Here is a 57028-nt window from a genome sequence, read left to right as displayed (position 1 = left end):
CCAGGGCGAAGGTCTCCCACGACCCGGCGGTCGTCCGGTTGGCGATGAGCGGGTTCGCGCCGGCGTTCTCGGCGCAGACGATCTGGTTGTTCACCCGGGCCCGCAGGGCGATGGTGCCGCCGCCGAGGTCGATCTGGTCGAACTGCTCCGAGCTGCCGACGCTGGCGGCGGACGCCACGAGGTTGCCAGCGCCGGCACTCGTGGCGCTGACGTACCGGCCGTTCGCCTGCGCTCGCAGCGCGACCGCGCCGGTCGTCGGTGTGCTGCCGGTGAGGATCCGCAACGCGTCGACCATGCCCACCGAGGTGGTCTTGTTGACGATGCGGATCGTGTGGGAGCCGTTGGCCAGGCCGGTCTTGCGGAACACCACCTGCTGCGCCTGGCGGGCGCCGGCGACGTTCAGGTTGACGTTGGCCTGGAACACGTTGTCCAGGTAGACGTCGACGTTGCCCATGTCGCTGAACCGCTCGGACAGGTACTCCACCCCGGTGCCGGTGAAGGTGTAGCTGGCCGCCGAGCCGACGGTGGTGCTGTGGTGGGTGTCGTCGTTGTAGTCGCCGTACCCCCGGGTGGTGGTGTGGTGCCAGTTGGCGTCGTAGGTCAACATCGTGTCGTTGACCAGCCCGCCACCGCCGGCGGCCCCAAGGCCCAGGGTCGAGGCGGTGCCGGACAGGCCCTTCTCGGCCTGGTTGGCGGTGCCGGTCAGCGTGGTGGTCGCGTACGCCGACAGCGGTTTGGCGGTGCGCTCCACCACGTACACAGTGTTCGCCGCGGTGGCGAAGCTGATCTCGGCGGCCGAGGTGGTGGTCAGCACGGCGTTGTCCGAGGTACGACGGACCCGGACCTCCTGGCCGCCCCACGGGTTCACCACCCGGGCCGTCTTGCCGTACTGGCTGCGCAGCCCCACGTACTTGGTCTCGCCGGCCTCGCGCTCCGAGCTGACCAGGAACCCGTCCTTGGCGAGCAGGGTGAACTTCCCGACGAAGCTGGCGTCGGTCGGCGCGGCCGGGAACACCCGGATCTTGTCGTTGTACGACTGGAGCAACGACTCGTTCGTGGCCGTCAGGTGGACGCCGAGGTACTCGAAGACGCCGTTGGTGTTGTTGGTCATCCCGTTCGGATAGTTCTGGTACTTCTGCAGCATCGTCCGCATGCCCTGGAAGGCCTGGTCGCCGAGGCCGAGCCGGGCGGCGTGCACGTGGTCGTTGGACCAGACGTTGCCGTACGGGTGGGGCCGCACGTTCCAGGTGGTGATCGCGGTCTGCTGGTCGGGGTAGCCGATGCCGGTCTGGTCGTAGGGCCAGGCCAACTCCAGCGCCACGTTCTCGTTGTTGCGGGTCTGCGCGATCGGTGGGTCGTGCGGCAGGTACGCCCCGTTCTGCACCTGGTAGGGGGCCAGGTTGTTGACGATGCTCTGCCAGCCGGCTCGCAGCCCGGCGTCGAGGCCGAGTTGCTGGCTCACCTGGATGGTGAGGGGGAAGAGCAGCCGCACCGCCGCCAGGTCGGTGATGGCGTTGCGGACGTCCCAGTACGTCTCGTGGGCGTTCGAGCTGGCCATGTACCACCGGCCGGTGGCGCTGTCGTAGTCGAGCATGTCCTCGTAGAACTTCACCGCCTCCCGCATGTACGGGTATGCGGTGTTGCGCAGGTACGTCTCGTCGTTGCTGTACCGGTACTGCAGGTACATGTTGTAGGCGGCCTCGGTGCCGGTCGAGTAGGTGTCGTTGACGTAGTCGCTGTTGATCGTGCCCCGGGCGTTGCCGTCCCAGCCCATCGTCTCGGGGACCCAGAGCCCGTCGCTGCCGTACCGGGTGGTGGTGTACGACTTCAACGCGGAGAGGTTGCGACTGTAGAGCCGGTTGAAACCGGCCATGAGGTCGACGTGGTTGCTGGCCAGGAACGAGTTGTAGACGTCCCGCTGATTCCAGTACCAGTACCCGTTGCTCCATTTCGAGGTGTCCTGGGTGGCCCGGAAGACCCCGTTGATGAAGTGCAGCGGGTAGTTCCCGTAGCCGCCCGCCGCGATCATGTAGGTCGCCAGGTAGTAGACGTTCTCCAGGTAGTCGGCGTCGCCGCCCGCGTTGGAGTACTGGACGAACGACTTGGCCCAGAAGTCGTGCCACCAGTTGCGGTAGTTGTTCAACGTGGTGGCGTAGCCGGCGGCCTTAACCGCCGCCAACTGGGTCTTCGCCTGGGTCACCGAGTTCAGCCCCGGTGAGTTGATCCTGCTGGCCGCGGTGAACCACACCGTGTAGCTCGACGTGGGGGTGATCGTCAGCCGGACCCGGGTGCCGTTGACAACCTGGGACGAGTACGACGCCCCCTCGACGGTGGCCGCCAGGGTGTACCCGAAGTTGTTCGCGTCGGTCTGCCCACGGCTCAACCCGACGCCGCTGGCATCGGCGAAGGTCGAGACGGTACGCCAGGTGTTGAGGTCGGGGACGTCCGCGATGTTCTGGACGGTGTTCATGTCCCACAGGCTTAGGTCGAGCCCGACGCTGCTCACCCCGGGGCGGGTGTCCTCGACGTGAATGCCCATCACCTCGGAGTTGGGCGCGCCCAGGACCGTGATGGTGCGGTTGTTGTCGTACTTCGTGATCAGCGTTCCGTCGTACAGCGAGAGGCGCTGCTGGAAGGTGGTGTAGCCGGTGTCGAGCTGCGGGTTGCTGTTCAGGTTGACCAGCCCGGCGGCATAGGTGGACTGCTGCGCCAGGTCGACACCGGAGACCTGGGCGGTCAGACCGTTGTCGTTCCACACCATGGCGCCGGTGCGGCCGTTGCCGACGGTGATGCCGTGCAGGGGGTTGGTGTTCGGGCGGTTGTAGACGATGTCGTGCTTCGACAGGTAGGCCGCCCGGTTGACGTTCAACGTCCCCGTGCTGGTCCCGAACGCGGCGTCAGCTGGTGCCGCAGTCGCCGGCCCAGCCGGCCCGACAGCGACGACACCACCGGCGAGCAGGATAGCGAGCACGATTCGTAGCGGCGGCGTCAACTTCATCGACACGATCTCCTCTGGATCGTCGTGCGGATGCAGGTCTCGCACCCCGGGAAGTGCCCCGGTGTGCCCGCGTCCGCCGAAACGAGGGCGATGTCGAGACAACGCGGAGCGGCGTCACCGTGCCGGGTTGACGGCATCCGGATGAACATCGGTCCACATCGTTGATGTGCAGTTAACAACGGGTGCCAGTGAGGGTCAATCCCTTGGGATGGCCCGGGTCTCCTCAGGAGTGGTGAGCCGCCACGTTGATGACGTTGCCGTCCGGAGCGCGGACGAAGAACCTGCGTACGCCCCACGCCTCGGTGGTCAGCGGGTGCACGATCTCGTAGCCGAGCCGCTGTGCCTCCGCATAGGCACCGTCCACGTCATCCACCTGCACGCTGATGACCGAGTCCTCGGGTGCGGTCGCGTCGCCGGAGACGAGCTGCACGGCGGCGGCCCCGACGCCATTGTCGGCGTCGGGCGAGGTGTAGCGGGCCACCCAGCCGAGGTTGAACTCCTCGGTGCCGAGACCGAGGAAGTCGGTGTAGAAACCCTTCGCGGCGCCGATGTCAGCCACCGGAAGGTTGGGGAGAATGCGGATCACGCGCACGCGGACCTCCAGCTCAGACGTCTCGGCCGGCTCGATTATCCGCCTGACATGACCCTGACCGCGCGCCTCGGGCTCGGGCGGCGACGGGTGGTCCTGGACTTCTAGTCTGATGACCATGAAGACGCGCAGGCCGGTGCTGGTGGTCGCCCTCGTCACGGTTGCCACGATGGTGCTGGTGGCCGGTGGGTGCGTCGCGGCCGGAATCCTGGCCGTCCGAGATGATCCTGCCGACATTCGTTCGTGCCAGAAGTCGTTGCAGGTCGCCGAGGCGAAAGTTCGGACCGACCGCTGGGATCCGCCAGAGGAGATGCCGGACCTCGGCGATTACCTCGAGATCCACTGGCAGGTTCGTGCTGGCGGCAATCCGTGTTCCCGAGCGCCCGGCCCGACGGACTGGGAGTACCAGGGTGTGATCAAGCTGCGGCCGGAAGACACCAGAGCGTTGGCAGAGCGGTACGAGTTTCGGCCCTGGTCCTCCGTCAACCTGGATGAACTGTCCCACTCCAGCAAGCCCACGGACGCGTGGTCGCCCCTCGTGCCCTTCCTGCCGACCGCACCAAAATGGCTGCACAGCACGGTGTACAACGAGGGGAATCCGTCGGCACGATGGCGCGTCGTATTCCTCGACGTCGAGCATCAGACGCTCTTCTTCCTGCTGAACGACCACTAAGGCCTGTTTCATAAGAACTGGCCGGCCTGCGGCGGGCCCGGACGACGACCGGTGGCGTTGCGGTTGCGTCCGGATACAACACCGGTATCCGGACGCAACCGCGCCTTGCCGGATCGCCGCCCGGACTCCGCCTCGGCTCGACCGCCCTTATGAAACAGGCCTTACGTCAGCTCAGCGCGGCTGCCTTGCGCAGCAGCACCGAGCGTTCGCGCTGATTGGCGCAGAGCCGGGCGGCCAGCTCCAGCTCGGTGCGCGCCTCCGGAAGCCGGCCGAGGCGGGTCAGCAGTTCGCCGCGCACGGTCGGGACGAGGTGTGACCCGGAGAGCCGGTTGGCGGCGATCAGCGCGTCCACGATGGCCAGGGCTGGCGTCGGGCCCGAGGCCATGGCGACGGCGACGGCCCGGTTGAGTTCGACCACCGGCGAGGGCGCGACGCTGCCGAGGGTCTCGTAGAGGTGGACGATCCGGGCCCAGTCGGTCTCCTCGACCGAAGGCGCCGCCGCGTGCGTGGCCGCGATCGCGGCCTGTAGACCGTAGGGGCCGAGGCCGCGCTGCGCTGCCCTGGCCAGCGCGGCCAGCCCACGGCGGATCGCCGGGAAGTCCCACCGGCGACGGTCCTGGTCCGCGAGAAGGATCGGGGTGCCGTCCGGGTCGGTCCGGGCCGGGAAACGCGCGGCCGTCAGCTCGCACAGGGCGAGCAGGCCGTGTACCTCCGGCTCGTCCGGCTGGAGCGCGGCAAGTGTGCGGGCCAGCCGGATCGCCTCGTACGCCACGTCGGGGCGAAGCAGGTGGTCGCCCGACGTGGCAGTCGACCCCTCCGTGAAGATCACGTAGAGGACGTTGAGCACACCGCCCAGCCGCTCGCGGCGCTCACCGGCGGGCGGCAGCTCGAACGGCACCCCGGCCGCGGTGATCGCCTTCTTGCCGCGGGTGATGCGAGCCTGCACGGTCGGCACCGGCACCAGGAACGCGCGGGCGACCTCCTCGGTGGACAGGCCGCCGACCACCCGCAGGGTCAGCGCCACCCGCGACTCACGGGAGAGCACCGGGTGGCAGCTCACGAACATCAGCGCCAGCACGTCGTCGTCGATCCGGTCGGGGTCGATGTCCTGATCGAGCGCGGGCTCGGCCGCCAACAGGGCGTACCGCTCGCGGAGGGCGACCCGGCGGCGGATCGCGTCGATCGCCCGCCGCCGGGCCGTGGCCATCAGCCACCCGGCCGGATTGGCCGGAGAAGCGCGCGGCCAGGAGACCAGAGCCTCGGCCACCGCCTCCTGGGCCGCGTCCTCTGCCAGCCCGAAGTCACCGGTGAACCGGGTCAGCGCGGCCACGATGCGTGCCGACTCGATCCGCCAGACGGCCTCGACGTCGGCCGTACCCATCAGACCTGGCCGTTGCTCTCGCCGCCCTGCGGGACCTCGTCGGCCTCGGCCACCCGCCGGACCTCGATCTTGGAACCGCGGACCGCCGGGACCCGCGTGGCCCACGCGACCGCCTCCTGTTTCGTGGCGACATCGAGCAGGAAGTAGCCCCCGAACAACTCCCTTGTCTCGCCGTACGGACCGTCGGTGACCACCGGTGCCTCGCCACCGAAGTCGACAACGACGCCCTGGCGCGGATCGTCCAGCCCTTCGGCCGCGACGAGAACCTCGGCCTTCATCATGTCCTCGATGAACTGGCGGGTGGCGGCCATCATCTCGTCGAGGTTGGCCATCATGGCCGCGTTCGTCTCATCGGTGCCCCGCATGATCAACAGGTACTTCGACATCGTGTTCTCCTCATCCGGCGGGCCGCCTCTCGACCCCAGCATCCCCACGTCGAACGGGCGGCCCGCGGATCGACACGAGCCCGGACCATTCTTCTCTGTCCCTTGCTCGGCGATCTTGCACTTGCTGTCCCGACATATGGGGTATTCCGCTGGTGTCGACAACTGAAACTGCATGATCGCCGCGGTTGGGCAGTGTCGTCGATGCTTGATTCAATCGGCATTCGTCAATAGATTGAGGGTGGGCGCCGCCGGGGTCCGGGGGACCGGGCCGTCGGCGGCTGACAGGTCCACCCCGAGCCGGGCATGTCGGTCGTACGCGCGACCGGTCGCTGTGGCGCACCGCCGCGCCGTATCCAGGGCACGTTGCCACGCCGCGTCCGTCCAGGACGCGCCGCCGTGCCGCCCCCGCTCAGCTCGATGGCAGAAGGACCCTTCATGACGATTTTCCGTGCCCGCCCCGCCGCGACCCTGGTGGTCGCCGCCGCGCTGGCCGCCGCCGCGGCCACCACCGGAGCGGCCCTGCTCACCGGCCCGGCCGCCGCCGCCCAGGGCTGCCGGGTCGACTACACACCCAACCAGTGGCCCGGCGGATTCACCGCCACCGTCAAGGTCTCCCCGGGGGACACTGCCGTCTCCGGTTGGACCGTCACCTGGACGTACGCCGGGGACGAGCGGGTCACCAGTGGCTGGAACGCCACGGTCAGCCAGTCCGGATCGACGGTGACCGCCCGCAACGCGTCGTACAACGGCAGCATCCCGGCCGGCGGCTCCACCGAGTTCGGGTTGCAGGGCACCTACGGCACCAGCGGTGGCGCCCCGACCGGGTTCAGCCTGAACGGCTTGCCGTGCAACGGCGCCACGCCGCCGACCACCCCGCCGCCGACGACGCCTCCACCCACCACCCCGCCGCCCACCACGCCGCCGCCGACCACGCCTCCACCCACCACCGACCCGCCGACCGGGTGTGCCGGCGCGGTGCTCTGCGACGGCTTCGAGGGCCAGGCCGGTTCGACACCGTCCGGTGACTGGACCGTGGTGAGCCCGGACTGTTTCGGCGCGGGTACCGCCACCATCGACACGGCGACCGCACACAGCGGCAGCCGGTCGGTCCGGATCAACGGCGCCGCCGGGTACTGCAACCACGTCTTCGTCAGATCCACGAAGAACCTCGGCAGCGTGGGCAGCGTCCGGTACGGCCGGATCTGGGTGCGGCACACCACCGCCCAACCCACCGAACACACCACGATGATGGCGATGGCCGACGCGGCTGACGGCAACAGGGATCTGCGGTTGGGTGGCCAGAACGGCGCCCTGCAGTGGAACCGTGCCTCCGACGACGCCACCCTGCCCGAGCAGAGCCCGGCCGGGGTGGCGCAGAGCCTGCCACTGCCCACCAACCGGTGGACCTGTGTGGAGTTCATGGTGGATGGCGCGGCCGGTCAGCTGCGTACCTGGGTGGACGGGACCGCCATTCCCGGGCTGACGGCGGACGGCGCACCGACGCACGACATCGACGGCCAGTGGTACAACCGCACCTGGCGGCCGCAGCTCACCGACCTGAAGCTGGGCTGGGAGAGCTACGGCGGCGAAGCCGACACCCTCTGGTACGACGACGTCGCGCTGGGGTCGAGCCGGATCGGCTGCTGACCCTTCGGGGCTGCGGGCGGGGCCGTAGGCGGCGCCCGTCCAGATCATGGAATGTGTCGAGGGTGTGATCCGGAGGCCGGGTCACACCCTTGATCGTCATTGATCTCCATCACATCACGGCGGGCCCCACAGCTGCTCACCCCGCGCGGCAGGATGTCTGAAGACTGTTTGGTCGGGCGGTGACGAGGGACGTGAAGCGCAGTGCGCGTCCACTATCGGCAGCCGCGCCGTCGGGGACCGAGGAGAGGGCGACAATGGGCAGCACCTTGACCGACATCCTGGACGCGGCGGCGCACGGGCGCTTTCCGTCACCGGACGGTGGAACCACAGTGGTGCCACAGCCAAGCTGCCGTGACGCCGGAGTCATCGCCTTCACCGGACACTCGGTGGTGTTCACCGACGAGGACCCCCAGTGGGTACGCCGTACGTTGGCGTCTGTCGACTGCGACCCACTGGCGGCCACGATGAATCCGCGTTTCCTGGGCGCGCTGCTCGACCACACCCGGCGCTCCATGGACACGATCGACCTGCTGACCGTGGCGAGCAGCCTTGACGGGCCACCTCCACTGCCGCTGACCGAACTGGCGGACGCGGGCCATCCTCGTGAGCTCAGGGCACGTCGGCGTCGTGACGACATCCGTGTCTGGGCCGCCGAGGGTGGGGTGGTCGTGCTCGGCCGCGGGGTGGCCGGCCGGTGGGAGGCGGCGACAGAGGTCGACGACGGGTGTCGCCACCGGGGTCTGGGACGGGCGCTGGCGACGGCCGCCCGACACCTCGTGCCCGACGGTGATCCGGTCTGGGCCCAGCAGGCCGCCGGCAACGCGCGCAGCGTGCGCGCGTTCCAGGCGGCGGGTTTCCGACCGGTGGGTGCCGAGGCGCTGCTGCTCGCGACGTAGACACCGCAGCGGACGTACCACTGTGGGCCAAAACGTGTTCAGCAGGAGGTTTTCCGAGATCACGCCCGGGGGTATCCCGGCGGTTGAGGGCAGCCGCCCGCTACCCCTGATTGAGGAGAGCACCATGTCGGTCCAGGCATTTCTCTACGTTGTCGCCGTCATCCTGATCGTGCTCGCTGCTCTGCCGCTGCCCACGAGGGGTGTCTCGCTCGCGCTTCTGGGTGCCGCCTGCGCCCTGCTGGCCTACGCCTGGCCGGTGATCACCGACTGACCTTCGCGTGAGTCGTCGTTGATGCGGTCGGTGGCCAGCAGCCAGAGCGTGATCTCGCTGCCGGCCACCGACCGCGATTCTGTTGCCCTCACTGGGCCGCCGTTCGCCGTCGCTGGCGGTACGCGGCGGCCTTGGCGCGGTCCCCACAGCCGCGCATGCCGCACCAGCGCCGCCGTGCGCCTCGCGACCGGTCGACGAACGGCCGGGTGCAGTGCTCGTCGGCGCACCAGCGGAGGGCCAGCCGGTCGTCGCTGGCGTGCAACTCCAGGCAGTCGCGGGCGAGGACTGTCAGGACGGCGTGCAGGCCGCCGTTGCGGTGCACCCCGTCGACGTCGAGGCGCAGCGTGGGCAGTGGTTTCGCCGCGGCCTCATTGACCAGATCGCGATCCGCGGTGGCCGCGTCCGTGCCGTCGATCAGGGCTTGGACCAGGCGGAACATCGCCTCTCGGACCGCCTTGACGTGCCGCAGGCCGGCGTCGTCCACATCAGGTGCTTGCTCGACGATGCCGGCCTGGACGGCCCAGTCCGCGAAATCTGTCGGCCTGCTCAGCTGCTCGACGTCAGCGTGGCTGCTCCTCAGCGTGACCGCCGGTGGCGCGTTCGTGGGATCACTGCTCTGGGCGTGGCGTCCGATGCCGGCGTCCCGCGCGCCTCTCGCGACGGTCTGGGCCATGGTCGCGGTCGGCGTACCCCTCGCGATGACCGCCACCGTGCAGTCCCTGTCGCTGGCCGCCGCACTGATCGCGCTGTCCGGGCTCTTCATGGGACCGTTCGCCGCAGCGCTGTTCCTGTCCCGGAGCCAACTGCTGGTGGTGGCCGCCTTCCCGATTCTCGCGGGCGTCGCCGGCGGCGTACTGCTGCGGCGTCCACGAGCGGTTGAGGGTGGACACATCGATGCTTGCTGAGCTTCTTTCGCAAGCGTAGGAAGGACACCACCCGTCGATCCGCCGTCCAGCGTCGAAGGAGATGCGTGTGACCACCTCCAGAGGGCTCCATCTCGCCGTGTCCGTGCTGGTCACGGCGGGTGCCGTCCTGCTCGGCACGGCGGCCCCCGCCGCACCGACGAATACCGCACCGGCCGGGCACCCGTCCTGCGACCCGATCGACCCGGCGGCCTGCCTGCTGCCGTTCCCGAACGACTACTTCACCGTGGCGGACCGGAGCAGCCCCACCGGCAAGCGGGTGCGGATCGCCGCCGCCGCGATGCCCGCCAATGTGCAGGGAACCCCGATCGACCCGACGGAGTGGAACCGGCAGGACGGGTTCAGCGCGGGCTCACCGATCCTGGTGCGCGTACCCGGCCTCGACGCCGGAGCCAGCGGGATCGCACCGGTCACCGACATCGGCCGCTCGCTGGCACCGAACGCGCCGATCGTTCTGCTCAACACCCGGACCGGTGAGCGCACGCCGTACTGGGCCGAGCTGGACGCGCACGCCACCGGCCAGCCCGACCGGCAACTGCTGATCATCCGGCCGGCGGTGGCGCTGACCGAGGGCACCCGCTACGTCGTCGGGTTGCGCGGCCTGCGGGACGGCAACGGGGCGTCGATCCCGGCGCCGAAGACGTTCACGGCGTACCTGACCGGTGCCGGCCTCAACCAGCGCGACGCGCGGGGGCCGCACCTGAGGCGGATCGTCGGCGAGCTGAGCCGGGCCGGCGTCAAGCGGCACAGCCTCTACCTGGCCTGGGACTTCACCGTGGCCAGTCGGCACGGGCTGACCGGGCGGATGGTGGCGGTCCGGGACGGCGCGTTCGCCGACCTCGGCCGGGCCGCGCCGCCGGTCACCGTCACCCAGGTGACCGACTATTCACCGGAGCAGGATCCGCTGATCGCCCGGCAGGTGACCGGCACCGTCGGCGTACCGTCCTATCTGACCGGCGACGGCGGGCCCGGCTCGCGCCTGCACTACGGGCCCGCCGGCGGCGCCGGGACGCCGTCCACGCCGAACGCCCTGCCCACACCATCCGGCGCGACGCTGGCCGCCGACTTCGTCTGCAACATCCCGCGCAGCGCCTCGGCAGCCCGGCCGGCCCACCTCTCGCTCTACGGGCACGGACTGCTCGGCCGACCGACCGAGATCAACGCCGGCAACGTCAGGACGATGTCCAACACCCACAACTTCACCTTCTGCGCGACCAGTTGGATCGGCATGGCCGCCGCCGACGTTCCCTTCGTGGCCAACGCCTTCACCGACCTCAGCGTCTTCCCCGCGGTGGCGGACCGGTTGCAGCAGAGCTTCCTGAACTTCCTCTTCCTGGGACGCGCGATGATCCACCCGGCTGGTTTCGCCGCCCACCCGGCGTTTCGGGACGCCACCGCCCGGCCGCTGATCGATCGCGTCGGCGGGCTGCACTACGACGGCAACAGCCAGGGCGGCATCAACGGAGGTGCCCTCACCGCCATCGCCCAGGACTGGACCCGGTCGGTGCTCGGCGTACCGGCGATGAACTACTCCACGCTGCTGCAACGCAGCGTGGACTTCGCACCGTTCCAGAGCGTGCTGGACGGCTACTACCCGGACAAGGTCGACCAACAGCTGGTCCTCGCGCTGCTGCAGATGTTGTGGGACCGGTCCGAGGCCAACGGGTACGCCCAGCACATGACCGACCTGCCGCTGCCGCGTACGCCGGCGCACCAGGTGCTGATGCACGTGGCCTTCGGCGACCAGCAGGTCTCGCCCGCCGCGGCGGAGGTGCAGGCGCGCACCATCGGCGCGCGCCTGCACACCCCCGCGCTCGCCGACGGCTGGTCACTGGACGTGCGGCCGTACTGGGGCATCACGCCGATCCGCCACTACCCGTACACCGGCTCGGCGATCGTGATCTGGAACAGCGGCGCGGCGTACGCGCCGCCACCGACCAACCTCTCCCCGGCGGGGCCGGAGTACGGCGACGATCCGCACGAGTTCCCCCGCGCCCAGGCCGGAGCCCAGAAACAGAAGGCGGTCTTCCTGCTCACCGGCACGGTCGTCGACGTCTGCGCGCGGACACCCTGCCCGTGAGGCCGGACCCGCCGGGACCACCGTCCCGGCGAGCCGGCGCGCGCTACCGAGATGCAGGCTGGTGCGCCGCCGCCGCGTCGGTGTGGAACCGCACCGGCAAGACCGTGCGGGTCTGGTTCAACAGCAACTTCGCCGGTGCGAGCCAGGACTTCACGTCCGGCGCGAAGGGAAACCTCAACGCCACGCTGAAGAACAACAACGCCTCGCACGAGTTGCTGAGCGGGCCGACGGGCTGTAGCACCGACGGCACCAACAGCAAGCTGCCGAGCACCATCCTCGTCTACCGGGTCAGTCTCGGCCGGGTCGACCGGGTCGACTTCAAGACGTACGTCAAGAACGTCTTCCCGAACGAGTGGGTGACGAGTTGGCCGTCCGCCTCGCTGGACGCCGGTGCGATGGCCGTCAAGAGCTACGGCTGGTACTGGGCGCTGCACTCGACCCGGAAGACGTCCGGCGGGCAGTGCTACGGCGTTCGGGACGACACCGGTGACCAGGTCTACCGGCCGTCGACGGCGCAGACGTCGACGTCCGCCGCGGTGGACCGGACCTGGTCGGCCCGGATGACCCGGAGCGGCAACATCCTGCGGGCGCACTACTGTGCGACGACGACCGCATGCGGTGGCTGGGTGGACGGGGACTGGCTGTCGCAGTACGGCTCGCGTGACCTCGCCAACGAGGGCAAGAGCTACCAGGCGATCCTGCGCTACTACTACCGCGACATCGCCCTCTCCTGAGGGTTTCACGCACCGAACGCGCCGCCCGCCGCAGATCCGTGGCGGGCGGCGCTCTCATGGGCACGCGCCGGTTAGCCCAGCGGCTCGATCGCCTCGACGAGCACCTCGAGCACATGCCGGTACGGCTGGCCGGTGGCCCGGCTCATGCCCATCTCGCAGGTGCGGTTGCAGGAGGCGTACGCGTCGTGGTCGCGCTCATTGATCTCGGCGGCCTGCGCCGCCGTGGCGCCGGCCGTGACCTCGGGGTGCAGCAGCCCCCGGTCACCGGCGAAGGCGCAGCACCCCCAACTGTCCGGCACGGTGACGGTGTCGGCGACCGCCCCGGCCACCGCGCGCAGGTCGTCGATGCCGCCGAGGTGCACGGTGGAGCAGGTGGGGTGCAGCGCCAGCGATCCCAGTCGCCGGGGCTGCGGAAGCGCCGGCAGGAGGTGTTCGGCGGTGAAGGTCACGCTGTCGACGAAGCGCAGCGCGCCGTAGCGTGCCTGATCCTCCTCGGCCAGCGCGGCGGTCAGCTGCGTCAACCCGTGCGTGCACGATGACGCGTCGCACACGACAGGCAGGCGACCCTCGTCACTGGCCGTCCAGAGCGCCTCCAGGGTCCGCTGTGCCATCTCGCGGTGGCCGGCGGGGTAACCCTTGGACTGCCACGGGGTTCCGCAGCACAGGCCCGCCGTGCCGGTCGGTACGACGAGCGGCACCCCCGCCAGTTCGCAGAGGCGCAGGAACGCCGCCGCCGACCCGCCGGACGAGCCGTCCTCGGGGGCGAAGAGACTGCCGACGCAGGCCGCGAAGAACACCGCCTGGGCGTCCGGCGCGCTGCGCGGGGTGGGGCGGGGAGCGCCGGCACGCGGCATGTCGTCGGTCCACAGTGGCACCAGTTCCGTGGCGCCGAGCCCACGGATCATCCCGGTGGCGGCGCGGGTGACCGGTGTCGGCACGGCGTGCGCGGCGGTCAGCCCCACCCGGACGCCCGTGACGGCGGCCTGCCAGTGCTTCGCGGCGGTGCGGGCGGTGCGCTGGGCGCGAGGGCTGTGCCGCTCGGCGCGCAGCCGTTTCATCGCCGCTCCGGTGTCGATGCCGACCGGGCAGGCGGTGACGCAGAGGCTGTCCGCGGCGCAGCTGTCCACCGCGGCGTACTCGTAGTCGGCGGTGAGCTCCCGGCGGCGCTCCTCGTCGCCGGCGGCGGTGGCGAGGGCGATCTGCCGTTGCAGGACGATGCGCTGCCGGGGTGTGGTGGTGACGTCGGCGGTGGGGCAGACCGGCTCGCAGTAGCCACACTCGACGCAGGCGTCCAGCTCGGGGTCGACCGTCGGGACGGCCTTGAGCTGCCGCAGGTGCACGGTCGGGTCGTCGTTGAGCAGCACACCTGGGTTGAGCAGGCCGCTCGGGTCGCACAACCGCTTGAGTTCACGCATCACGTCGTACAGTTCGTCGCCGTACTGCCGGCGGACGAAGGGCGCCATGGCCCGACCGGTGCCGTGCTCCGCCTTGAGCGTCCCGCCCTCGGCGAGCACCAGGTCGACCATGTCGTCGGTGAACCGGGCGTAGCGGTCGATCTCGGCGGCGGTGTCGAAGGACTGGGTCAGCATGAAGTGCAGGTTGCCGTCCCGGGCGTGTCCGAAGATCACCGCGTCCGGGTAGCCGTGCCTGTCGAACAGGCGGATCAGCCCGTCGCAGGTGCCGGTCAGGCGTGGCATCGGCACCGCGACGTCCTCCAGCAGGGCCGTGGTGCCGGGCGGGCGGGCCCCGGCGACGGCGGTGTAGAGGCCCTTGCGCAGGTGCCAGAGGTTGGCCCGTTCGCGGGGGTCGCGGGTCAGCTCGGTGCCGGTGACGGCCGGCAGCCGGTCGAGTACGGGCCGGGCGTCGGCCAGCGTCGCGGCCAACTGCTCCGCGCTGTCCTCGGCGAACTCCACCAGCAGCGCGGCGTGCCCGGTGACCGTCAGCCCGCGCAGGGCCGTGCTGGCACCCGGGTCGCGCTGGCTGACCCGCAGCGCGGCCGCGTCGAGCAGCTCGGCGGTACGGGCACCGGCGGCGAGCAGCGCCGGCAGCGCGTCGGTGGCGGCGGTGAGACCGGGCAGGATCAGCAGGCCGGTGGCGGCGTGGTCGTGGATCTCGACGGTACGGAAGACGGCCTCGGCCACGAAGCCGAGCGTGCCCTCGCTGCCGATCATCAGGTGGGCGAGCATCTCGACAGGGGTGCTGTGGTCGAGCAGGGAGTTCAGCCCGTACCCCATGGTGTTCTTCATGGCGAACAGCCGCTCGATGGTGGCGCGCGACCCCGGCGTCGAGCGCACCCGGTCGCGCAGGCGCAGCAGCCCGGCGTGCAGCTCGGGCTCGTCGGCCCGCAGCCGGTCGTCGGCGTCGCGGGCGCCGGAGTCGACGACGGTGCCGGACGGGAGCACGAAGCGCAGCGACTCCATGGTGCGGTACGCGTTGTCGGTGGTGCCGCAGGTCATCCCGCTGGAATTGTTGGCCACCATGCCGCCCACCGTGCAGGCGGCCTCGCTGGCCGGGTCCGGGCCGAGTCGGCGTCGGTAGCGGGCCAACCGGGCGTTGGCCTGCCGGATCGTCAGGCCCGGCTGGAGCCGGATGCGGCGGCCGTCGTCGAGGACCTCGGCGTGACGCCAGTCGGTGCGGACGTCGACCAGCACGCCCGCGCCGCCGGCCTGCCCGGCCAGGCTGGTACCGCCGCCGCGCAGGGTCAGCGGCACGCCGGCCTCGCGGGCCCCGGCCATCAGTGCCCCCACCTCGGCGGCCGAGGCGGCGCGGACCACGGCCTGCGGCTCGAACAGGTACGGCGAGGCGTCGTGTGCCGCCGCCAGCCTCCGGGGCAGCTCGGCGCTGGCCCGGTTCGGATCGTCGAGACGCGAGCGCAGCAGCTCGGCGACCTCGCGGGCGCGAGCGCCGGCCGCGCTCGGCGGCGGCACGGGTACGACGGTGCTCATGGGCGGATCCTCCGAGAAGGGATGGTCAGTCGGCCACCGGAGACGCGACGACAAGCAACCGGGCGGGGGCGGTGCTGGCCGCAGCCGGCAGCCGCAGCGGCTGCCGGCCGGGGGTGATGCTGCCGAGCACCGAGGCGTGCCGCGCTCCGGTGCCCGAGGGCAGGGTGCCCGGCAGCCCGTGCACGGTCAGGTAGCCCAGCAGCGCGAAGGCCAGCGCCTCCTTGGCGTCCGACGCGATGCCCAGGTCGTCGCTGGAGGACAGTTGGACGCCGGGCAGCTCGTCGGCGAGCATGCGCATCAGGGTCGGGTTGTGTGCGCCGCCGCCGGAGACGACGAGCCGGGTGACGCCGTGGTCGCGGCAGGCGCCGGCCACCGTGACCGCCGTCAGTCGGGTGAGCGTGGCCAGCACGTCCTGCGGATCCGGTGTGGGCGCGTCGGCGAGGGCGGCGAGCAGGTAGGGCAGATGGAACAGCTCTTTCCCGGTGCTCTTCGGGCCGGGCAGCCGGTAGTACGGCTCGTCGAGCAGCCGCCGCAGCAGGTCCGGGTTCACCTGCCCGGCAGCGGCCCCGCGCCCGTCCCTGTCGTACTCCTCGGTGCCCCCGCTGAAGTGGCGGGCGGCGGCGTCGAGGAGTGCGTTCGCCGGGCCGGTGTCGAAGGCGAGTGGGTCCGCGTCCGGCGCGACGACAGTGATGTTGGCGATGCCGCCCAGGTTCAGCGCGGCCGGGACGCCGGGTAGGCCACCGAGCAGCAGTGTGTCGAACAGGGCGACCAGAGGGGCGCCCTGGCCGCCGGCGGCCACGTCGCGGCTGCGCAGGTCGGCCACGACCGGAAGGCCGATGGCCTCCGCTATCCAGGCCGGCTGACCCAGCTGGAGAGTGCCCCGAACCCTGCCATCCTCCACCCAGTGATGCATCGTCTGCCCGTGCGACACGACCAGGTCGGCGTTGCCGTCGCACAGCTGGGCGAGGGCCCGCGCGCCGGCCTCGGCGAAGGCCTGACCGATGCCGGTGTCCAGCACGCAGATCGCCTCGGTGGTGGTCGCCGCCGGCGGCAGGGCCGCGGCGATCTGCGTGCGCAACTCGTCCGAGTAGGGGTGGCTGAGCCGGCCCAGCGGTCGCATCCGCACTGTGTCGCCGATCAGCTCGAACTCGGCCGCTGCGGCTTCGATGCCGTCGTAGGAGGTTCCGGACATCAGGCCGATCACGCGCATCACGTCCTCCTTCACGCCCGGCCGGCGGGCGCCGCCGCCGCGTCGTCGTCGACCTCGTCGGTACGTCCATGGTCGTACGGCGTCTCCGGGGCCGGGTGGAACCGGCTGGACACCGCGCCGACGACCAGGGTGATCAAAACGCCGATCGGGACCAGCCACTGCGCGGCGATGGCGGTGGCGGTGGTGGTTCCGGCCGTCGTCACATCGATCTTGACGTAGCGGACGATGTAGGTCATCACCGCCACGGTGACCAGGAAGGCGATCACCGCGTCCACCTGGTTGGCCCGCTTGACGAGACGGCCGAGCAGGAAGGCGCCGAGCAGCGCCCCGTAGGTGTAGCCGGCGATGGTCAGACCGGTCAGGTAGACGTTTCCGGTGCTGGAGCTGAACGCGCAGGCGAAGATCGCCATCAGCACCGCCCAGACCAGGGTCATCACCCGGGCGAGCCGGAGCATCGTGTCGTCGGACGGCACCGTGCGGAAGAAGCTGTGGATGAAGTCGGCGACCGTGGAGTTCGACATCGAGTTCAGCGCCGAGGACAAGGAACCCATCGCGGCGCCGAGGATACCGGCCACCAGCAGACCCGAGATGCCCACCGGCAGGGCGTGCAGGATGAAGCTCGGGTAGAGGTTGTCGCTGCTGGCCAGGCCGAGTTCCTTGAAGGTCTGACCCTTGTTGTACGACCACAGCAGCGCGCCGACCAGGGAGAATGCCGCGAACTGGATCACCACGAAGATGCCCGAGGAGATCATCGCCTTCTGTCCCTCGCGCAGCGTGCGGGTGGACAGGATGCGCTGCACGATCAGCTGGTCCGAGCCGTGGCTGGCCATCGCGAAGATCGCGCCACCGATGATGGCGGTCGGCAGGGCGAACGGGCTGGTGAGCACGTGCGCGAGGTTGACGTTGGTGTCGAAGAGCTGGAACTTACCGGCGTCCAGCGCCTGCGAGTAGCCGTCGAAGCCGACGGCGTGGCTGAGCACCGCGATGGCCAGGATGGCCCCGCCCAGGTACAGCCCCATCTGGATGGCGTCGGTCCAGATGACCGCCTTGATGCCACCGAGGTAGGTGTAGACCACCGTGATGAGCGTCAGGACGATGATGATCGCCTGATAGCCGACATTCAGCCCGAACTCGTCGAGAAGAAGCTTGATGGGAATGGCCGAGGCGAACAGCCGTACACCCTCGGCGAGTAGGCGGGTGAAGACGAACGTCACCGACGCCAGGCCCTGAAGTTTCAGGCCAAACCGCTCACCGAGGTACTGGTAGGCGCTGACGAACCCACCCCGCTTGTAGAGCGGGATGAGCACCGCGGCCACCACGACCCGACCGATGACGTAACCCAGGGCCAGCTCGACGTTGCCGAAGCCCTGACCGCTGTAGGCGCCGCCGGGAACACTGATCACGGTCAGAACGCTGGTCTCGGTGGCAACCACCGAGAACGAGACGGTCCACCAGGGCAGCCGACCCTCGCCCACGAAGTAGTCCTTGGCGGACTTCTGTTTACCGGACAGGCGTAGTCCGACGAAGGCGATCACCACGAGGTACAGCACGATCACGACGAGGTCGAGTTGACGCACGGCTCGCTCCCAACCAGCGGTTGTCAATAAGTGACGTTGAGCCAGCCTAACTCGAAACTTTTTGCCACTGCCCGTCCGGGCTGGTTACGCTGTGGTTTCAGCCTGCTGATACGGGGACTGTTCGCAGCTGCGCCCTCGGCCTGGCCGCGGCGGCGGGTCGCGAGACGCGCTCGACGACGAGCCGCCGCCGGAGCCCTCTCCCCGCCGGCCGGCGACTGCACACCAGCGAGAGGAACGAGCACCCCGTGGACCTCAGCACCCTCGGCACCGAGACCCGCAACGACAAGACCGGCGACCTCGACCGGATGTCTCCCACCGAGTTGCTTCTCGCGATGAACGACGAGGACCAGACCGTCGCCGCCGCCGTCCGCCGGGCCGTGCCGGACATCGCCGCCGCCGTCGACGTCATCGTGGCCTCGCTCCGTCAGGGCGGACGGCTGATCTACCTCGGCGCGGGCACCAGCGGCCGGATCGGCATGCTCGACGCCGTCGAGATCCCACCCACCTTCGGTACGACGCCCGAGCGGGTCGTCGGTCTGCTCGCCGGCGGGGCACGAGCCTTCGGTGTCGCCGTCGAGGGCGCTGAGGACGACCCGACCCGCGCCGTCTCCGACCTCGACGCCGTCGGCCTGACCGCCCGTGACACGGTGGTCGGGCTCGCCGCCAGCGGCCGTACCCCGTACGTGGTCGGTGGGTTGGATCATGCCCGCGCGCTTGGCGCGGCGACCGTCTCGGTGGCCTGCAACACCGACGCGGTGACCAGCCGGCACGCCGACGTCGCCATCGAGGTGCCCACCGGGCCCGAGGTGCTGACCGGCTCCACCCGGCTCAAGGCCGGCACCGCCGAGAAGCTGGTCTGCAACATGCTCTCGACGGCCACGATGGCCCGGCTCGGCAAGGTCTACGGCAATCTGATGGTGGACATGAACGCCACCAACGAGAAGCTCGTCGACCGCGCGCGCCGGATCGTCGCCGACGCCGCCGACACCGATCTCGACACCGCCGCGCGGGCGCTCGCGGCGGCGCACGGGCACGCCAAGACGGCCATCGTGCTGCTGCTGGCGAACTGCACCGCCGAGGAGGCCGCCGCTCGGCTGCGCGCCGCCGACGACGACGTACGGGCGGCCGTCGCGGCCTGACCCTCGGGTCCGCGGCGGCGCCCTGATCCGGTCAGGTGCTCGTCACCCGGTCGGAGGTCAGGTCTCCAGATCGAATGCGAACGTGCCCGCCTCGACGCGGTCGATGAGCTGGCGGACATCGTCGGCCAGCTGGACGGCGTCCTCCCACCCGTCGTGGCGGCCAGGCCCGCCAGCCGGCCGCCGCCACGAGGTCGAGCTCGGCCTGCCCGGTGGCCGCCACAGCGTGATCGTGTCGGAGTTGCCGATGGGTCTGCTCCCTACCCGTTGCGGTGTTGGCACCAGGACGCCGCCGCCCGACATTCTGACCGAACCGTGTCCAGGCGCGCGCAGCGGCTTGTGCCGGGGCGGCGCTCTCGTCAGGCCGACGAAGCGCCCCGTCCGCAGCGGACGGGGCGCTTCGTGGTGTCAGTCGAGCGGTGAATCCGGAACCGTTCGGCCCTCGTCGACGTCGGGCGCGGTGGCCAGCTCGATCCGGGGGGACCGGTCCGGCGGCAGGTGGCCGAAGTCGGCGATGACGACGACATCCACCTCTTCGTCGATCATCGACTGCTCGATGGTCTCCCAGGGGGCCCGCAAGACTCCTGCGAATCGGTAGGAGTGTCGGCGGAGGTGGCTGAGACACCTCGCGACGACGGGCTCCGACGGCTCGATGTCGGCGGGGATCCAGATAACGGCGATTTCCATGAACCTCTCCTGATCAACGTCGTGGACGCGAGTGGGTGATCAGGAGTTGTCGGGGCGGAGGAGGGCCTCGCTCGACGGGTCGGCTGGTAGCGCGCTTGTCGACGGCGGTGACCGTGGGCCCTGCGCGCAGAGGCGAGGTGGGCGGCGGAGCCTCGGCCGTCGAGGTGGGTGGATCGGCGCCGCCGGCACCGACGCCGGTCGGTGCGGACGCGAGCGCCAGTACGAACGCCGGTGGCCCCGGTGCGGGCCGGGCGGGCGGGTTGGGCCGCTGTCCGGTGACGGCGGCCACCGTCTTCCTCGCCTGCCTCGACGCCTCGCCGTCGGACGCGCCGTCCGCGCCGCCCCGGGACACCGTCACCGGCACGCGCGTCTGCGGTCTCGGCGGTGGCCGCGAGTCGGCCCGCGCCTTCGGGGACTCCGAGGTGGACGGTGCCGGTGTGGCCTTGGGCGACGACGAGGGGGTGCCAGCCGGCCGACTTGGCCGGGCGGTGGAGGGGCCGGTCGACGGTGTCGGCACCGGAACATCCGAGGGCAGGGGCAGCGGGTCCGGCGACGGTAGAGGCACCGGCAGGGAGACGACAGCGGTCGGCAGGGGCAGGGGGACGGTCAGATCCACCTCGACCACGTCGGCCACCGAAACCTTGATGGCCTCCGGCGAGGTGGCGACCCCCACCAGGGGAAGCCGTGACGGCGACGGGGTGTCGGCGTGGGCGGGGTCGGCACCCAGAGCCGCGCCGAGCGCCACCGCGCCGAGCGCCACCGGGGGGAGGCTGTGCCTCAGCCGCATCAGCCGCAGACTGCCGTCAGTGGGATCGCCAGCCCTACCTGCCCCGGATCAGGGGTCGGGTGCTGCTGGCCGTGCGGATGACCTGCGCACCCTGCCGTTCCCGCCATGGGCGGGTTCTTGCCCCGGAGGATCGAGGGCTACACCTCCTGTCGATATCCGGTGAGCGATGTGGGCAGATCGGGAGCGCATCGGGATGGTTCACACCCGTGCCTCGGTGGGTGTCGGCGTGGCGTCGAGCGGCAGGTCACGCAGTCGCCGGATCGGCGTCGACAGGTAGATGATCGGGGACAGCACGGTGAGCGCCCCGAAGATCAGCAGGGTGGTACGGGCGCCGAGGGGCCCGGCCAGGATGCCGGCGAGCAGGCCGCCGACCGGGATGGCACCCCAGGAGACGAACTTGACCGTGGCGATCACCCGGGACAGCAGCTCCGGCGGGCTGGCGATCATCCGGTACGTACGGGTGGTCACGCTGAGCACCACATTGGAACTTGAGAAGATGAGGTTCCCGACGGCGAAGGCCAGGAACGCGGCGACGCCGGTGCCCAGCGGGATGATGAGCGCGCCGACCACGCCGACGAAGGCCGCGACGATCAGGCCGCGTGCGGTGCCGAACCGATCGGTGAACCGGGTCGTCATCGCCGCGCCGATGAGCGCGCCGAGGCCGTCGGCGGCGAGCAGCAGCCCGACCATGAACGGCGACGCGTGCAGCTCCCGCACCAGGTAGAACGGGAAGAGGGCCAGCATGGCGCCGTTGACGAAGTTCGTCGCGGTGGCGTCCCACATGGCCGGTCCGATGATCGGGTGCCGGAGCACGAAGTGCCAGCCCTCACGGATCATCGTGACCATCGGCGGCCGCTCTGCCGGTCGCTGCACCCGCCGGGCCGGAAGGGTGCGTAGCAACACGGCGGAGAGCACATAGCTGACGGCGTCCACGAACAGCGTCGGCACCGCACCCAGCACCTGCACCGCGAGACCGCCCAGGGACGGCCCGCCCAGCGCGGTGGCGGCGTGCGTGCCGGAGGTGAGGCTGTTTCGGGCCTGCAACTGCGCGGCCGGCACGATCTCCGGCAGGAACGTCTGGTTCGCCACGTCGAACAGCACGTTGGCGAAGCTCACCACCAGGGCGACAGCGATCAGCTGGGCCACCGTCAGCATGTCGAACCACCAGGCCAGCGGGACCGACGCGATGGAGAGGGCCCGGACCAGATCCAGGGCGACCTGCATGCCGCGCAGCGGCACGCGCTGCACGATCACGCCCGCCGGCAGGCTGATCAGAAGGTACGCCAGATAGCCCGCCGCCGTGATCAGACCCATCTCGAAGGCCGACGCGTCGAGCACGGTCAGCGCGGTGAGCGGCAGCGCCACCGCGCCCACCGCCGAGCCGAGGTGGCTGGTCGTGCCGGCCACCCACCACCGCCAGAAGGTAGTAAGTCCCATAATGGAACTCACTATACGGTCCGGCGTGCGGGCGGGCGACCCCGTGTATCCGGGTGGTCGTTGGCGGGCGGACGAGGCCATCGGCGAGCCGCTCGGACCCGACGTTTCACACTCGCGTGACGGGTATCCAGGCGTACCAGTGCGACCTGCGGTAACAGCTTCACGGAGTGAGGGGGCACCTGTCATGCCTGATCCACAGCCCACGCTCGTGCTCGTGCACGGCGCATTCGCCGAGTCGGCGAGCTGGAACGGTGTGCTCGAGCGGCTGGGCGCCGGGTACGACTCGGTGGCCGTCGCGAACCCGCTGCGTAGCGTGGCGGGCGACGCCGCGTACGTGCAGGATGTCGTGCGGGGGATCGGCGGTCCGGTCGTCCTCGTCGGCCACTCGTACGGCGGCATGGTGATCACGCAGGCCGCAGCCGGAGACACCTCGGTGCGGGCTCTCGTGTACGTCAACGCCTTCGCCCCGGACACCGGTGAGTCGGCGTTGACGCTGTCCGCGAAGTTCCCCGGCAGCACCCTCGCCGACACGCTGGTGCAGTACCCGGTGTCGACCGGTGGGAACGAGGTGGCGATCGGCCAGGAGCAGTACCACGCCCAGTTCTGCGCGGACGCGTCGGACGACATGGCCGCGCTGATGGCCCGAACCCAGCGGCCGATCACCGAACAGGGCCTGGGCGACAAGCTCACCGGCGACCCCGCCTGGCGATCGCTGCCCAGTTGGTTCGTGTTCGGCGACGCCGACAAGAACATCCCCGCCGAGGCGCATCGCTTCATGGCCGAGCGGGCCAACCCCCGGGGGCAGCGCGAGGTCGTCGGCGGGTCGCACGCGATGGCGGTGGCCCGGCCGAGTGAGGTCGCCGAGACGATCATCGAGGCGGTTCGGGGCGTGAGCTGACGGTTCGGACGGACAGCCAGTGGTGGGCAGCCCGCCGGTCGGCAGCTCGACGACGGCCGCACCACTATGGAGGGCGACCACCCGGGTGGTGCCGCCGAAAGTCACGGCGACCTTCGGCGGTCACCTTCGGAGCCTTCCGAAGCGGCGACTGGGCCCGGACGTGGTCCCAGACGCGGAACCATTGACGTCCTCTGCGCCCTGAAGGGCGAAGATTCCGGTCTGCTGCATCCCCGAAGGGGCTAGCTCCCGATGGGTTACCGTTTCGCTGCGCGGTGCCGGCAGGGTTGCCCGTCTTATCTGCGCTCCACGGTCGTTGAGGTCCGCCCGTCCGGCGGCCCTGATGTTCCTGGCGGCGTTCACGTCCCGGTCGTGGTGACTGCCACATGGGCAGACCCACACACGAACATTCAGCGCCATCTTGTCGTTGACCCGGCCGCAGTCCGAGCACATGCGGGTGGACGGGAAGAACCGGTCCACCCGGCCGAAGGTGCGTCCGAACCGGGCGGCCTTGTACTCCAGCATGGTCGTGAACTGCGTCCACCCGGCGTCGTGCACCGACTTCGCCAGCCGTGTGCGGCCGAGCCCGGTCACGCACAGGTCCTCGACGTACACCGCCCTTGGTTGTCGCGGATGATCGCCGTGGACAGCTTGTGCTGCCAGTCCCGCCGTGTGTCGGTCACCCTCGCATGAGCACGGGCGAGCTTCACAACGGCCTTCTTACGGTTGCGACTGCCACGCTGCTTGCGCGACAGGTTCTGCTGCAACCGTTTCAGCTTGCGTGCCGCGCGACGCAGGAACTTCGGCGCGGTCACCTTTGTGCCGTCGGACATGACCGCGAAGTGCGTCAGGCCCAGGTCGATACCCACCTCGGACGCGGCCGACGGCAGCGCCTCGTCGGTGGTCTGCACGACGAACGACGCGAAGTACCGACCCGCCGCGTCCCGGATCACCGTCACCGATGTCGGCATGGCGGGTAGCGTCCGCGACCAGCGCACCTGCACGTCGCCGATCTTCGGCAGCCTGAGCCGTCCGTTGTCCAGCACTTTGAACCGGGCGTTGGTCGTGAACCGGATCGCCTGCCGGTTGTCCTTGCGCGACCGGAACCGAGGCGCAGCCACCCTGCGGCCCTTGCGCTTGCCAGACACTGAGGCGAAGAAGTTGCGATAGGCGGTGTTCAGGTCCGCGAGGGCCTGCTGCAACACCACCGACGACACCTCACCCAGCCACGCACGCTCCGGAGTAAGCTTCGCCGCCGTGACCCTTCGGGACAGTTCGGCGTCCGTCACATAGGCCAGGCCAGCCTCCCGCGCCTGCTGACGTGCGCGCAGCCCATCGTTGAACACCACCCGCGCGCACCCGAACGCCCGCGCCAACGCTTCCTGCTGGCCCGACGTCGGATAGACGCGGTAGTTGTACCTGAAGCTGCACCACCACAGTCTGCGATTGCTATACGGCCGATTTGGGGGACGTTCGCACTGGCAGACACTGCGTTTCCGCCCTGCATGCTGACTTGGTTCTCACGAAATACCGGCACGACGTATTCAGCGATCGACATCTCACTCACCTACACGAGAACCCCTGGCGCAGAGGCGCTGGGCACACTCTTCACCGGCCTGAGCCCGTCTCCTGGTGTGCTCCGTCACGCAGGTGGGCATGGTCAGGAGGTTGGGACCGCCGCGAGGAGGCTGCTAAGGTCGAAATTGTTGCGGCCGCAAATTTACCAGCGGCAACTACTTTCTGGGAAGGATGCCTCCGATGACCAAGCTCTCCGTCATCTACTACTCGTCCACCGGCACTCTGCACGCGATGGCCAAGCGCCTCGCCGAGGCTGGCGAGAAGGCTGGCGCCGAGGTGCGTCTGCGTCAGGTTCCGGAGCTCGCCCCGGCCGAGGCCATCGCCTCCAACGCCGCCTGGAGCCAGCACTTCGACGCCACCAAGGACGAGGCGAAGGCGACCGCCGACGACGTCGTCTGGGCGGACGCGGTGCTGTTCGGCACGCCCACCCGCTACGGCAACGTGGCCAGCCAGCTCAAGCAGTTCCTCGACACCCTCGGTCCGCAGTGGGCGCAGGGCCAGCTCGCCAACAAGGTGTACGCCGGCTTCACCGCCTCCATGACCGCGCACGGCGGCCAGGAGTCGACTCTTCTCGCGCTCTACAACACCATCCACCACTTCGGGGGTCTGGTCGTCGCCCCGGGTTACACCGACCCGCTGAAGTTCGCCGACGGCAACCCGTACGGCGTCTCGCACGTCACCGGCGGCAGCAACGACGCCCCGCTGGGCGACGCCCAGTTCGCCGCGCTCGACCACATGGCCGAGCGGGTCGTCACGATCGCCGGGAAGCTCAACGCCTGAGTGCTGACGTCCGCCCGAATTCGGGTGGTCAGCTGGGCGAGGGCCGGTCTCCCAGGACGGGAGGCCGGCCCTCGGCGTCCTCACACCGCGATCGCCGCGATGGCGGCAAGCGACCGATGCTCGTCGGTGGCGGGCCGCCGGAGGCGTTCCACCTCGCGGAAACCGGCCCGGCCAAGTCGTTCGGAGATCTCGTCGACCGGCCAGCGGTAGGCGGTCAGGACCTTGTGGTCGAAGGTGCCGACCTCCTCGGCGTCGAAGACGCCCAGGACCAACCGCCCGGCCGGGACCAGCACCCTCCGGAACTCCTTGAGCATGCCGTCGAACTCGGGCGGCGGAAGATGGATCAACGAGTACCAGGCGAGGACGCCGTCGACGGAGTCCTCGGCGATATCGAGGTGTTCCATCGAGCCGAGGTGGAACTCGACGCCCGGGTGGGCCGCCCGCGCATGGGCGATGAACTCGGGAACCAGGTCGATCCCCGCCGCGTCGACGCCCAACTCACAAAGGTATCCGGTGAGGTGGCCAGGCCCGCACCCCAGATCGAGCACCCGGCCGGGTCGGCTGCCCAGGTGTCGCCGGATGAGAGCGAGGTCGTCGGCGTCCACCTGCTGGCTCGTGCCGAACAGCTCGATGTAGAGCTCCGCGACGGACGTGTAAGCCTGTCGCACCGTGTCCGTTTCCATCGCGGAACTATACGGGTCAACCGCCTTGCCAGGTCGGCCTACCGTGACGGGCATGACACGTCGAGCCACACTGGCCGGCATTTCTGCGGGCTTGCTCCTGCTTGGTTGTTCCGTCGGCGCGCCGACGGAGAGCGAACCCAGACCTGAATCCGCCCCGGTGTCGACCGCCAGCGCCGATGCCACCGCGACGGCCGAGGCGATCGGCCTGCTGCGGGCGGGCACGGCATTCGTCAATCAGACGAGTTATCGCAGCGACGTCGACATCGCCAGCCAGATCACGACGCTGTCGCGCACCGACAACGTCCACAAGCGCTCGACCGCAGAGGTTTCGGCGCCGGGTGGGGACATCGAGATCCGGATGATCGACGACGAGGTCTACATGAGGACCGATCTGCTGCGCGGCGTCGGCCACGGATGGATGGTCCTCGACCCGGCCCGGATGCCGTCGGACTTCGCCCTGAGCTTCGCACCGGGCAAGAACGACTCCGGCGGCTCGGGCCGCCTGATCGACGCGATCGTCACCGCACGAGCGGACGGCCCGCAGATCACCGGGACGCTCGACGTAGCCCGGGTTGCCCCCGGTAACGGGATCAGCTTCCAACCCCCTCCCGGTGGCGTCTTCCCGGACGGCGCGCGCAGCCACGCTTTCCGGGCGACGCTGGACACCGAGGGTCGGCTGGTCACCTTCCTGATCCCGGAGGCCAACGGGTTGCCGAACGCGTCCCTGCGCTACAGCGACTTCGGTACGGCAGTCACTGTCGCTCGGCCGCCCGGGGCGGCAGCCGCCCCCGATGCCCTCTATCCCCAGCTCGGCATGGGCGGAGGGAAGTAGCGGCGACCGACACTTGCCTATCACGGCTAATGCGGTTAGCCTTTAGCTAATAACGTTAGCTTGGTGGAGGACGTCATGACCGAATACCTGAACATCGCCGGCAACACCCTCGCGTACGAGGTGACCGGGCAGGGCCCACTTGTCGTCCTGGCGCACGGCATGGGCGACAGTCGGCACTCCTACCGGTTCGTCGCGCCGGCCCTCGCCGCGGCCGGATACCGGGTCGCCACCGTCGACATCCGTGGTTGCGGCGACTCCAGTCTCGGCTGGGACGGCTACAGCCGCACCGACATCGCGGGTGATCTCGTCGCCGTCGTGCGCCACCTCGGAGGCCCGGCCGTGATCATCGGCCAGTCGATCAGCGGCGGCGCTGCGACCATCGCGGCCGCCACCGCCCCCGAGCTGATCACCGGCATCATCGAGCTGGCACCGTTCACCCGCGCGCAGTCCTTCGACCTGGGTGGGCTGGTGCGGGTGAAGCGCTTCCGCGCCGGCTACCTCCAGTTGGCGCAGGTGCTCGTGCGGGGCAGCGTGGCGAACTGGCGCAGGTACCTCGACGTGGCGATCCCCACCAAGCCCGCCGACTGGCACGGTGAGCTGGCGCGCATCGAGGCCAAGATGAGTGAGCCCGGCCGGATGAAGGCCCTCCAGTCCATGGCCAAGAGCAGCCCGGCCGACGCCGGTCGGCAACTGCCGAACGTCACCTGCCCGGTCCTGGTGATCCAGGGCAGCGCCGACCCGGACTGGGCCGACCCACGGGCCGAAGGTGAGCGCATCCTCGCCGACCTGCCGCGAGGGCTCGGCGAGCTGGCTGTCATCGAGGGCGCGGGCCACTACCCGCACGTCCAGACGCCCGACGAGGTCCTCGCGCTGGCCCGGCCCTTCCTCGCCCGGACGCTGACCAGTGCCTAAGGCGCGGCTCACCCCGGCATCGGTCACCGAAGCCGCAGCCGCGCTGGTCGACGAGGTCGGCTTCGACAACCTCAGCATGGGTCTGCTCGCCGAACGGCTGGGAATCAAGACCCCCTCGCTCTACAAGCACGTCGCCAGCCAGGCCGACCTGGCACACCGGATCGCCATCCTGGGGATGACCCAGGCCGGCGATGCCCTCCGTGACGCCATCCAGGGCCGCTCCGGCAGTGAAGCCCTCGCCGCCGGAGCGCAGGCGATGCGGACGTTCGTGCGGGAACACCCCGGCCGGTACGCGGCCAGCAACGCCGCCCGCCCGACCGGCCCGGACGACCCGTTCATCCCGGCCAGCGAGCGGGTGCTCGCCTCATGGGCGGCCATGCTGAGCGGGTACGACCTCGACCCCGGCCAGGTGATCCACGCCATGCGGACGCTGCGTAGCGTCCTGCACGGGTTCGCCACCCTGGAGGTGGCCGGCGGGTTCCAGATCGACGCGTCCGTCGACGAGAGCTTCAACTGGCTGGTCAGCTTCATCGATCAGGGTCTTCGCGTCGGCGCCGTCAGTAGCAGCGACGTCGCGAACTGACACCGGGTCGCCTCGATGCGTACGGGCCGCCTCGCCGGGCGGTGCCTACCCCTGGCAGGGAGTGGTTGGGGCCGGCGGGGCTCGCAATACTTCGAGTCATGAACGCGAGAGGACAGCTCGGCGACTTCCTCCAGGCCCGGCGCTCCCAGCTGCGGCCGGAGGACACCGGCGTGGCGACGTACGGTGAGCGGCGACGGGTTCGAGGGCTGCGCCGGGAGGAGTTGGCGCTGCTGGCCGGGGTCAGCGTTTCGTACTACACCCGGCTGGAGCAGGGGCAGGCCGTGAACGCCTCACCCGAGGTGCTCGACGCGCTCGCCCGGGCACTGCGACTCGACGACGCCGAACGCCGCCACCTGGGCGAGTTGGCGGCCGGAACCCGCCGCCGGCCTGCCGTACGTCGCCCGGCCGCAGAGCGAGTGAGCCCGGCGCTACGCCAGCTCGTGGCGACGCTTGGTGACGTACCGGTGGTGGTGCTCGGTCGCCGCGCCGACGTGCTGGCCTGGAACACCGCCGGACACGCCCTTTTCGCCGGTCACCTGAACCCGGAGATCCCGGAGTGGCCGAACCAGCGGCCGAACATGGCACGGCTGGTGTTCCTGGACGCGCACACCCGTGATCTGTACGCGGACTGGCCCGCCAAGGCGCGCGCGGTGGTGGCGACGCTGCGGATGGCTTCCGGGCAGCACCCGGACGACCCGCTGATGGCCGCGCTGGTCGGTGAGTTGACAGTGCGGAGTCCGCAGTTCGCCGCCATGTGGGCCGACCACCGGGTGAAGGCCGGCGGCGACACCGTCTACCAGATGTGTCACCCGCTGGTCGGCGCGATGGACGTGACACAGCAGGCCCTGCGCACCGACACCGGCCAGACCGTAATCGTCGCCACCACCGAACCCGGCTCGGCATCCCACGCCGCGATGACGTTGCTCGTGCACGGCGCCGTCACCACCCGTGCCGGTGCTTCACAGCCGCTCGTCAGGCGCGGATAGCGCCCTCCCCTCGGCTCGACACGAGGTGCTCCGCAAGGAGCGCCGGACCCGTCGCGCCCTGCTCAAGCCCACCAACAACACCGTGAGTAAGGACAGAAATGCGCAAGAGAACAATGACCCTCGCAGTCGCTGTCGCAGCAGCGGGGTTCGGTGTCGTGACGGTCGTGCCGTCAAGCGCCGCACCGGCCGCGACCACCCGGGCGCTCAGCGTCGGGCCGACCCGAGCGTCGGCCGCGCCGGTGCCCGCGCGGATCGCGGTCCACTTCGACCTGGCGAAGGGGCAGTTGCCGGAGAACGTCGCGCTCGGCCCGGACGGGACCGCCTATGTCACCTTCGCGGCCGCCCGACAGGTCGCCGCGGTCACCCCGTCCGGCGGGACACGGGTCCTGGCAACCCTGCCGGCCCCGGCCGACGGCGGCGTCAACACGCCGGTGCTCGGGTTCGCGCTGACCACGGGCATTGTCCGGATGGCTGACAGCACCATCTATTTCCTCTACGCGAGCGGCGACGCCGCCACCACGGGCCTGTACCGGCTGCGCCCCGGCCGGTCGCCGCACCGCATCGCGGCCCTGCCGGCCGACGGCCTCCCCAACGGCCTGGCGTTCGACATGGGGACGAAGAGGTTCTACCTCACGGACTCGGTGCTCGGCACGATCTCGACAGTTCCCCTGCAAGGCGGTCGCACCGAGGTGTGGTCCTCGGCATCCGAGCTCGCCGCGGCGGGTTTCCTCGGTGCCAACGGCATCAAGGTACGAGCGGGCGCGGTCTGGGCGACCAACCTCGACCAGGGCACGCTGCTGCGCATTCCGTTGCGGCACGGCCGACCCGGGCCGGTCCGGGTGACGGCGGCCGGACTGGTCGGCATCGACGACTTCGCTTTCGTCGATGCCGGCGACCACACGGTCATCGCCACGCTGAACGGACCGAACACTGTGGTGAGCATCGACGCGGACGGCCGTTCCCGGACGTTGATGACCGCGGCAGACGGGTTGCAGAACCCGACCTCGGTGGCCGTGCGCGGCCGCACCGTCTACGTGCTCAGTGCCGCGTACACCACCGGCGTCGACCCCAACCTGGCGCTGGCCACGCTGCCGCTTCGCTGACCCACCACCCGCCAGGGCAGTTGCCGAGCGCTCGGATCGCCCGCCGCCGTCGGGTGACGGCGACGGGCGATCCGGCGCTTCCGCTCGCGAGGGGAGAAGCGGATCGGTCACGGCGCGGCCCGGGAGTGCGGCCGCTCGTTCGACGAGCCGTCGGGCCTGCTCGGACGCCGCCTTCCGAGGTGGAGGGCAGTTGCCGCGGCCAGCGCGGCCACCACGATCAGTGCGGCGAGGACCGGGTGCATGTCCTTGGACAGGCTCGGGGCGCGGTCGGGCCCGATGGCCCAGAGGATCAGCGGAGTGGCGTAGGCGGTGGCGAGAGCGATGGTCCAGCGACGTAGTCGGCGTAGGTGGGCGTGCCGCAGGCTGACGGTCAGCGCGAGGACGACCGGGACGATGGCCAGCATGGCGAACTGTCCGACGACCAGGACCGGGACCGCCCAGATCGAGATGGTGACGGTCCGGTCGACGCGGCGCGAGGGCGAGGTGGAGGGCATTGTCGTCTCCGTCATCGGGTCGGGTTGGTGGTTGCGGGACGCCATGCCAACCAGCCGCGGCACAGCACGTACGCGGCGGCGACGACGGCGACGAGCCCGAAGTCGATGACGGCCGACAGGCGGGCCTCCGGAACGTCTCCGATCAGCGCGCCGAACACGACGAGGGCGGCCTTGCCGGCGAGCACGATCTCCCAGACGCCGGCCGCCTGGCGCGGCCTGACCGCGAGCAGGGCGAAGAGCGCGGCGAAGATGCCGAAGCTGGAGACCCGCCAGCCCTCGATGAACAGGCGCTCGTCGCTGGCGTTGATGGTCAGTAGTACGCCGTTGACGAACGCGACGCCGGTGGCGAGAGACGCGAGGGCGGCCAGCGCTCGGCCGGCAAGGTCGGCGCGGTGGGTGGGGGCGGCGGTGTCGATTCGGGTAGCGGTCGCTGTGGTCATGAGAGGCTCCTTCTTGAGGAAACGTCCGTCAACTTACAGCCGTTAACTTACGCGCTCGCCTAACGCCTGTAAAGTCAAGGGGTGACCACACCGAGAACGCGGGCCCGCAACAAGCGCGGCGAAGGTGCCCAACTGCGCGACGAGATCGTCGACGCCGCGATGACGCTCCTGGAGGGCGGAGCGCCCGAGGCCGTGACCCTGCGGGGGATCGCCCGGCAGGCCGGCATCTCCGCGCCGTCGATCTATCCGCACTTTCCGGACCTGGACTCGATCCTGCTCGCGGTCGCGCAACGCGCGTTCGACATCCTGGAGCAGGAACTGGGCACACCAGAGGACGCTGATCCGGTCGAGCGCCTACGCGCGACCTGCGCGGCCTACCTGACCTTCGCCGAACGCCGGCCCCATCAGTACCGGGTGATGTTCGGCGCCGTCTGGGACGCCGGGCAGGCCCTTGAGCGGTCGCCCGTCATGGCGGACGAGCTCGCCGTGCTCGGCATGGGGGCCTTCGAGGTCTTGCGGCGTACGCTCGCGGACTGTGTCGCGGCGGGACGGTCGACCAGCGCCGACCCCTTCGGCGACGCGACAGCGCTCTGGGTCGGGCTGCACGGATTCGCCCAGCTCCGCGTGGCAGCGCCGCTGTTCCCCTGGCCGCCGGAGTTGCGCGACTCCATCATCGACCGGATGGCGCTGCTGCGCTGAGCGGGCGGCTCAGGCGTACGCCAACAGGAAGTCGACGGTGCCGGTACCGCCCGGTTGACCGGCCGGGACGGGCAGGCCCGGCTCGCTGTTCAGGACGTAGAACCCGCCGCCGCCGATCAGGCGGGGCGTCACGGCCAGCATCTGCGCGGCCATGGCCGCTCCGGTCGGGCGCACGATGCTGTCCAGCAGGAGCCGGAAGAGGTTCCCGTTCAGGTTCGCGACGTGCAGAACCCGGTACGAGCGCGGGGCGGGCAGGCCGGTGCTCGTCAGGCCCCAGATCGGCACGATCTGGTTGCGCCACCGGTTCGGGTCGTTGCTGATCGCGCTGTCGTGGTTGTTCAGTTGCGTCTGGATCCCCGAGTGGATCCCGGCCAGGTGGATGTGGAGCTGGTCCTGCTGACGGATCGTCGGGTCGGCCGAGTTGACGCCCAGCCCGAGGTGGGGATAGACGACGTGCCCCGGCTGCCCCGGCTGGGCGTTGTCCCAGGCGTCCAGCCAGTAGTTCGGCGCGCTGGCGGTGGTGATGAACGGACACTCGATGCCGCTGATCCGGCAACTGGGCACGAGCAGGAAGTCGTGGTTCGAGCCCGACCCACCATTGAGGACGACGTAGGTGGCAGTGGTCCGCAGACACTGGGGAAATGGCGGCCCGGTCTTCGTACCCTCGCAGACCTGGACCCGGTCCCACAGGTCGTACCTGCCACCGGTGTCGGCGGGGTAGCCGCACAGGGCCGAGGGTGTGGGGCAGGCCGCGGCGCCGGGGCCGCCGGGTGTCGACGGCGACGGCGCGGGGGTCGGGCCCCCGTCGGCCAACGCCCGGTCCGCGCCGACCAGTCCCAGCAGTCCGGTGGCGCCGGCGGTTCCGGAGAGTCTGACGAACTGACGCCGTGGCATTCCGCCCATCGTCACCCTCCGTGGTTGCCGTGCCGAGGCGAACATGAACGTGTCGAGATTAGGGTGATACCCGGCATTCGACGCATCGGCCGGCGAACGGGTCCCCTGATCGTGTCGCTGTCGTGCGACGATTCCGGCGTGGCAGAGACCGCGACGACGTTGACAGCGATCCGCGCTCGGATCGACGAGCTGGATCGGGACCTGGTCGGGCTGCTCGCCCGTCGGGAGAAGCTGGTCCGGCAGGCCGCCCCGCTCAAGAGCGACGATCAGGCCGTCCGTGCCCCCGACCGGGTGGCGCAGGTGGTGGCCCGGGTCCGCACGTTGGCCAGCGAGGCCGGTGCCGACCCGGATCTGATCGAACGGATCTACCGGGGCATGATCCAGGCCTTCATCGACATGGAGACCGACGAGCATCACCGCATCATCGGCGGGTCGGCGCCGAGAACGCGGTGATCGCCCGGGACGTGCGTGGTCAGGTCGCCGAGAGGCTCTCGCCGTCCGGGCTGGTCACGGTGGGCGGCGGCGCGTAGCCGAGCTCGTACGAGATCTTGTTGGCGGTCTCCAGGAGCAGCGGAAGGTTGCTCTTGAGCTGGTCGAGGCTCGCGATGACCTCGATCGCCGTGATCGAGGCAGCGGCGATGACCTGCCCCCGTGAATCCCTGATCGGCGCGGCCACGCACATCACGTAGGCGTCGTGCTCGCCGTTGTCCATGGCCCAGCCGCAGTCGTGGATGCGGGCAAGCTCGGCTTCCAGGGCGTCGTGGTCGGTGAAGGTGGTGTCGGTGAACTTCTCGAAGACGACATGGGAGAGAAGCCTGTCGCGTTCCTGCCGGGGGAGGTAGGCGAGGATGGTCTTGCCCACGGCGCTCGCGTAGATCGACACCGCGCGTCCCACCCGCGACGGCAGCTTGACCGCGTCGAACGCCGGGCTGTCCACCTTGTCGATATAGATGATCTCGTCGCCGGTCAGTTGCGCCAGGTGTACGGTGTGGCCGGTCTCGCGTTGCAGCGCACGCAGGTGTGCGGCGGCGGGCTGGCGAAGGTCCATCGAGCCGAGTGCGAGCTCGGACAACTCGATCAGACCGCTGCCGAGCACGTAGGTGCCCGCGCCCGTCCGGCGGACGAAGCGCGCGGACTCCAGTGTTTGCAGTATGCGTAGCGCTGTGGACTTGTGGACGCCGAGCACGTCCGCAGCCTCCGTAAGGGACAGCGGGTGCTCCGCGGATCGACGGATGAGGTCGATCGCGCGGCGAATCGATTGCGCCAAGGCCATGTCTCCCCTCGCGCGACGGTAGCGCCGTCGCTGTCATTGCATATTATGCAATATAGATGACGCGATGCGCAATCGCCACTTGACACCGTTGCACATGACGCTACGATCGTTGCAATTTCATCGGCTTGACGTCATCTCGTAACAGTGGAGTAACGATGGGTAATAAGCGCGCTTATTTCGGCATCGCCAGGGCGACATGTGCCCTCGGCCTTGCCGCCACCCTCCTGACCGGTTGCGGCTCCGACGGCGACTCCGGCGACGGCGTCACCAAACTGACCTTCGCCGCCTCGACCTTCGGTGACCCGGGCCGCGGGCCCCTGTTGACGAAGTGGCTCGACGAGTTCAACCAGAGCCAGACCAAGGTCCAGGTCTCCGCCGCCGCGGTGCCGTACCCGACCTTCGGTCAGACCGTGCTCACGCAGATGGGCAGCGGCAAGGGCCCCGACCTGGTCCGCTTCGACATGCCCGAGTTCGAGGCGGCCTCGGATGCGGGTCTCGTCGCACCGCTGGACAAGGTGATCGACGCCAGCAAGTACGACCTGCTCAAGCAGCCGGACCAGTTCATGGTCCACGACGGTGTGCGGCACGGCGTCATCTTCGAAGCGTCGAACTACGCGATGTTCTACAACGCGGACCTGATCCCGACGCCGCCGACCAGCTACGAGCAGTTCACCTCCACCGCCAAGTCGCTGACCAAGGGCGACATCTTCGGCCTGGCGTTCCGCCAGACGGAGGCCGAGGAGGCCGGTGTCTGGCAGGACATCTTCAACTACGTCTACGGCTTCGGCGGCGCGTGGTCCGACGGAAAGACCCTGACGATCAACTCGCCGGAGAACCTCAAGGGCCTGCAGGCGTTCAAGGACCTGTACGACGCGAACGTGATCCCGCGCGGCGCGGACGCTGCCACGTTCCGGCGGATGTTCGCCGAGGGCAAGGTCGGGATGGAGCTCAACAACGGCGGTTACGTGACCGCCACGCGTGGCCAGAACGCCAAGCTGAACTTCAACGTCGCGCCCATCCCGTTCCCGGTCCGCAAGCAGGGCGCGATCCTCGCACCAATCGTGATCAACGAGGCCAGCGAGGGCAAGGACGAGGCCGCCACCTTCATCAAGTGGGCGCTGGAGCCGCAGAACCAGGTGAAGCTCCAGGAGATCCTCGGCGCGAGCAGCGTCGCCACCACCACGCAGCGCAGCGCGGAAGCGCTCAAGGCCACGCCGTTCCTCCCCGTCTTCGACGGGCTCACCGAGACCAGCCTGCCGCAGATCGTGCTGGGGTTCGAGGCCAAGACGCCGGACATCCGCAAGGTGGTCGTGCAGAACGTGGTCGCGGCACTGCAGGGCAAGGCCGACCTCAAGTCGGCACTGGACCGCGCCCAGCAGCAGGCGACCGAACTGGTCCGCTGACCGCTCGACACGGCGACGCCGCCGACGCGACGATCCGTGCGTCGGCGGCGTCCTTCCCCCCAGAAGGACCGATCCGATGACTGTGGTCGAGCAGACCGGAGTACCGAAGACAACACCCTCAGGCCGGCCCCGGCGTCGGCCCAGCCCGCTGGGTAGCAAGTGGACGCCGTACCTGTTCCTGACACCCGCCGCACTGTTCATCCTCGTCTTCCAGGCGGTACCCCTCGTCCAGGAGGTGTACCTCAGCTTCACCAGGACGAGGCTGCTCAACCCCACCCGCAGTGAGTGGGTCGGGCTCGACAACTTCAACCGGATCTTCGGTGACCCCGAGTTCCACCGCACCCTGCTGATCACAGTCGTCTACGTGATCACCTGCGTGGTCGTCGCGATCGGGGCCGGGCTCGCCGTCGCGCTCCTGCTCAACAGGAAGTTCCGCGGCCGTGGCGTGGCACGGGCGCTGGTGACCGTTCCCTGGGCCGCTCCGGGCATCGCGGTGGCGCTCATCGCCACCTGGATGCTCAACGCGCAGTACGGCATCGTGAACCGATTCCTCGACGCGGTCGGGCTCGGCGTCCCGGGTGGTGCCATCCTCGACAGCCCGCGCTACGCGCTCCCGGCGGTGCTCGCCACGACCATCTGGCAGCTGTTCCCGTTCACCTCCGTGGTGCTGCTCTCCGCCCTGCAGTCCGTACCGCAGGATCTCAACGAGGCCGCGACGGTGGACGGTGCCGGACGGTGGGCCACCTTCCGGGCCGTCACCTGGCAGGTCATCAAGCCGACGGTTGGTCTGTTGGCCCTGCTGATGACGATCTGGTCGCTCCGGCGGTTCGAGCTGATCTGGCTGATGACCAAGGGCGGGCCGGTCGGTGCCACCGAGACGCTCGTCATCGACCTCTATTCGCAGGCCTTCGACTCGAAGGAACTCGGTTCGGCGGCGGCCATCGGCATGGTCGGCGTCGTCATCTCGCTCATCGTCGTCATCGGCAGCCGTCTGGTCGCCCGCGCCGTGGAGAAGGGGGACGTCCGATGAGGCGCTTCCGGTTCGGTGTCACCGCACGGATCGTCGCCGTGCTCGTCGTGCTCGGTGTCGCGGTGTTCCCGCTGTACTGGATGTTCGTCACCGCGCTGTCCAGCAACAGCGACCTCTTCGCCGATCAGCCCCGGCTCACGCCGGACCTCGGCCAGTTCGGGGTCTTCGTGGACGCGCTCGCCGAGGGCAAGGCCGCCGGTTGGCTGCTCAACAGCCTGATCATCGCCGTCGGCACGATGGTGCTCTCCGTCGGCCTGGGCATCCCGCTCGGCTACGCGCTGTCCCGCTTCTCGTTCTGGGGCAAGGCCGTGCTGACAGTCGTTCTGCTGTTCACGCAGATGCTTCCCGAGGCGCTCATGGTCGTACCGCTGTTCGCGCTGTTCCGCCGCTTCGAACTGCTCGACTCGCTGACCGGCCTCGTCCTGGTGAACTCGGCCTTCGTCCTGCCCATCGTCGCGCTGATCCTCAAGGGCGCCATCGACGGCATCCCGAAGGAGTTGGAGGAGGCCGCGCGTGCCGACGGCGCCCGGCCCTTCACCACGCTGACCCGCATCAACCTGCCGCTCATCGCGCCGTCGATCGCGGCCACCGCTGTCATCGCGTTCTTCCACGCCTGGAACGAGTACGTGTTCGCTGTGACGTTCATCTTCAACCCGGACCTGCAACCCGCCTCCGTCGGCATCGCCAACTTCATCGGCGAGCTGGGTACACCGATCCAGACGGTGATGGCCGTCGCCTTCCTGTTCACGCTGCCGGCCGTCGCCTTCTACCTGTTGGTGCAGAAGTACGTGGTGTCCGGCATGACCGCCGGCGCGGTGAAGGGTTGAGCCGAAAGATGAAGATCGTTTCTGTCGACACACTCGTCGTCGACTTCTACCGCACGAACCTCGTCATCGTGCGGGTCCACACCGACGAGGGCATCGTCGGGCTCGGCGAGGCCACCCTGGAGGGCAAGGAACGTGCCGTCCAGGGTGCCATCGCCGAGCTGGCCGAGGCGGTGGTGGGCCTGGATCCCACAAACATCTCGAAGATCCTCTACGAGACCGCACGGGACTGGTACTGGCGCGGCGGCCCGGTGATCATGACGGCGTTGAGCTCGCTGGAGATGGCCCTCTGGGACATCTCGGCGCGTGAGCTCGGCGTACCGGTTTCCCGGCTTCTCGGCGGCGCGACCCGCGACCGGGTCCGCGCGTACGCGAACGGTTGGTTCTCAGGTGCCGTCACCCCGGAGGACTACGCTGCCGCCGCGCGCCGGACCGTGGAATCGGGCTTCCGGGGCCTCAAGTGGGACCCGTTCGAGAACTACGACCTGACCATCACCACCGCCCAGTTGGACCGGGCGCTGGCCCAGATCGACGCGGTCCGTGGCGCGGTGGGCCGCGAGGTGGAGCTGTTCGTCGAGGGGCACGGGCGCTTCGACGTCCGCCACGCCATCAAGGTGGCGAGGGAGATCGCCCAGTTCGACCCGGTGTGGTTCGAGGAGCCCTGCCCGCCGGACAACCTCGACGCGCTCGTCGACATCCGTCGCGCGTCGCCGGTGCCGATCGCCGCGGGGGAGCGGTGGTACGGGCGGCAGGGCTTCGCGCCGGCGCTGGCCCGCCAGGCGGTCGACTTCGTCCAGCCCGACGTGACGCACGCCGGCGGGATCGCCGAGCTGGCCTTCATCTCCACGCTCGCCGCTACCAGCTACGTGGGCTTCGCGCCGCACAACCCGAGTGGTCCACTCAGTACCGCTGCGACGCTGCAACTCGGGGCCACGTTGGCCAACTTCCGCTACCTGGAGATCATGGCGACCGACGTGCCCTGGCGCCCCGAGATCACCAACGAGCGGCTGGTGCTGACCGACGACGGCGACATCCTCATCCCGACCGGGATCGGCCTGGGCATCGAGGTGGACCTCACAGCGATCGAGCAGCATCCGTTCACACCGCACCCGCTGCGGATGTTCCAGGACGCCGTCTTCGACATCCGTCCCCGCGACGAGCGGTCCTACTTCAACCTGGAGAGCGACTCATGACGCTGCCACGGCCCCGAGGGTCGGCCGCGGACTGGGTCGGTACCGCCGCCGAAGCGTTGCCGGACGATGCCGACAGCGTCCTCATCGGCCGGATCTGGGACCCGTCCAGCGACGGACCCTCACCGGTGACCGTCCGCGCCGGCGAGGTCATCGACATCAGCCATCGGTTCCCGACCGTCCGCGACATCTGTGAGCTGCCCGATCCTTCGTCGACAGTGGCTGGGCTCGACGGGCCGAGGGTTGGCGACTTCGCCGAGATACTGGCCAACACGGGGGCCGCGACCCGCGACCGCAGCCGGCCCTGGTTGCTCGCCCCGGTCGACCTCCAGGCGCTCAAGGCCGCCGGGGTCACCTTCCCGATCTCGATGATCGAGCGCGTGATCGAGGAGCGGGCGCGGGGAGACCTGGCACTGGCGGCGGACATCCGGCACCGCATGCTCGCCGACGTCGGTGTCGACCTGCGCAGCCTGGAGGCGGGCTCACCGGAGGCGGATCGGCTCAAGAGTCTGCTGATCGCCGAGGGCATGTGGAGCCAGTACCTGGAGGTCGGCATCGGCCCGGACGCCGAGATCTTCACCAAGGGGCAGATCCTCTCCGCCGTCGGCACCGCCGTTCCGGTCGGCGTGCTCGCCGCGTCGACCTGGAACAACCCGGAACCCGAGGTCACGCTCATCATCGCGTCCAGTGGCCGGATCGTGGGCGCCACCCTCGGCAACGACGTGAACCTGCGCGACATCGAGGGCCGCTCGGCGCTCCTGCTTCCCCTGGCCAAGGACAACAACGCCTCCTGCGCCCTCGGCCCCCTGATCCGGCTCTTCGACGACCGGTTCGGCATGGATCGGGTACGCGAACTCGAGGTGCGCCTGGAGGTTCGAGGCGTGGACGGCTTCCACCTGGAGGCGGTCTCGGAGATGACCCAGATGTCGCGTGATCCCGAGGAACTGGTCCGGCAGCTGATCGGGCCGCACCACCACTATCCCGACGGCGCCGCCCTGATGCTCGGCACCATGTTCGCGCCCATCCAGGACCGGGACCGCCCCGGTGAGGGTTTCACCCACAAGGTCGACGACGTGGTACGGATCAGCTGCCCAGCGCTCGGGACCCTGGTCAACCGGGTGCGGCACGCGGAGGAGTGCGAGCCCTGGCACTTCGGCGTCCGCGATCTCATGGGCAATCTGGTGAGGAGAGGACTGCTGTGAACGTGGTCAACACTGTCGATCCGCGCGACGGTAAGAGTCGCGCGACGGATCTCACCGAGACCGACGAGTCTCGGCTGGAGGTGATCGCCGGTCAGACGTCGGCGGCGGCGCAGTGGCTGGCCGCCCGCGGGAGGCTCGGCCGGGCGGAACTGCTGGACGCGATCGCCGCGTCGCTGGAGTCCCGCCGGGAGGTTCTGGTCGCTGCCGCGGAGGCGGAGACCGGGCTGAGCGACGCGCGACTCAACGGGGAACTCACCCGGGCGGCGCTCCAGTTCCGCATGTTCGGCGAGGTGCTGCGCGACGGAGCGTACGTCGAGGCCGCCATCGACCACGCCGCCGACACACCACTCGGACCGGGCCCGGACCTGCGGCGGATGCTCGTACCCCTCGGGCCGGTCGCCGTCTTCGGCGCCAGCAACTTCCCGTTCGCCTTCTCGGTCGCCGGCGGTGACACGGCCGCCGCGCTCGCCGCCGGGTGTCCGACGATCCTGAAGGCCCACCCGTCCCACCCCCTGACCTCGCACGCCTCCGCCGCCGCGATCGAGTCGGCCGTCCGCGAGCTCGGCGGGCCCGAGGGTGTCGTCTCGACCGTGTACGGCGAGCAGGCCGGTCGCTCACTGGTGCGTCACCCGGCGATCCGCGCGGTGGCACTGACCGGCTCGGTCAACGCCGCCCGCGCCATCCAGGCGGCCATCGACGAACGACCCGACCCCATTCCGCTGTACGCCGAACTGAGCAGCGTGAACCCGATCGTCGTCCTGCCCGACGCGGCCGCCGTTCGGGCAGACCAGATCGCCGAGGGGCTGTTCGGCTCCTTCACGAACTCGGGCGGCCAACTGTGCACCAAGCCCGGCCTGGCGTTCGTTCCGTCGGATCCGGGTGGTGACGGCCTGGTCGACGCGCTGCGGGCGAAGGTCGACGCGTCGGGGGGCACGGTCCTGCTCAACGAGCGCATCCGGGACGCGTACGAGAACCGGTCCACGGAGTTCGAGCGGGCCGGCGCCCGGGTGTCGGCGCGGCCCACTGTCGAAGCCGGGGCAGGCTTCACAGTGGCACCGACCCTCCTGGAGGTCGGCCTCGCCGGGCTGAGCGCCGAGATCGCCGACGAGTGCTTCGGCCCGCTCCTGATCGTGGTCCGCTACGACGACGCCGCCGACCTCGACGCCGCGCTGGCCGCCGTCCCGCCGTCGCTGACCGGTTCGCTGCACCGCGGACCCGGCGACGACGCCGAGGTCGTACGTCGACTGGTCGACGTGCTCGCCGCCCGCGCGGGTCGCATCGTCTTCGACGGATACCCCACCGGTGTCCGGGTGTCGTGGGCCCAGCACCACGGTGGACCGTGGCCGTCGACGAACGCCGTACACACGTCGGTGGGTGCCACGTCGATCCGCCGGTTCCTGCGCCCGCTGGCGTGGCAGGACGCCCCGGCCTGGATCCTGCCCGAGGAGTTGCGCGACGAGTACACCGCCATCTCCCGGCGAATCGACGGGAGGTTGCAGCCAGCGGTCGAATAACGGCGTCCGCCGGTTTCTCCCGGGCGCGTTTCCGGGCCACCTGCGACTGGCGCGTGAATTCCTTCGAGAATCATTCCGACAGAGAATTCGCACGCCAGTTGCCCCGGTGTTGCTGAAGCGCGCCCAAATGGTGGGGATGCGATTTTCCGAGCCATTTTCCGCCTTGACGGTCAATGCAATTCATGGTTGTGTTTCCGACAGGGAACGATGTTAGCGCTCGCATCGCCGCATCGCTCGTTACTGGTGTCCCTTCACCTCACCATCGAATGGTCGGTCGACCGCTCGGTGCGGTCTGACCACACGCCGAAGAGGGAGCAGCAACATGCCCGGGGCGGCCGGCTGGAGTCCCGGCGGTGCCGGGCGTACACACCTGGCACGGGTGGCGTCCGCTGCGGCGCCCTCCGGCACTGTCGACTTCTACGCGGGTAACACGCACCTCGGGTCGGCCCCGGTGCACCACGGCGTCGCCCGACTGCCGTCCATGGTGAGCTGACCGCTCCGGTGGTCGCCCGCCACCAGGGCGACCGGCTCTTCGACGACTCCCAGAGCACCCCCGTCGACGTCCGGTAACAGCCGGCTCGACGCCGTACTCCCTGTGGTGGGGAAGCCCCGGCCGCGCGGCCCTGGTGAAGCCAGGGTGTGCGCGGCCGGGGCGCGTCCGGGCCCGTTCGTCAGCCGGTCACGGGGTCGTCTCGGTGGCGCGGAGTCGCAGCATGGTCCAGGACGCGGGCGGAAGAGTCAGGTGGACGCTGGCGTCGGCGCCGCGTGCCGTGCCGTTGGCGCGCGGCGCGCCGTGGTCCGGACCGTCGGCTGTGTTCTTGGCATGCAGGTCGGTGCCGCCGACGGTGACGCATTCGACGATGTCGCCGACCTGCGCGCCGGCGACGTCGATGGTCACCTCGGCCGGGGTGTCGAGGGCGCGGTTGACGAGGAAGACCGTCATCTCCCCGGTGGTGTCGTCCCAGGTGGAGACCGCGTCGACAGCGTCGATCTCACCGTAGCGGTCGGTGGTCGTCGTGCTGCCCTCGCGCAGCACGTCCAACACCGTGCCCTGGGCGTGCCGGGCGGTGCGGGCGAAGGGGTGGAAGATGGTCTGCCGCCAGGCCGAGCCGCCCGTCTCGGTCATGATCGGCGCGATGACGTTGACCAGTTGGGCCTGGCAGGCCGCGCTCACCCGGTCGCTGTGCCGCAGCAGGCTGATGAGCAGGCCGCCGACGACGACCGCGTCGGCAACGCTGTAGTGGTCCTCCAGCAGGGGCGGCGCGACCGGCCAGTCCTCGCCGCTCGGGGGCGTGGACGGGGCGGCCGACTGGTACCAGACGTTCCACTCGTCGAACGCGATCATGATCTTCTTGGTCGACCGACGGATCGCTCCGACCGAGTCGGCGATGGCGGTGACGGCGTCGATGTACCTGTCCATGTCCTCGGCCGAGGCGAGGAAACTGGCCAGGTCGTCGTCGACCGGCTGGTAGTACGCGTGCAGCGAGATCAGGTCGACGTCGTCGTACGCCTCGGTCAGCACGTCGCGCTCCCAGCTGCCGAAGGTCGGCATACCGAGGTGTGACGAGCCGCAGGCCACGAGTTCGAGATCGGGATCAAAGCGTCGCATGGCCTTCGCGGTCTGCGCCGCGAGTCGCCCGTACTCGGTCGCGCTGCGCTGACCGACCTGCCACGGGCCGTCCATCTCGTTGCCCAGACACCACAGCTTGATGCCGTACGGGTCGACAGCGCCATTGTCGCGGCGCTGGTCGGCGAGGTGGCTCCCACCGCGGTGATTGGCGTACTCGAGCAGGTCGACGGCCTCGGCGGTGCCGCGGGTGCCGAGGTTGACCGCCATGATCGGATCCACACCGGCCTTGCCGACCCACCGCATGAACTCGTCGAGCCCGAACGCGTTGGTCTCCAGGCTGTGCCAGGCGAGGTCGAGCCTCGCCGGGCGTTTGTCGACCGGACCGACGCCGTCCTCCCAGCGGTAGGAGGAGACGAAGTTGCCGCCGGGGTAGCGGACGGTGGTGACGCCCAACTCGCGCACCAGCGCGAGGACGTCGCCCCGAAAGCCGTCCGCGTCGGCCGTCGGGTGCCCCGGCTCGTAGATTCCCTCGTAGACGCAGCGACCCAGGTGCTCGACGAACGAGCCGAAGAGTCGACGTGGCACCGGTGCGACGCGTCGGCGGGGGTCCAGGGTCAGGCGGGCCGTGTGCACGCCGTTGTCCGGCGCGCTGTCGAGGTGGGTGTTCAGGGCTGGCTCCCTTCGTGCGGGTCCGACGCGACAGCACTGCTCGAACGCCGGGACCGAGGGGTGGTGGAGGCAGTGTGAGCTCTGGACAACGTGATCGTCTTCGATTACGTTGTCGATCTATGTAAACGTTACCGATTACGTTTACGTAAGGGAACATGGCACCTGGATCAATGTCCGGCCGGCACGCCCGGCGGGGCCGAACGACCAGCTCGTCGCGGTGATGGGGGTGACCGGGTGACCACTGTTGAGCCGGAGATCGAGGCGACCTGCGCGGATGCGACAGCGCCCGCACCGGGCTGAGACGTCCTCGACCCGTCGACTGAGGGGTTCCGTCATCGGTGCCGACTCGGACCGGCCGACGTCGAAGGTCTGTACCGGGACCGTCGAAGTTCGGCAGCTGTGATCGTTCACCCGGGTTGGGGAATCGTTCTTGACGGAGCGTGCCGTCCCGTTGTCGACGGGTAGCACCGACGCGGAATCGACCCCCACTTCGACCCCTGGCAGACGATGCCGATTGCGTTATCCGCAACGGCATCCGAGGATCATCAGCACTCTCGCCGGCCTCCACTTAGGACAGCTCATTCGGGAGGTCCGGTAAGGGTGAAGAGGTCTTGTGTTCGTAATAGTTCTCCGTTACCTTGGCAACATCCTGGAAACGTAACCGATAACGATTGCAGTCCAGAGAGAGCGGCATGATTGAAGTCAATGCGCCGGTGACAATGAGTGATGTCGCCCGAGCTGCTGGCGTTTCCACCGCCACCGTCTCGCGTGTCGTCAACGGGCATTACGGCGTCAGCGCTCGCACTGTCGCTCAGGTGCGCTCCGCCATCGAGCAGCTCGGCTACGAGTCGAGTCTGGTGGCCACCAGCCTCCGGCGTAGCCGCACCAACGTTCTGGGCCTCGTGGCGCACAGCTTCCAGTCGTACACGGCGGAAGTGCTAAAGGGTGTGATGAAGGCGCTGAGCCGCTCGGGCTTCGATCTGATCATCTACGCCAACAGCGACCTCTACGGGTCGTATTCGGAGGGTTGGGAGCAGCGGCACCTGACCCGCCTGTCGGGCACCCTCACCGACGGGTGCATCGTCGTGACGCCCTGGAGTGACATCCGGAGCCGGACGCCGGTCGTGGCCATCGACCCGGTGCGGGGCTCGACGGCGCCCTCGGTGATGGCCGACAACCTCGCGGGCGCCACCACCGCGGTCGAGCACCTGGTCGACCTGGGTCATCGGCGCATCGGCTTCATCGCCGGCCGCGACAGCCTGGCCTCGGCCTGGTCGCGGGAGGAGGGATACCGCGCCGCGCTGACCAACGCCGGCATCCCGGTCGACCCGACGCTCATCGGTCGAGGGGACTTCAACCCCGAGTCGGCGACTCCGTTGGCGCGTGACCTGCTGCGACGAGCGGAGCCGCCATCGGCGATCTTCGCGGCGAGTGACGGCATGGCCCTCAAGGTTCTGGAGGTCGCCCGGGAGCTGGGGTTCTCGGTGCCGGGGGACCTGTCCGTCATCGGCTTCGACAACATCCCCGAGACGGCGTCGACCCAGCCAGGTCTGACCACTGTGGACCAGTCGATGTATCAGCTCGGGTACGAAGCCGCGCGGATGCTCAAGTCGCTGGTGACCGGTGAGTGGGACGAGCCGAGCCAGATCGTGCTTCCGACAAGCCTCGTCGTGCGCGACTCGACCGCACCACCCAGGAGCGCGGCACGGCCATGACCTCAGCCCACTGGTGCGCGAGCCGGATCGCTCCCGACACAGCGATCACGGCAGGTGCGCCCGTGGCGGCAGCCTGAAGGAGGTGTACGCAGCACGCACGGCCAGATCCACCGTTGAGTTGAGCCGGTCAGACGGGTCGCATCCGCTGCCGGCGCATGAAGGGAGTGGAGTGTGGTTACCGGACAGTATCACGGGCGCTTACGCCAGCTAGGCGTACGCCGGCGACTCTCGGCGGCGTTCACCGCCGGGGTCGTCGCCGCCGCGGCGGTGCTCCTCGCGCCGCAGCCAGCTGCGGCGGACACGCCGTGGCTGGACGTCTCCGCGGACCGCTACGCCACGTTCGCCGTCCCGGCGGCGTACGTCCAGGAGAACCTGGGCACCGTCTCGCAGGTCGTTGTCGAGGGAAACTTCGGCCCGTCGGCCAGCTGGGCGGAGTTCGGTCTGACCCGTCGGGGTGACGTGTGGTCGGGTGTTCTCGGCGCGTTGGAGCCGGGGCTCTACAACTACCAGCTCACCGCCGACGACACCCTGACCATCAAGGACCCGACGAACAGCACCAGTGTCGCGTCCAACCCGCTCCTGAGCACCTTCCTCGTCGCGGGTGACTCGGCACGATGGCTGCTCGACGCGCCGGCCGGCACCGGCGGAAAGATCGAGACGCTGACCTATCGGGCCGGTAACGCGCAGCGCTCCGCCCTGGTCTGGACGCCACCGGGTTACGCGGCCAAGAGCCCGAAGGGTTACCCGGCGCTCTTCCTCCAGTCGGGGGACGGCGTGGCCGCCACCGACTGGCTCGACCTCGGTCGGGCCAGGCAGATCCTCGACAACCTCTCGGCCGCGGGCGCCATCCGCCCGATGGTGGTGGTGATCAACGATGTCGACGGCTCCGACGACAAGGGGTTGAAGGACCTCCGGAAGGCGGTCACCGACAGGTACCGGGTCCTTCGCGACCCGGCGCACCAGGCCATCGCGGGCGTGTCCGACGGTGCGGCGGACGCGCTGCGGGCCGCGCTCACCAAGCCGGGGCAGTTCGGTCACGTGGGTTGGTTCTCGGGCACGTCTACGCCGGAGATCGACCGGAAGGACGCCAAGGCGATCAACCGCGGCGTCAAGGTGCTCCGTCTCTACACGGGCAACGTCACCGATCCGGCGTACAACACCACCTACCGGCTGACGAAGGCGTTGGACCGGGCCGACGTCCGGTTCGAGTTCGACGGGGTCAACCCGGACGGCGGCGCGACCTGGACCACCTGGCAGGAGAACCTCGTCGACTTCCTGCCGCGACTGTTCGGTCACGTGCGGGACCACGGGCCGAGCCCCGGTCACCAGCCGCTCAAGCGGGAGTTCACCCCGCCGCCGGCCGGCACCACCCCGACGCCGTTCGTCACCGAGGACGGGTTCGTCACCTTCGAGACGACCACGGACTTCGCTGACGCTCGGCACGTCACGGTCTGGGCGAACGTCGCACCGGGCGGCAGTTGGCTGCGACTGCCACTGACCCGCGACGGTGACCGGTGGCGGGCCACTGTGGGCCCGCTGAAGCCCTGGTTCTACTACTACCGACTGATCGTGGACCGGGTCGCGGTCAAGGACACCTCCAACCCGACGAAGGTCACCACCGAGCCGATGTGGAGCACCTTCTTCATCCCCGGGCCCGGTGCCCGACTGCTGTCGGACGTACCCGCCGGTCGCGGCGGGAAGGTCGAGAGCATGACCTACCCCAGCACGGTGGCCGGCCAGGACCGCACCGCGCTGGTGTGGACCCCACCCGGGTACGACCCGAACCGTACGCAGCCGTACCCGGTCCTCTACCTCCAGCACGGCGGCGGCCAGAACCACACGGACTGGGTGGAGATGGGCCGCGCCAAGCAGATCCTCGACAATCAGTTCCTCGACGGCGACCTGACGCCGATGGTGGTCGTGATGGGCAACGGCAACTCGTCGAACTTCAACCGGGAGCTGCGGGAGAACATCGTTCCGACCGCCCGCGACCGCTACAACATCTCCAGCGATCCGTCGCAGCAGGCCCTCGCCGGTCTGTCGATGGGCGGCGGGCAGGCGTTCGGCGTGCTGCGGGCCTACCCGGGTGAATTCGCCTACGTCGCCGCGTTCTCGGCCGGTTTCGGCAGCGGCACCGGCGTCGACGTGGCGGCGATCAACAACGGCACCAGGATGCTGCGCCTCTACGTCGGTGACCAGACCGACTTCGTGTACCCGAGCTTCATGGCGTCGCTGACCACGTTGGACAACCTCGGTATCCGCTACGAGTTCGACGGGGTCACCCCCGGGCCGCACGGCTGGGACGTGTGGCAGAAGAACCTCATCGACCTGGCGCCCCGTCTGTTCAAGCGCTAGGAGCCGTCGCCGGCGACGCCACCGGGAGCAGGGCATCCTGCCCCGGTGGCGCCGGCCAGCGCATGGATGCAGTGCACCGCCATCGCCGAAGGGAACCATCTCAATGAAGAGAAGACGAATACTCGCCACGGTAGCCATGCTCGCGGCGGGGACCGGCCTCGTCGCCTGCTCCTCCGACGAGGGCGGCAGCGACGCGAGCAGTTGCACGAACACCATCACCAAGCAGAACGTGCCGGTCGTGACGATGTGGGGCTGGTACCCCAACACCCAACTCGTCGTCGACAATTTCAACAAGCAGCACGACGACGTGCAGGTCTGCTGGACCAACGTCGGCCAGGGCAGCGACGAGTACGACAAGTTCCAGACCGCCATCTCGGCGGGCACCGGCGCACCAGACGTGATCATGGTCGAGGCGGACCGGATCCCGACGTTCCAGATCCAGGGCGCGCTCGTCGACATCAAGCAGTACGGCTTCGACGCGGTCAAGGCCAACTACGGCGAGGGCGCCTGGAAGGACGTGTCGGTCGGCGACAAGGTCTACGGCGTCCCGGTCGACGGTGGCCCGGTGGCGATGATCTACCGGAAGGACATCTTCGACAAGTACAAGATCACGCCGCCGAAGACCTGGGCCGAGTACGAGCAGGCCGCCCAGAAGGTCAAGGACGCCGGCGGCCCGCTCTTCGGTGACCTCGGCGCGAACGTCTCGGCGCTCACCATGGCGCTGCAGATCCAGAAGGGCGCTGCTCCCTTCACCTACGATCCGGCGCAGCCGAAGGCGATCGGGGTGAAGCTCAACGACCAGGCGTCCAAGGACGTGCTGGACTACTGGGGAGGCCTCGCCAAGAAGGGCCTGGTCGGTACGCAGGACCAGTTCACCCCGGAATACATCTCCGGCGTCATCAACGGCAACTACGCGACGTACATCTCGGCGGCCTGGGCGCCCGGCTACCTCACCGGCGCGGGTGTCGGTAAGGGGCAGGACACCGGCAAGTTCGCGGTGGCGCCGCTGCCGCAGTGGGACCCGGCCAACCCGGTGCAGGTCAACTGGGGTGGTTCGGCCTTCTCGGTGACCAAGCAGGCCAAGAAGCCGGAGCTGGCCGCGAAGGTCGCCTACGGGCTCTACGCCGACAAGGAGTCACTCACCGACGGCTGGACCAACCAGATCATCTTCCCGCTGAACCTCACGGCGCTCAAGGACCCCGCGTTCGTCGACCTGAAGGTGGCGTTCTTCGACGGCCAGCAGGCGAACAAGGAGGTCTACCTTCCCGCCGCCGACGCCTACAAGGGCGTCGCGTACGCCCCGTTCGGTCAGTACTACCTCGACGCCATGACGAAGCAGGTCAGCGAGATCATCAAGGGCTCCGTCACCGGTTCGCAGGCTGCCGACCGGCTCCAGGAGGACGTGGCTAAGTACGCCAAGGAACAAGGCTTCACCGTTCAGTGACCGGATGGGTGGGCCGCGCCGCACTGAGCGGCCGGCCCACCCTCCACCCTCACCGTCCACGTCCCGGAGACCAAGATGACACTCCTGACCGAGAAGCGCGCACCGCGTCCTCAGCCTGAGACGCGCAAGATCCGTGGCAAGGTGCACCTCCGCGAACACCTGATGGGGTGGCTCTTCGTCGGGCCGTTCGGGATCGTGTTCCTGGCGTTCCTCATCGCGCCGCTGGCGTACGCGCTGTACCTCAGTCTCTTTCAGAAGAAGCTGATCGGCGGCACCAGCTTCGTTCTCTTCGACAACTACGTGAAGGCGTTCACCGACCCGAGCTTCCTGTCCGGGGCGTGGTTCGTCATCCGCTTCTCACTGGTCTCGATCCCGCTGCAGATCGTCATCGCGCTCGCGCTGGCCCTCATCCTGGACTCGGTGACCACCCTGTTCGCCCGTTTCTCCCGCCTCATGATCTTTCTGCCGTACGCGATCCCCACAGTCATCGGAGCGGCGATGTGGGGGTTCCTCTACAGCAGGGGCTTCGGTCCGCTCACCGACATCTTCGGGCTGTTCGGCGCCACCGCACCCGACTTCCTGAGCAGCGACCTGATCTTCTACGGGCTGCTCAACGTCGTCACCTGGCAGTGGGCCGGCTATTACATGATCATCCTGTACGCGGCGTTGCAGGGCGTCGACCCGACGCTCTACGAGGCGGCCCGGATGGATGGTGCCGGACGATGGCAGATCGCGACCCGGATCAAGATCCCGCTGATCGCGCCCGCCCTGATCCTCATCCTGGTCTTCTCGCTCATCGGCACCCTGCAGTTCTTCAACGAACCGCAGATCCTGCGATACCTCGCCGCGGGCACCATCGGCGCGGACTTCACCCCGAACATGTACGCGTACCAACAGGCGTTCTCGCTGGCCAACTTCAACTACGGGTCGGCGATCTCCTTCGCCCTCGGCGGGCTCGTGTTCATCTGCGTGTACGCCTTCCTGTTCTTCACCCGCAAGCGGAGGAGCTTCCTGTAGATGACCGACCACACCAGCGTCCGCGCCGGCGCCCGCCGACCGCAGCGCTATCTCCCCCTGCAGATCCTCCTCGGCTTCCTGGTGATCTACTTCCTCGTACCGTTCTGGTGGGTCATCGTCAACAGCTCCAAGGACGCACCGGGGCTGTTCGGCGGCGGCAACACCCTCTGGTTCACCGACCAGGTCGACTACCTCGGGAACCTGCGGCAGCTCTTCACCTACGACGGTGGCATCTACCTGCGGTGGATGCTCAACTCCACGCTCTACGCCATCGCCGGCGGCGTCGGCGCCACCGTCCTGGCGGTCATGGCCGGTTACGGGTTCGCCAAGTACCGGTTCGCCGCCCGACGCTTCAGCTTCGCCATCGTGCTCGGCGCGCTGATGGTGCCCGCCACCGCTCTGGTCATCCCGACCTTCATCATGTTCTCCCGACTCGGCCTGACGAACACGGTCTGGGCGGTGATCCTCCCGTCGCTGCTCAACCCGTTCGGCGTCTACCTGATGCACGTGTACGCGCGCGACGCGGTGCCCGACGAGCTGCTGGACGCGGCACGGGTCGACGGCGCGGGAGAGATACGGACGTTCATCCAGATCGCCCTTCCTTTGATGCGTCCCGCGGTGGTCACCGTGCTGCTCCTGTCGGCCGTGGCGTCCTGGAACAACTACTTCCTGCCGCTGGCCATGCTCTCCGACAACCGGCTCTTCCCGGTCACCGTCGGCCTTGGCCTCTGGCAGGGAATCGCGTCCGCGAACAACGCGGGAACCACCTCGCTGTGGAGCCTCATCATCCTGGGTTCCCTGGTGTCCGTGATTCCGCTGATCATCGCGTTCTTCAGCCTGCAACGACACTGGCGCGGCGGCCTCTCCGTCGGAGGTCTCCGGTAGGCCGCGCCGACGCCACCAGCAATCCACCACACGCGCATTGATCGCCGCGCAGGACGCGGCCGGACGGATGACAGAGAGGTGTGCTGATGTCGACGACGAATCGACCGCTGCGCAGCGGGGAGTGGTTCGGTGCGGAAGGCCGCAACGGGTTCATCCATCGGTCCTGGATGCGCAACCAGGGGTTCGCGGACGACGTCTTCGACGGTCGCCCGGTGATCGGCATCGCCACCACTTGGTCGGAGTTGACACCCTGCAACGCCCACCTGCGCGACCTGGCCGAGTCGGTGAAGCGGGGCGTGTGGGAGAGCGGGGGCCTGCCGCTGGAGTTCCCGGCGATGAGCCTGGGCGAGCCGCTGATGCGACCCACGACCATGCTCTACCGCAACCTGCTGGCGATGGAGCTGGAGGAGTCGGTCCGCGCCAACCCGCTCGACGGGGTGGTCCTGCTCTCCGGCTGTGACAAGACCACCCCCGGCCTGCTGATGGGAGCGGCGAGCGTCGACCTGCCGACCCTGATGCTGACCGGCGGCCCGATGCTCAACGGCAAGTTCCGCGGCCAGGACATCGGCTCGGGCACCGTCGTCTGGCGCTTCACCGAGGAGATGCGGGCCGGTCGGATGACGGCGGCCGACTGCTCCGAGGCGGAGGTCGGCATGTCCCGCAGCCGGGGCCACTGCATGACAATGGGTACCGCCTCCACGATGGCCTGTGTGACCGAGGCGCTGGGTGTGCAGCTACCGGGGGCGGCCGCCGTGCCGGCGGTCGACTCCCGGCGGTACGCGCTCGCGCAGGCCGCGGGACGCCGGATCGTCGACATGGTCGAACAGGACCAACGGTTGTCCTCGGTGCTCACCAGGCAGGCGTTCGAGAACGCCGTGCGGGTCAACGCCGCCATCGGTGGCTCCACCAACGCGGTCGTCCACCTGCTCGCGATCGCCGGACGCCTCGGCGTCCCCCTGTCGTTGGAGGACTTCGACACCCTCACCGCCGACGTGCCCATGCTCGTCAACCTCATGCCGTCCGGGACGTACCTGATGGAGGACTTCGCCTACGCGGGCGGCCTCCCGGTGGTGATGAAGGAACTCGCCCCGCTGCTGCACATGGACCACATCACCGTCAGCGGCAGGAGCGTGGCGGAGAACGTCGACGGCGCCCAGTGCTGGAACCGGGACGTCATCGCCACGATGGAGGAGCCGTTCCAGCCCGCCGGGTCGGGCACCGTGGTGCTGCGCGGCTCGCTCGCGCCGTCCGGGGCGGTGTTGAAGGTCTCCGCCGCCTCCGCCCACCTCCTCACGCACACCGGCCCGGCGCTCGTCTTCGACCGGATCGAGGAGTACGTCGTCGCCGCCGACGATCCGGACCTCGACGTCACCCCGGACACGGTGATCGTCGTCCGCAACGCCGGCCCTCGGGGCTACCCCGGCTTCCCGGAGGTGGGCAACGTCCCCATGCCACGACGGTTGCTCGCCGACGGCATCACGGACATGGTGCGGATCTCCGACGCCCGAATGAGCGGCACCGGCTACGGCACCTGTGTCCTGCACGTGGCACCGGAGGCGTCAGTGGGTGGTCCGCTCGCGCTGGTACGCAGCGGCGACCTGATCTCCGTCGATGTCGCGACGCGCCGCCTCGACCTTCTGGTCGACGACGCGGAGCTCGCCGTACGCCGCGCCGCCTGGCAGCCTCCGAAGCCGGTGGCCGACCGGGGATGGGTACGGCTCTACAGCGAACACGTCCAGCAGGCAGACAGCGGCGCGGACCTCGACTTCCTCGTCGGTGGCAGCGGCAGCGCGGTGCCCCGTCACTCACACTGACGGCAACGAACGGACGAGGCCCACGAGGAACTGATTCCATGAAAGAACGGATGGCCCGCCAGTGCGAGTTCACACAAAGGCCGCTGTGACGGCGGCCGACCGGCCACCGGTCATGGCTGACGTCGCTCGCCTGGCGGGCGTGTCACACCAGACGGTGTCCCGGGTCATCAACGGCGCGCCCAGCATCAGGCGCGAGACCCGGGAACGGGTCCTCGAAGCGATCCGACGGCTCGACTACCGCCCCAACACGGCGGCCCGCGCATTGGTTCGCGGACGGTCCGGGATGATCGGCATCATCGGCACGGCCAGGACACTGTTCGGTCCGACCAGCATCCATCGCAGCGTCGAGGACGCGGCCCGGGCGGCCGGCTACTTCGCCACCTCGGTGAGCCTGTCCGAGGTGACGGTACGGGCGCTCAGCGACGCCACCGAACACCTCATGCGCGTCGGCGTGGAGGGCGTCGTGATGATCGCCGGCAACGACGAGGCCCTCGAGGTGGTGCGGATGACGCGATCGGGCGTCCCGTTCGTCGTCGTGGAGGGCGACGTGTCCCGGGCCAGCGTGACCGTCGGCGTCGACCAGGTGCTCGGCGCCCGGATGGCCACCGACCACCTTCTCGACCTCGGGCACCGGGAGATCGTGCACGTGAGCGGCCCGCTCAACTGGGCGGAGGCCCGTGCCCGGCTCGAAGGCTGGCGTCAGGCGATGAGTGCGGCGGGTCTACGCCCGCCGGAGCCGGTCGAGGGCGACTGGAGAGCGCACAGCGGCTACCTCGCCGGGCTGCGGGTCGACGAGATGCCCGGGGCCACGGCGGTGTTCGCCGCCAACGACCAGATGGCCATCGGTGTGCTGCGCGCGCTGCACGAGCGGGGACGGCGGGTGCCGCACGAGATCTCCGTCGTCGGATTCGACGACGTCCCCGAGGCGCCCTACCTCATCCCGCCCCTGACCACGATCCAGCAGGACTTCGACGCGGTCGGTCGGCGGGCCATCACCGCCGTCACCCAGGCCATCGACGACACGGTGCCGCACCGCCTGCCGTTGGTCGTCCCCAAGCTCGTGGTGCGGCAGAGCACGGCGTCGCCGACAGCCACCTGACCGGCCGACGACCCGAGCCCTGTCGACGGGCGGGAGCCCCGGCGTGTGGCCGGGGCTCCCGCGACGTACGTGGTGATCGAGGTGGTCAGAGGGTGAAGACGAGGGTGGAGATGCTGCGGGCGCCGACGTTGATGGTGGCCTGACCGCCGTTGACGCTGGTGGGCTGGCTGGCCGCGTTGGCGTTCTGCGAGGTGAGGTAGTGCTCGGCCCGGGTGACGTTCTGCGGGGCCTGGACCACGGCGTTGTTGACCGCGCTGTTGGAGCGGTTGAGGATCACCAGGGTGATCTTCCCGTCGCCCTGGTAGGCGGTCACCTCCAGCGGGGACGCTTTCGAGCTCTTCGTCAGGGCGACCCGCTGGTAGCCGGGGCGCACGTACTTCGCGTACTGCGAGAAGGCGTACCCGCGCTTGAGGGGTGCGCCCGCGACGGTGCCGAACGCCGATTCGCCGTCACCAATGAAGGAGTAGTAGCGCTTGCCGTACCACCAGATGTAGGCGTTCCAGTTGGCCTCCATCGACTTGTGCACGGTGCGCATGATGTCGTCGAGGGTCTCGTTCCAGACCGCCGCGTTGGCGGGGTTGCCCCAGATGTTGGAGCCGCCACCGTCGGCGGCGTGCAGGTTCCACTCGGTCATCCACACCGGCTTGTTGTGCTGCTCGGCCAGCGAGTACGGCCGCAGCCGGCCGGACTCCTCGGTGCCGTAGAGGTGCCCGCCGACGTAGCCGATGTTGTTGCGGGCGGTCGCGTCGTTGAGGGTCGGGTCGGTGAAGTTGTAGTTCATGTTCACCGCCTCGGCCACCATCAGCTTGGTGTTCTGCACCCTGGTGCCCTGGTCGCGGACGAAGGTGCGCAGCTCGGTGCCGCTCCAGTCCATCGAGTCGTAGTCCGGGTGCCAGTCCGGCTCGTTCTGCACCGAGGTGACGTCGATGGGTACGCCCTGGCCCCGCATGTACTGCACGTAGCTGTTGAGGTGGTTGGCGTAGTCGTCGTAGTAGTCGGTCTTCAGCTTGCCGCCGTTGACCCGGCTGTTGTTGGTCTTCCACGCCGCCGGCGCGGTCCACGGCGAGGCGAGGATCTTCACGTTCGACCCGTACGACTTCGCCGTCTTCAACGAGTTCACGTGCGTCGCCCACTCGCTGGACACTGGCGACAACCCGGTCCGCACGATCGACAGCCCCAGCTGGTTGGCGCCCATCCCGACCAACGTCTGAGTGTCCGTCGTCGACCAGGCGCTACCCCAGATCGACTGCGCGGCCCCGAACCCGTCGACGGTCTGGTACCTGGTCGCGTTGTTCACAGTGATGTCCGCCGGCCCGGTGGGCGGCGGTGGGTCGGTCGGCGGCGGAGTCGTCGTCGGCGGCGAGGTCGGCTCTGTGCCACCGGTGCAGCCCACCCCGTTCAACGCGAAGGTGGTGGGATCGGGGTTGCTGCCGGTCCAGGATCCGTTGAAGCCGAAGGACACCGTCCCGTTGGTCGGTATGGCCCCGTTGTAGCTGACGTTCCTGGCGGTGACCGCGGTGCCGCTCTGCGTCAGTGTCGTGTTCCAGGCCTGGGTGATGGTCTGGCCGGCGTTGTAGTTCCAGGTCAGCGTCCAACTCGTCACCGTGTCACCGAGGTTGGTGATGGTGACGTTCGCGCCGAACCCGCCCTGCCACTGCGACGACACGCTGTAGTTCACCCTGCAGCCGGCGGCTGCGGCTCCCGCCGGCACCGCCGTCGCGACGCCTGCGGACGCCACCAGGACGGCGCCGGCCGACAGCAGGGCGACGTTCGTCGCTCTTCTGCTTCTTCTCATTGAAACTCCTCCTGAACTGGTGGTGGTATCCACGCCTCGGGAGGGCTCAGCTGTGGCGAATGTCAGCGATGGTCGGACGGTGAATGTTTGGGAGCGCTCCCAGGTGCTTGATTCAGAAAGTTAATTCGTCAAACGATTCCTGTCAATGCAATCGGCGCTCGGCCAGCGGCCCCGTCAGCGGCCGCAGGCACCGCACGGGCTGCGAGTGCGCAGGTGGTAGTCGGTGGACGCGACGAGCAGGCCCAGCCCGATGGCGAGGTACGCCGACATCGCCACCCACAGAAACGCGTCCGAGAACTCGCTGTGCGAGCCCGTCGTCACCTGCACCATGCCCATGCCGAAGTAGGCCACGATGCCCGCGCCGAGCCCGAAGCCGGGTACCAGAAGCACAAGGCGAGGAATCGTCCGGCCGGCGAGCAGCGGAACCCACCACGGCCAGACCTCACCCCAGTGATGCACCAGCGCCAGTGGCAACAGCACTCCGGCCAGCACCAAACCGATCTCCAACCCGAGCAGGGAGGCGCTCTGCTCGACGCTGTCGAACCCCACCACGAACTGGGCCGCGAAGCGGGTCACGAGACCGCCCACGGCGACCCACGCGGCCCAGCGCGCCCACCGCGCGGGTGCCGAGCGCCGCGTACCTGGTCGGACCGTCCGGCAACAGGCCGGGCAGTCGCCCCGGGTGCGCCGCTGATAGCGCCCGGTGGCCAGAGCGAGCAGTACCGCTCCGGTGACACAACCGAGCCGGCTGACGAACGCCAACGGGTCGAAGAACGGGCCGACGGTGAACAGGAGGAAGCCCACCAGCTCCGGCAGCAGGATCGCGGCTGCCGCGACCAGCGCTCCAGCGACAGCCCAGGCGAGCCCCGCAAGCGCTGGCCGCCAGGTCGCCACCCGGTCCAGGGCAACCGCCAGGCCGCCCGCGGCCGCGCACAACGCCACCGACCACCAACCGGTGAAGCCGAGCAGGTCGAGCCCGAGCCGCCCGAACTT

Annotated in this window: 52 protein-coding genes (2 of these 52 cut by a window edge); 31 read left to right on the top strand and 21 right to left on the bottom strand. The window is 69.4% G+C overall.

All coding sequences use genetic code 11. The features are described from left to right. Together ACIBEF_RS06825 and ACIBEF_RS06820 are read right to left on the bottom strand one after the other, a co-directional pair. A protein-coding gene (locus tag ACIBEF_RS06825; protein WP_396791842.1) for a glycosyl hydrolase family 95 catalytic domain-containing protein crosses the window boundary here: on the bottom strand, positions 1-2998 show its 5' portion. Its footprint begins 143 nt before the window's first position; only the first 2998 of its 3141 coding nucleotides appear in the window; the start codon lies at positions 2996-2998; its stop codon lies off the left edge, out of view. A gap of 223 nt (positions 2999-3221) precedes the next feature. After that, positions 3222-3590, bottom strand: coding sequence for a VOC family protein (locus ACIBEF_RS06820; RefSeq protein WP_396791840.1), 369 nt, complete (start codon positions 3588-3590; stop codon positions 3222-3224). Between the two features lie 109 nt (positions 3591-3699). Here ACIBEF_RS06820 and ACIBEF_RS06815 point away from each other — a divergent pair, with 109 nt between their 5' ends. After that, positions 3700-4260, top strand: a complete 561-nt coding sequence (locus tag ACIBEF_RS06815) for a hypothetical protein (protein WP_396791838.1) — start codon at positions 3700-3702, stop codon at positions 4258-4260. Between the two features lie 166 nt (positions 4261-4426). On the opposite strand, the gene ACIBEF_RS06810 is transcribed toward ACIBEF_RS06815, so the two are convergent. Continuing rightward, on the bottom strand, positions 4427-5641 hold the full coding sequence (locus tag ACIBEF_RS06810) for an RNA polymerase sigma factor (RefSeq protein WP_396791836.1): 1215 nt from the start codon (positions 5639-5641) through the stop codon (positions 4427-4429). Further along, on the bottom strand, positions 5641-6027 hold the full coding sequence (locus ACIBEF_RS06805; protein ID WP_396791834.1) for a YciI family protein: 387 nt from the start codon (positions 6025-6027) through the stop codon (positions 5641-5643). Before ACIBEF_RS06805 ends, ACIBEF_RS06810 begins: the two co-directional genes overlap by 1 nt. 435 nt (positions 6028-6462) lie before the next feature. Between ACIBEF_RS06805 and ACIBEF_RS06800 the strand changes: the two genes are divergently transcribed. The 3 genes from ACIBEF_RS06800 (at position 6463) to ACIBEF_RS06790 (ending at position 8841) form a co-directional block, all read left to right on the top strand. Further along, on the top strand, positions 6463-7674 hold the full coding sequence (locus tag ACIBEF_RS06800; protein WP_396791832.1) for a cellulose-binding domain-containing protein: 1212 nt from the start codon (positions 6463-6465) through the stop codon (positions 7672-7674). A 254-nt stretch (positions 7675-7928) separates the two neighbouring features. Further along, positions 7929-8570, top strand: a complete 642-nt coding sequence (locus ACIBEF_RS06795) for a GNAT family N-acetyltransferase (protein WP_396791830.1) — start codon at positions 7929-7931, stop codon at positions 8568-8570. Between the two features lie 124 nt (positions 8571-8694). Beyond that, a complete protein-coding gene (locus ACIBEF_RS06790) occupies positions 8695-8841 on the top strand; it encodes a hypothetical protein (RefSeq protein WP_167337290.1) in 147 nt (48 codons plus the stop codon). An 88-nt stretch (positions 8842-8929) separates the two neighbouring features. Here the strand turns inward: ACIBEF_RS06790 and ACIBEF_RS06785 are convergent, their stop codons facing one another. Continuing rightward, positions 8930-9391, bottom strand: a complete 462-nt coding sequence (locus tag ACIBEF_RS06785) for a CGNR zinc finger domain-containing protein (RefSeq protein WP_396791935.1) — start codon at positions 9389-9391, stop codon at positions 8930-8932. On the opposite strand from ACIBEF_RS06785, the gene ACIBEF_RS06780 reads away from it, so the two are divergent. The 3 genes from ACIBEF_RS06780 (at position 9345) to ACIBEF_RS06770 (ending at position 12578) form a co-directional block, all read left to right on the top strand. After that, positions 9345-9746 carry a hypothetical protein gene (locus ACIBEF_RS06780; RefSeq protein ID WP_396791938.1) on the top strand — a complete coding sequence of 134 codons (402 nt, stop codon included), beginning with the start codon at positions 9345-9347 and terminating at the stop codon, positions 9744-9746. The two genes, ACIBEF_RS06785 and ACIBEF_RS06780, sit on opposite strands and share 47 nt — an antisense overlap. Before the next feature lie 67 nt (positions 9747-9813). Further along, on the top strand, positions 9814-11844 hold the full coding sequence (locus tag ACIBEF_RS06775; protein WP_396791828.1) for a hypothetical protein: 2031 nt from the start codon (positions 9814-9816) through the stop codon (positions 11842-11844). A gap of 104 nt (positions 11845-11948) precedes the next feature. Beyond that, a complete protein-coding gene (locus ACIBEF_RS06770; RefSeq protein WP_396791826.1) occupies positions 11949-12578 on the top strand; it encodes a SpoIID/LytB domain-containing protein in 630 nt (209 codons plus the stop codon). A gap of 71 nt (positions 12579-12649) precedes the next feature. Here ACIBEF_RS06770 and ACIBEF_RS06765 read toward each other — a convergent pair whose 3' ends face one another. From ACIBEF_RS06765 to ACIBEF_RS06755, 3 genes are read right to left on the bottom strand one after another with little or no spacing between them, the layout of a single operon-like run. Next, the gene (locus tag ACIBEF_RS06765; RefSeq protein WP_396791824.1) at positions 12650-15523 is read right to left on the bottom strand and encodes an FAD-binding and (Fe-S)-binding domain-containing protein; all 2874 of its coding nucleotides are present in this window, start codon (positions 15521-15523) and stop codon (positions 12650-12652) included. A 25-nt stretch (positions 15524-15548) separates the two neighbouring features. After that, positions 15549-16733, bottom strand: a complete 1185-nt coding sequence (locus tag ACIBEF_RS06760) for an anhydro-N-acetylmuramic acid kinase (RefSeq protein ID WP_396791822.1) — start codon at positions 16731-16733, stop codon at positions 15549-15551. Positions 16734-16744: 11 nt separating this feature from the next. Beyond that, positions 16745-18310, bottom strand: a complete 1566-nt coding sequence (locus tag ACIBEF_RS06755) for a sodium:solute symporter (protein WP_396791820.1) — start codon at positions 18308-18310, stop codon at positions 16745-16747. Between the two features lie 245 nt (positions 18311-18555). Between ACIBEF_RS06755 and murQ the strand changes: the two genes are divergently transcribed. Beyond that, positions 18556-19449: an N-acetylmuramic acid 6-phosphate etherase gene (gene murQ, locus ACIBEF_RS06750; protein WP_396791818.1), complete on the top strand. Its 894-nt coding sequence runs from the start codon at positions 18556-18558 to the stop codon at positions 19447-19449. A gap of 405 nt (positions 19450-19854) precedes the next feature. Here murQ and ACIBEF_RS06745 read toward each other — a convergent pair whose 3' ends face one another. The 3 genes from ACIBEF_RS06745 to ACIBEF_RS06735 all read right to left on the bottom strand — a co-directional run bounded on the left by ACIBEF_RS06745 (position 19855) and on the right by ACIBEF_RS06735 (position 22357). Then, positions 19855-19992, bottom strand: coding sequence for a hypothetical protein (locus ACIBEF_RS06745; protein ID WP_396791817.1), 138 nt, complete (start codon positions 19990-19992; stop codon positions 19855-19857). A 154-nt stretch (positions 19993-20146) separates the two neighbouring features. Further along, positions 20147-20920, bottom strand: coding sequence for a hypothetical protein (locus ACIBEF_RS06740; protein ID WP_396791815.1), 774 nt, complete (start codon positions 20918-20920; stop codon positions 20147-20149). A gap of 198 nt (positions 20921-21118) precedes the next feature. Continuing rightward, complete coding sequence (locus ACIBEF_RS06735) at positions 21119-22357, bottom strand: MFS transporter (protein ID WP_396791813.1); 1239 nt, start codon at positions 22355-22357, stop codon at positions 21119-21121. A gap of 184 nt (positions 22358-22541) precedes the next feature. Between ACIBEF_RS06735 and ACIBEF_RS06730 the strand changes: the two genes are divergently transcribed. Further along, complete coding sequence (locus tag ACIBEF_RS06730) at positions 22542-23255, top strand: alpha/beta fold hydrolase (protein WP_396791811.1); 714 nt, start codon at positions 22542-22544, stop codon at positions 23253-23255. 120 nt (positions 23256-23375) lie between these two features. Here the strand turns inward: ACIBEF_RS06730 and ACIBEF_RS06725 are convergent, their stop codons facing one another. Then, complete coding sequence (locus tag ACIBEF_RS06725) at positions 23376-23867, bottom strand: RNA-guided endonuclease InsQ/TnpB family protein (protein WP_396791809.1); 492 nt, start codon at positions 23865-23867, stop codon at positions 23376-23378. Continuing rightward, positions 23843-24628 carry an RNA-guided endonuclease InsQ/TnpB family protein gene (locus ACIBEF_RS06720; RefSeq protein WP_396791808.1) on the bottom strand — a complete coding sequence of 262 codons (786 nt, stop codon included), beginning with the start codon at positions 24626-24628 and terminating at the stop codon, positions 23843-23845. Before ACIBEF_RS06720 ends, ACIBEF_RS06725 begins: the two co-directional genes overlap by 25 nt. A 373-nt stretch (positions 24629-25001) precedes the next feature. On the opposite strand from ACIBEF_RS06720, the gene wrbA reads away from it, so the two are divergent. After that, the gene (wrbA, locus tag ACIBEF_RS06715; RefSeq protein ID WP_387350143.1) at positions 25002-25610 is read left to right on the top strand and encodes an NAD(P)H:quinone oxidoreductase; all 609 of its coding nucleotides are present in this window, start codon (positions 25002-25004) and stop codon (positions 25608-25610) included. 80 nt (positions 25611-25690) lie between these two features. Here wrbA and ACIBEF_RS06710 read toward each other — a convergent pair whose 3' ends face one another. Continuing rightward, a complete protein-coding gene (locus tag ACIBEF_RS06710; RefSeq protein ID WP_396791806.1) occupies positions 25691-26293 on the bottom strand; it encodes a class I SAM-dependent methyltransferase in 603 nt (200 codons plus the stop codon). 52 nt (positions 26294-26345) lie between these two features. On the opposite strand from ACIBEF_RS06710, the gene ACIBEF_RS06705 reads away from it, so the two are divergent. The 5 genes from ACIBEF_RS06705 to ACIBEF_RS06685 all read left to right on the top strand — a co-directional run bounded on the left by ACIBEF_RS06705 (position 26346) and on the right by ACIBEF_RS06685 (position 30709). After that, positions 26346-27125 (top strand): hypothetical protein, encoded by a 780-nt coding sequence (locus tag ACIBEF_RS06705; RefSeq protein WP_396791804.1) that lies wholly within the window; start codon positions 26346-26348, stop codon positions 27123-27125. A 75-nt stretch (positions 27126-27200) separates the two neighbouring features. Further along, positions 27201-28037: an alpha/beta fold hydrolase gene (locus ACIBEF_RS06700; protein WP_396791802.1), complete on the top strand. Its 837-nt coding sequence runs from the start codon at positions 27201-27203 to the stop codon at positions 28035-28037. Beyond that, on the top strand, positions 28030-28620 hold the full coding sequence (locus ACIBEF_RS06695; RefSeq protein ID WP_396791800.1) for a TetR/AcrR family transcriptional regulator: 591 nt from the start codon (positions 28030-28032) through the stop codon (positions 28618-28620). Before ACIBEF_RS06700 ends, ACIBEF_RS06695 begins: the two co-directional genes overlap by 8 nt. A gap of 98 nt (positions 28621-28718) precedes the next feature. Beyond that, complete coding sequence (locus tag ACIBEF_RS06690) at positions 28719-29606, top strand: helix-turn-helix transcriptional regulator (protein WP_396791798.1); 888 nt, start codon at positions 28719-28721, stop codon at positions 29604-29606. Positions 29607-29761: 155 nt separating this feature from the next. Further along, positions 29762-30709 (top strand): hypothetical protein, encoded by a 948-nt coding sequence (locus ACIBEF_RS06685; protein WP_396791797.1) that lies wholly within the window; start codon positions 29762-29764, stop codon positions 30707-30709. 107 nt (positions 30710-30816) lie between these two features. Here ACIBEF_RS06685 and ACIBEF_RS06680 read toward each other — a convergent pair whose 3' ends face one another. Both ACIBEF_RS06680 and ACIBEF_RS06675 read right to left on the bottom strand, forming a co-directional pair. Next, positions 30817-31203, bottom strand: a complete 387-nt coding sequence (locus tag ACIBEF_RS06680) for a hypothetical protein (RefSeq protein ID WP_396791796.1) — start codon at positions 31201-31203, stop codon at positions 30817-30819. Between the two features lie 11 nt (positions 31204-31214). Continuing rightward, positions 31215-31643: a hypothetical protein gene (locus tag ACIBEF_RS06675; protein WP_355006261.1), complete on the bottom strand. Its 429-nt coding sequence runs from the start codon at positions 31641-31643 to the stop codon at positions 31215-31217. 81 nt (positions 31644-31724) lie between these two features. On the opposite strand from ACIBEF_RS06675, the gene ACIBEF_RS06670 reads away from it, so the two are divergent. Next, entirely contained in the window at positions 31725-32342 is a 618-nt protein-coding gene (locus ACIBEF_RS06670; RefSeq protein ID WP_396791795.1) for a TetR/AcrR family transcriptional regulator, read from the top strand. A 9-nt stretch (positions 32343-32351) separates the two neighbouring features. Here the strand turns inward: ACIBEF_RS06670 and ACIBEF_RS06665 are convergent, their stop codons facing one another. Beyond that, complete coding sequence (locus ACIBEF_RS06665) at positions 32352-33236, bottom strand: CDP-diacylglycerol diphosphatase (protein WP_396791793.1); 885 nt, start codon at positions 33234-33236, stop codon at positions 32352-32354. 138 nt (positions 33237-33374) lie between these two features. On the opposite strand from ACIBEF_RS06665, the gene ACIBEF_RS06660 reads away from it, so the two are divergent. Beyond that, positions 33375-33689 carry a chorismate mutase gene (locus ACIBEF_RS06660; RefSeq protein WP_396791791.1) on the top strand — a complete coding sequence of 105 codons (315 nt, stop codon included), beginning with the start codon at positions 33375-33377 and terminating at the stop codon, positions 33687-33689. 19 nt (positions 33690-33708) lie between these two features. Here ACIBEF_RS06660 and ACIBEF_RS06655 read toward each other — a convergent pair whose 3' ends face one another. Then, positions 33709-34503, bottom strand: coding sequence for an IclR family transcriptional regulator (locus tag ACIBEF_RS06655; protein WP_396791789.1), 795 nt, complete (start codon positions 34501-34503; stop codon positions 33709-33711). A gap of 161 nt (positions 34504-34664) precedes the next feature. Here ACIBEF_RS06655 and ACIBEF_RS06650 point away from each other — a divergent pair, with 161 nt between their 5' ends. From ACIBEF_RS06650 to ACIBEF_RS06620, 7 genes are all read left to right on the top strand, one after another. After that, a complete protein-coding gene (locus ACIBEF_RS06650; protein WP_396791787.1) occupies positions 34665-35912 on the top strand; it encodes an ABC transporter substrate-binding protein in 1248 nt (415 codons plus the stop codon). A 76-nt stretch (positions 35913-35988) separates the two neighbouring features. Further along, on the top strand, positions 35989-36942 hold the full coding sequence (locus ACIBEF_RS06645) for a carbohydrate ABC transporter permease (RefSeq protein WP_396791785.1): 954 nt from the start codon (positions 35989-35991) through the stop codon (positions 36940-36942). Then, a complete protein-coding gene (locus tag ACIBEF_RS06640) occupies positions 36939-37769 on the top strand; it encodes a carbohydrate ABC transporter permease (protein ID WP_396791783.1) in 831 nt (276 codons plus the stop codon). The genes ACIBEF_RS06645 and ACIBEF_RS06640 overlap by 4 nt, the downstream gene beginning before the upstream one ends. A gap of 8 nt (positions 37770-37777) precedes the next feature. Further along, positions 37778-38959, top strand: a complete 1182-nt coding sequence (locus ACIBEF_RS06635; RefSeq protein ID WP_396791782.1) for a mandelate racemase/muconate lactonizing enzyme family protein — start codon at positions 37778-37780, stop codon at positions 38957-38959. Further along, positions 38956-40158, top strand: coding sequence for a fumarylacetoacetate hydrolase family protein (locus tag ACIBEF_RS06630; RefSeq protein ID WP_396791780.1), 1203 nt, complete (start codon positions 38956-38958; stop codon positions 40156-40158). The genes ACIBEF_RS06635 and ACIBEF_RS06630 overlap by 4 nt, the downstream gene beginning before the upstream one ends. After that, positions 40155-41672, top strand: a complete 1518-nt coding sequence (locus ACIBEF_RS06625) for an aldehyde dehydrogenase (NADP(+)) (protein WP_396791778.1) — start codon at positions 40155-40157, stop codon at positions 41670-41672. The genes ACIBEF_RS06630 and ACIBEF_RS06625 overlap by 4 nt, the downstream gene beginning before the upstream one ends. 322 nt (positions 41673-41994) lie before the next feature. Next, positions 41995-42165 carry a hypothetical protein gene (locus tag ACIBEF_RS06620; RefSeq protein WP_396791776.1) on the top strand — a complete coding sequence of 57 codons (171 nt, stop codon included), beginning with the start codon at positions 41995-41997 and terminating at the stop codon, positions 42163-42165. 186 nt (positions 42166-42351) lie between these two features. On the opposite strand, the gene ACIBEF_RS06615 is transcribed toward ACIBEF_RS06620, so the two are convergent. Next, positions 42352-43875, bottom strand: a complete 1524-nt coding sequence (locus ACIBEF_RS06615) for an alpha-N-arabinofuranosidase (RefSeq protein ID WP_396791774.1) — start codon at positions 43873-43875, stop codon at positions 42352-42354. Positions 43876-44603: 728 nt separating this feature from the next. Between ACIBEF_RS06615 and ACIBEF_RS06610 the strand changes: the two genes are divergently transcribed. The 7 genes from ACIBEF_RS06610 to ACIBEF_RS06580 all read left to right on the top strand — a co-directional run bounded on the left by ACIBEF_RS06610 (position 44604) and on the right by ACIBEF_RS06580 (position 54240). Next, the gene (locus tag ACIBEF_RS06610; RefSeq protein ID WP_396791773.1) at positions 44604-45626 is read left to right on the top strand and encodes a LacI family DNA-binding transcriptional regulator; all 1023 of its coding nucleotides are present in this window, start codon (positions 44604-44606) and stop codon (positions 45624-45626) included. Positions 45627-45797: 171 nt separating this feature from the next. Further along, positions 45798-47981, top strand: coding sequence for an alpha/beta hydrolase (locus ACIBEF_RS06605; protein WP_396791772.1), 2184 nt, complete (start codon positions 45798-45800; stop codon positions 47979-47981). A gap of 103 nt (positions 47982-48084) precedes the next feature. Then, the gene (locus ACIBEF_RS06600; protein WP_396791770.1) at positions 48085-49425 is read left to right on the top strand and encodes an ABC transporter substrate-binding protein; all 1341 of its coding nucleotides are present in this window, start codon (positions 48085-48087) and stop codon (positions 49423-49425) included. Between the two features lie 75 nt (positions 49426-49500). Beyond that, entirely contained in the window at positions 49501-50442 is a 942-nt protein-coding gene (locus ACIBEF_RS06595; RefSeq protein WP_396791768.1) for a carbohydrate ABC transporter permease, read from the top strand. After that, on the top strand, positions 50443-51327 hold the full coding sequence (locus tag ACIBEF_RS06590) for a carbohydrate ABC transporter permease (protein ID WP_396791766.1): 885 nt from the start codon (positions 50443-50445) through the stop codon (positions 51325-51327). It abuts the gene before it with no gap. Between the two features lie 86 nt (positions 51328-51413). Continuing rightward, a complete protein-coding gene (locus tag ACIBEF_RS06585; RefSeq protein ID WP_396791765.1) occupies positions 51414-53141 on the top strand; it encodes an IlvD/Edd family dehydratase in 1728 nt (575 codons plus the stop codon). A gap of 112 nt (positions 53142-53253) precedes the next feature. Further along, complete coding sequence (locus ACIBEF_RS06580; RefSeq protein WP_396791763.1) at positions 53254-54240, top strand: LacI family DNA-binding transcriptional regulator; 987 nt, start codon at positions 53254-53256, stop codon at positions 54238-54240. A gap of 85 nt (positions 54241-54325) precedes the next feature. Here the strand turns inward: ACIBEF_RS06580 and ACIBEF_RS06575 are convergent, their stop codons facing one another. Then, complete coding sequence (locus tag ACIBEF_RS06575; RefSeq protein ID WP_396791761.1) at positions 54326-56035, bottom strand: cellulose binding domain-containing protein; 1710 nt, start codon at positions 56033-56035, stop codon at positions 54326-54328. 174 nt (positions 56036-56209) lie between these two features. Next, positions 56210-57028: the 3' portion of a hypothetical protein gene (locus tag ACIBEF_RS06570; RefSeq protein WP_396791759.1), read on the bottom strand. 117 nt of this gene lie beyond the right edge of the window; only the last 819 of its 936 coding nucleotides appear in the window; the start codon falls outside the window, past its right edge — the gene reads right to left on this strand; its stop codon occupies positions 56210-56212.

It is taken from the genome of Micromonospora sp. NPDC050795, from assembly GCF_044456785.1.
Taxonomy (GTDB): Bacteria; Actinomycetota; Actinomycetes; order Mycobacteriales; family Micromonosporaceae; genus Micromonospora.
This window is presented reverse-complemented; position numbering and strand designations above follow the sequence as displayed.

Coding starts and splice junctions, on each gene's coding strand:
- ACIBEF_RS06675 (WP_355006261.1), bottom strand. CDS start 31,643: ATGACCACAGCGACCGCTACCCGAATCGACACCGCCGCCCCCACCCAC.
- ACIBEF_RS06645 (WP_396791785.1), top strand. CDS start 35,989: ATGACTGTGGTCGAGCAGACCGGAGTACCGAAGACAACACCCTCAGGC.
- ACIBEF_RS06650 (WP_396791787.1), top strand. CDS start 34,665: ATGGGTAATAAGCGCGCTTATTTCGGCATCGCCAGGGCGACATGTGCC.
- ACIBEF_RS06730 (WP_396791811.1), top strand. CDS start 22,542: ATGCCTGATCCACAGCCCACGCTCGTGCTCGTGCACGGCGCATTCGCC.
- ACIBEF_RS06805 (WP_396791834.1), bottom strand. CDS start 6,027: ATGTCGAAGTACCTGTTGATCATGCGGGGCACCGATGAGACGAACGCG.
- ACIBEF_RS06790 (WP_167337290.1), top strand. CDS start 8,695: ATGTCGGTCCAGGCATTTCTCTACGTTGTCGCCGTCATCCTGATCGTG.
- ACIBEF_RS06610 (WP_396791773.1), top strand. CDS start 44,604: ATGATTGAAGTCAATGCGCCGGTGACAATGAGTGATGTCGCCCGAGCT.
- ACIBEF_RS06735 (WP_396791813.1), bottom strand. CDS start 22,357: ATGGGACTTACTACCTTCTGGCGGTGGTGGGTGGCCGGCACGACCAGC.
- ACIBEF_RS06590 (WP_396791766.1), top strand. CDS start 50,443: ATGACCGACCACACCAGCGTCCGCGCCGGCGCCCGCCGACCGCAGCGC.
- ACIBEF_RS06800 (WP_396791832.1), top strand. CDS start 6,463: ATGACGATTTTCCGTGCCCGCCCCGCCGCGACCCTGGTGGTCGCCGCC.
- ACIBEF_RS06620 (WP_396791776.1), top strand. CDS start 41,995: ATGCCCGGGGCGGCCGGCTGGAGTCCCGGCGGTGCCGGGCGTACACAC.
- ACIBEF_RS06665 (WP_396791793.1), bottom strand. CDS start 33,236: ATGCCACGGCGTCAGTTCGTCAGACTCTCCGGAACCGCCGGCGCCACC.
- ACIBEF_RS06575 (WP_396791761.1), bottom strand. CDS start 56,035: ATGAGAAGAAGCAGAAGAGCGACGAACGTCGCCCTGCTGTCGGCCGGC.
- ACIBEF_RS06810 (WP_396791836.1), bottom strand. CDS start 5,641: ATGGGTACGGCCGACGTCGAGGCCGTCTGGCGGATCGAGTCGGCACGC.
- ACIBEF_RS06630 (WP_396791780.1), top strand. CDS start 38,956: ATGACGCTGCCACGGCCCCGAGGGTCGGCCGCGGACTGGGTCGGTACC.
- ACIBEF_RS06705 (WP_396791804.1), top strand. CDS start 26,346: ATGACACGTCGAGCCACACTGGCCGGCATTTCTGCGGGCTTGCTCCTG.
- ACIBEF_RS06710 (WP_396791806.1), bottom strand. CDS start 26,293: ATGGAAACGGACACGGTGCGACAGGCTTACACGTCCGTCGCGGAGCTC.
- ACIBEF_RS06640 (WP_396791783.1), top strand. CDS start 36,939: ATGAGGCGCTTCCGGTTCGGTGTCACCGCACGGATCGTCGCCGTGCTC.
- ACIBEF_RS06595 (WP_396791768.1), top strand. CDS start 49,501: ATGACACTCCTGACCGAGAAGCGCGCACCGCGTCCTCAGCCTGAGACG.
- ACIBEF_RS06745 (WP_396791817.1), bottom strand. CDS start 19,992: ATGATCGACGAAGAGGTGGATGTCGTCGTCATCGCCGACTTCGGCCAC.
- ACIBEF_RS06680 (WP_396791796.1), bottom strand. CDS start 31,203: ATGCCCTCCACCTCGCCCTCGCGCCGCGTCGACCGGACCGTCACCATC.
- ACIBEF_RS06795 (WP_396791830.1), top strand. CDS start 7,929: ATGGGCAGCACCTTGACCGACATCCTGGACGCGGCGGCGCACGGGCGC.
- ACIBEF_RS06760 (WP_396791822.1), bottom strand. CDS start 16,733: ATGCGCGTGATCGGCCTGATGTCCGGAACCTCCTACGACGGCATCGAA.
- ACIBEF_RS06815 (WP_396791838.1), top strand. CDS start 3,700: ATGACCATGAAGACGCGCAGGCCGGTGCTGGTGGTCGCCCTCGTCACG.
- wrbA (WP_387350143.1), top strand. CDS start 25,002: ATGCCTCCGATGACCAAGCTCTCCGTCATCTACTACTCGTCCACCGGC.
- ACIBEF_RS06740 (WP_396791815.1), bottom strand. CDS start 20,920: ATGCGGCTGAGGCACAGCCTCCCCCCGGTGGCGCTCGGCGCGGTGGCG.
- ACIBEF_RS06585 (WP_396791765.1), top strand. CDS start 51,414: ATGTCGACGACGAATCGACCGCTGCGCAGCGGGGAGTGGTTCGGTGCG.
- ACIBEF_RS06700 (WP_396791802.1), top strand. CDS start 27,201: ATGACCGAATACCTGAACATCGCCGGCAACACCCTCGCGTACGAGGTG.
- ACIBEF_RS06600 (WP_396791770.1), top strand. CDS start 48,085: ATGAAGAGAAGACGAATACTCGCCACGGTAGCCATGCTCGCGGCGGGG.
- ACIBEF_RS06635 (WP_396791782.1), top strand. CDS start 37,778: ATGAAGATCGTTTCTGTCGACACACTCGTCGTCGACTTCTACCGCACG.
- ACIBEF_RS06765 (WP_396791824.1), bottom strand. CDS start 15,523: ATGAGCACCGTCGTACCCGTGCCGCCGCCGAGCGCGGCCGGCGCTCGC.
- ACIBEF_RS06690 (WP_396791798.1), top strand. CDS start 28,719: ATGAACGCGAGAGGACAGCTCGGCGACTTCCTCCAGGCCCGGCGCTCC.
- ACIBEF_RS06580 (WP_396791763.1), top strand. CDS start 53,254: ATGGCTGACGTCGCTCGCCTGGCGGGCGTGTCACACCAGACGGTGTCC.
- ACIBEF_RS06780 (WP_396791938.1), top strand. CDS start 9,345: ATGCCGGCCTGGACGGCCCAGTCCGCGAAATCTGTCGGCCTGCTCAGC.